The sequence below is a fragment of the Nocardioides piscis genome, assembly GCF_011300215.1.
Classification (GTDB): Bacteria; Actinomycetota; Actinomycetes; order Propionibacteriales; family Nocardioidaceae; genus Nocardioides; species Nocardioides piscis.
Genome location: NZ_CP049866.1, coordinates 3646349 through 3703056, shown reverse-complemented (window position 1 = coordinate 3703056; position 56708 = coordinate 3646349). Strand labels below are relative to the sequence as shown.

The window sequence follows — 56708 nt, the reverse complement described above, 5'->3', positions numbered from 1 at the left end:
AATCGGTGGTGTCGACGGGCCAGCGGATGATTGACGTCGGCCCGAGGGCCGATCGTGCACAGCAGTGTGCCGGCGCGCAGGCCGTACATCTGCCCGGCGGTGCTCTCGCTCGGCACCATGGCGACATTGTCCCCGCTGAGCTTCAGCTGGCGGGACCCCAGGAGCACGATCTTCTTCACCGTCGGGTCGTCGCGCACCTCGTCGAAGACGGCTCTCACCGCACCGGACAGGATGCCCGTGCGCGGGTCCACCGGGAAGACCCACCAGTGCGGGTGGGTCGGCACCCAGCGGTCCTCGTCGGCGAATTCTAGAGGACCGATGTGTCCGGGAGGCTGCACGGTGCCGTCGCGGCGGGTACGGAAACCGAAGCTGCGCACCAGGCTCCACGGTGGCGCTGTTCGACGCAGGCTGCGGTCCATCGCCTCGACGTCCGCGTCGGGGGCGGCCACGAGCACTCGGCTCTTCCAGCGGTGCAGGTCTGGGATCTCGAACGGGTTCTCGGTGATCAACTGGCGTTTGAGGAGGGGGAACCCTTCGTGCAACAGCTCGAAGGCGGAGGCCCGATACACCGGGTGGTAAGGCAGGATGCCCTCGACGAACGTGGCCAGCTTGAAGCCGGCGAGGATCAGCAGCCTCGAGAAGCCGATCTCGTACTTCAAGATGATCGTGACCTTCTCCGACTGGGCCGATACGTCGTCCAGACGCTGGCGGAAGCGTGGGTCGGTGTGGACGCGCCGGCGGTAGCAGAGGAAGTAGGACCCGACGTGGATGAAGTCGGAGTAGCGCCAGAGTGCCAGTTCGCGCATCTGCTCGCCGACCTCGTCCAGGCCGAGTCGGCGTCCAAGCTTGGCGAAGGCGCGGTCGTCGAAGTCGTCGTAGGTCGCCTGAAGGCCCCACCAGTCGCTTGTCGTGCCGTCCATCTTGGCGAAGACCCGGTCGAGGGGCTGCACCAGGAAGCAGGAGTCGTTGGCGAGCATCAGTTCGTCGTAGCCGTCGATGACGTCCCAGCCCACGAGGTCCTTGGCGAGCATGGAGTAGGAGCCGAAGTCGTAGCGGCCGTGCCGGATCGACCACGCCCCCTTCGTGTAGCACGCTATCCGCTCGAGCTGGCCCTCGGCGAGCTCGCAGTCGGCGAGGTAGTAGACGTCGGCGAACCGGCTCAGGTCAGCGAGGTAGGTCACTACGGTGTCGTCGATGACGCCGTCGGCATCGAAGCCAGCGAAGAGACAGATTCGGCGCGGGGAGTAGCCCGAGCCCGGCGGATCGGGCTCCGGCATCGACTCGAGGCGCGGGAGCGTGGAGAAGCCGGCTCGACGACCCTCCACGGCGTAGTGGACCACGGGGTTGATGTCCTCGCGGGTCGGGTCGAGGTGTTCGCACCAGTAGTTCCACATGTCGAAGTCGGCCGACGGGTGCCTCAGCTCCTTCCAGCCGCGGTTGACGAAGTGCTCCAGCTCCTCAGGTTGACCACACAGGTTCCAGAAGAGGTCGGGGTTGTGCATGGCATACCCGAACGCGTCGAAGAGGTCGGTGGCACGCAGCACGGCACCCTCGACCGTCGCCCGCTCCTCGGCACTCGGGTCGAAGTCGGCGGACGGCAGACCAGACGGTAATCCGTGCTCGACCACGTCCGCGGCGAGTCGGCTGCGATCGGCCCGTTTAGAGCTGAGAAATCGTTCGGAGAAGGCCAGCCAGCGGTTTCGGTAGTCGTCGAGATCCAGCATCAATCCTCCGCCGAGACCTCGACGCCGAGGGAGCCTGGGGCGACAAGCCCGTCCTCGAGCAGGCCGTTGCGCAGGGCGTGAACGAGGGCAGGCACCCCGGAATCCCGAGCCTCGGGGTGACGCAGCAGGTAGCGGTCGGTGCTGAAGCCCTCGCTGGGGTCAAGCCTGCGTTCGTTGGCGTGACGGACGTAATGGACCGCCGGCGCGAGGTGATGCTCGATGATCGTGCGCTGGTGCTGCCGGAGGTACCACCCGGCGTCGAAGAGCGGACTGCTCTCGACCTCCCGCACGAGCGTCGCCTCGGGGTCGGCGGCGCGGAGGCGCACCCGCCGATGGGAGGCCTTCTGCTCGCGCCAGTAGGCCGCCGACAACTCCGCCGCGAGGGCGGTGGCGAGCGACTCGGACTGGTCCCGGAGCTTGGCTCGTTGGCGACGTACGCGCTGGAGTGCCTCCGTCAGGTGCTCCTGATCGGTGCAAACCCACTTGACCTCCCGTCGTGCCAGCTGCAGCTCGCGTTCGAGCTCAGTGACGCGATCGGCCGCGCTCCTAGTGACATCCCCGGACATGGGTCCAGACTTTAGCCCTGACCGCGCGCGTCACTGCCGACCGCGTACAGGAACTGCGGTTTGCCCGACCATCGGAACTTCCGCTCCAGCTTCAGGCATCTCTCCCGGTGGGGAGTGGAGGTGACGATCCAGCCGACGCGCAGGGACCTCGGCACCTCGCACGGGTGGACGCGGATCTCGATCACATCGGCGACCAGCGCCGCGATCACCGGCTCGGAAGTTCGCTGCTCCTCGAAGGCGACGGTGAGATAGCTGACGCCCCGGTTCCACGCGCCTTCGTACTTCCCATCGGGGTCGAGCTTCCGCCACTGCTGCTCGTTCGGGCCGCTGATCTGCCAGCCGGTGATCATCGGGGCGCCGTTGGCCACGAGCAGTGCCGAGGTCGTTGTCGAGTCGGCCGCGACGAACCTGCCCTCCGCGCGAGCCCGGTCTGCCAGGTTGTCCGCGATGCGGGCCGAGTCGCTGACTCGCAGGTCTCCCAGGCCGAACAGCACCGGGTTGACCTGCGCCACGGGATGGAGCAGCACGAGGCACGCCACCGCGACCGACAGTCCGCGCGGGTAGGCAGTGAGGAGCCACACCAGCGCGCCTACCACGAGACAAGTGATCACGACTGCAGAGGTCATCAGGCTTGGCAGGATGCTCTGCAGGTCGAGTAGACCGAAAGCCGTGGCCCCGACGCACAGGGCCGCCGGGACGAGCGCCGTCAGGCGGCCCGACTGGGGCGCCCGGCCGAGGGCGACAGCGAGCAGCATGGTCGATCCGAAGCCGACCGACTGTGCGGCGCGGCCAGGCGGCACGAGGTTGGCGCCGGGCAGGGCGGCGCCGAACGAGCCCCACGAGACCGTGCACCACAAGACCCAGAACCCGGTCGTGAGGGCTAGCCCGAGAACTGCGGCGCGCATGCGCGCTGTGGAGTCGGGCAGGCCACGGCGCAGCAGCCACAGCGCCCAGAGGCCGCACAGGGTGTATGCCGAGGTGATCTCGGGCGGGTTCAGGATCACCGGAGCCGCGCCGTCCTGAAGCTGGTGGAGCCCAGGGGCCCCAAGGATGGCCCACGCGTCCGCCATCACCCCCGTCTCACGCCGCTGGCCAGGGTAGAGGGTGTTGAGCGTCGCCTCGATCGCAGGCCGGTTCTGCAAGAACGTCGCCATGAGGACAGCAGCTCCGCTGGCGGCTCCGACGCCGAGCACGACGAATGCGGCGCGCCGCGGAGCCTCGCGGACGAGGTACAGCCCGGTCGCGATCACGAGCGGCAACCCGATGGTGATGTACCAGGGGACATAGTTCGTGCCGAAGCGAGCGAGCAGGGTGCCGCCGGCGGCCGCAAGTGCGAGGGCGCCTGCCCGACGTAGCGGAGTGCGACTGCGGTTGGGGGCCTGCACCCAGTGCTCGTGTGCCAGAAGGAGGAACAGGCAGCCGGCACTCGCGTGAGAGAGCAGTCGGACCGGGGTCAGCGACCACCACATCGTGACGGGGGCCAGGATGGACAGGGCCACAGCCAGCCAGGACGTGGACGCGCTGGCACCGAAGCGCCGCAGAAGTGGGGGCAAGGTCAGGGCCAGCAGAAGCAACGGAAAGCCGCGGACCGCCGCGAAGAGCTGTGCGTCGGGGAGCAGCGGGCCCAGGCGCAGGAGGTTGTTCTCCGCGAACAGCACCGACTCGGCCAGCTGTCCGGACGAGATCTGGAACGTGATGTCAGGTCCGCGCGCGAGCAACGAGTGGGTCGAACGGCCGGTCGCCAGGACCGCGAGCTCGTGCGAGGACTGGGTGAGGTACTCGTCGGAGCGGATCTCCCTTGCGGCCCCCCACTGCACGCCGCGCGGGTCTCCGGGATCCTCGCGGAGACCGTCGACACCGATGGAGGAGAGTGAAGCTCCGCTCAGCACGACCACGACATAGAGAGCGAGCGGGATGACGATGCCCGCGACAAAGCCCCACGACCTGCGGTTCCCGTCGGTCGGCGAGGTGCCGACCTCTGTTGCGCCGGCCTCGCTCATGTGTCTGTGTCCCGTGCCTCTCATCGAGCCGTGTCGCGCTGCTGGAAGGGGAAAGACTAGTGACTCGGGCCGTGTCGGCGCCGACTCGGGTCTCCCCAAGGGCACGGCGGGCCTACACTCCCGGGGTCCACAGTCGCGGGAAGAGGATCCACATGTCACATTCGTCCAGCTGTCCATTCTGCGCGCGCGGAGAGGGCGCAGATCCGATGGATGTGCGGGAGATGATGTTCGGCTGGGACGAGACCTTCACCTACCTCACCTGTCCCGACTGCAGCACGGTATGGCTCCCCGAGATCCCGGATGATTTGGGCCGCTACTACCCGCAGGACTACTACTCGGTCGACATCGACCCCGAGGACGCACTCGGACGGCCGGGCGTGCGGCAGTTCGCCTCGGCCGTCGCACGCTCGGTACTCTTCGGATCGTCCCGCCTGGCGTCGACGGCACGCCGTGCCGTGCGCATGCGACAGTTCCACAGCTATGTCACGGTGCTCGAGAGCATCGCCATCGCTGGTTTGTCCGATGGCAAGCAGACTCGCGTCCTCGATGTCGGCTGCGGGTCCGGAATCATGATCTATGCCCTGGCGCTGGCTGGGGTCGAGCGACCGATGGGCGTCGACCCATTCGCGCCGGCCGATCGGACCTTCAGCAACGGCGCGCTGCTGGTGCGGCGAGGTCTCGACGACCTCGAGGGCACCTTCGACCTCGTCATGTTCCACCACAGCCTTGAGCACGTGCCTGATCCGGCTGCCAGCCTTCAGTCCGCCGTGGCCAAGCTGGCTCCGGGCGGCAGGCTCCTCGTCCGCATGCCCACTGTCTCAGGCGAGGCCTATGAGACCTACGGCTCCGCCTTCTACGGTCTGGATGCCCCCCGTCACATCACCATCCCGTCGCGCGCAGGTGTGGATGCGCTGGCCGCGCGCGTTGGACTGCGTGTGGTCACGACCCGCGACGACTCCACCTCGTCGCAGTTCTGGGCCAGTGAGCAGGTGCTACGTGGGATCCCACTGATGGCGCCCACGTCACACATGGTCTCCGAGCGGAAGTCGCTGTTCACCAGGGCCCAGATCGATGCGTGGAACGAGCGTGCGCGAGCGCTCAACTCGACCGCTCGCGGCGACCAGTCAGCGTGGGTCCTCGAGCGCGCCTGACGCTCCCGGCTCCCCGTCGAAAGCCGTTGTCTCCTATCCTCCTGAGGTGTCCGCCAGTGCTCCCGCCACCCAGTTGCCCGACCACGTGACCGACGAGGCTGTCCAGATCGAGCTCTCGATCGTGATGCCGTGCCTCAACGAGAGCGAGACGCTCGCGGTGTGCATCCGGCACGCCCGCACCTTTCTCGCCACCTCGGGCGTCGTCGGTGAGGTGATCGTTGCCGACAACGGTTCGACCGACGGTTCGCAGCAGATCGCCGAGGAGGAGGGCGCGCGGGTCGTCAACGTCTCTGAGAAGGGGTACGGCGCAGCGCTGATCGGCGGGATCGCGGCAGCTCGCGGCACGTATGTCGCGATGGGCGACGCCGACGACAGCTATGACTTCGAGGGCCTCGGCCCCTTCGTCGCCGAGCTGCGCGACGGTGCCGACCTCGTGATGGGCAACCGCTTCCGCGGCGGCATCGAGCCCGGCGCCATGCCGAAGCTGCACAAGTACCTCGGCAACCCCGTGCTCTCGCTGGTCGGGCGGCTGTTCTTCAACGCCCCCGTCAAGGACTTCCACTGCGGTCTGCGCGCGTTCCGCCGCGAGTCCATCACTGCCCTGAGCCTGCGCACCACGGGCATGGAGTTCGCCAGCGAGATGGTCGTGAAGGCATCGCTCACCGGCCTGAACATCGTCGAGGTGCCGACCACGCTGCGCAAGGACGGTCGCAGCCGCCCGCCGCACCTCCGCAGCTGGCGCGACGGCTGGCGGCACCTGCGCTTCCTGATGCTGTACAGCCCGCGCTGGGTGTTCTTCTACCCCGGTCTCCTGCTCACTGCGATCGGCCTGATCGCCACGGCCGTGCTCCTGGCCGGGCCGGTCTTAATCGGTGACTTCGGCCTCGACATCGGAACGATGCTCTATGCCTCGGCGATCGCCGTGGTCGGCTACCAGGCGGTGTTGTTCTTCCTGCTGTCCAAGGTCTATGCACTCCACGAGGGCTTCCTGCCGGCCAGCGCGCGGTTCCGGACGCTGCAGGGGCGACTCAACCTGGAGAACATCACCGTCGCCGGTGGCGTGATCTTCGTGTTGGGCCTGATCTGGCTGGTCGTCTCCTTCGTGTGGTGGGGCGGCTCCGACTTCGGAGCTCTCGACCCATCCGACAGCGTCCGCCGGGTCATGCCGGCAGTCCTGAGCCTGATCATCGGTGCGCAGACCATCATGGCCGGCCTGTTCCTCTCGCTGTTGCGCATCCGGGTCGTGCACCCCGAGCCCGCGGTCGAGACAACTGAGGCTTGAGTCAGCGGCGGCGCAGGTCGTCCTTCAGCACGCGCCACTTGGTGCGACCGGCGGCTCCCTGTCCGTGCACCAGGTCGAGGGCTGCGAGCACCAAGAGATGTCCCCTCACAGTGATCCGGCGCCGCGCCGACCTGGCTGAGGCCGTCCAGCCCATCGGTCCGAGTTCGGCCGCCCGTGCCCGGAGGAGCGCGATCTCCTCAACGAACCGGGTCGCGTCCTGGGTCTGCAGTGACGTCTCGCTGCCGCCGTGGCGGCGATACTCCAGCAGCGGCGTGCGGATGGCGAACAGCCGCCCCCCTCCATGAGCGCGCGCGTCGTGAACTCCCAGTCGGGGACGAAGCGCAACGTGGCGTCGAACGGTGCGGGACCGACCACGTCGCGGCGCAAGCACATCGTCGGGCAGACGATGTAGTTGCCCGCGAGCAGCGCTGCGAGGTCGTCGTCGCCGACCAGCAGGTGGTCTTCCTTGCGGCGGGGGAGCAGTCCCTTGACGACGTCAGCCATCGTGCGGGTCGGCGCGCCGTGGCCATCGATGTTGACGGCATCGGTGAACAGCGCCGTGACGCCGGGTTCCCGCTCGGCCGCCGCGAGCACGCGCTCGGCGTACTCCGGCAGCAGTCGGTCGTCGCCATGCAGGATCGTGACGTAGGGCGTGGTGGCGAGCCGGACGCACTCGTTCCAGTTGCCGGCCAGGCCGAGGTTGCGCTCGTTGCGGACGAGCGTGATCCGAGGGTCGTCGAACTCGGCGATGACTTCGTCCGCGGGCTCTGGGCCCCGGTCGTCGACGACCAGGAGCAGCCAGTCGCAGACGGTCTGCCTGCGCACGCTCTGCACCGCTTCGCGCAGGTAGTCGCGACCTCGGTAGTAAGGAATCGCAAAGGTGATGCGGGGCTGTTCGGTCGGCACCGGCAGGACGGTAACCGACATCCCCCTCGCATCCACATGCGGAGAGATGGCGAGGTCCTTCATCGGCCACGTTCGAGACAGAGGAAGATGGTCCGCGGTTGCCCGGGGCACTTGACTAGAGTCGTGCGACACGGGAGGCAGACAGCACGCGAGGGGACATGTGAAGACGGAACTGGGCCGATCGCCGATGCGCGGACGAAGGCTTGGTGTGCGCCCGATCAGGGCGCGGGCCGCGGCTAGGAGGACGTGGCGAGAGCGCCTCGTCTCGCCGACGGCAGTCGCACTCATGGTGTGGATCGTTTGTGCCCCCCTCGCCATGCTGCTGGCACGACAGCTGGACCTCGACCCCATGACCGAGCAGGGGGCGTTCCTCCCGGTGGCCGTGCTCGCGGTGCTGGTCGTGGCCGGGGGCTGGGCGACCGCGTCTTGGCGCGCCGAGGAAATGGCCAGCGCAGTCGCCGCCGGTGTCTCGGGGGCCTGGGTCGCGTTCGCCCTTCAGGTCGCACTCACCGGAACGCCGTTCGGCTTTGCCGGGTTGCAGAGCGACAACGGCCGGACGACGGCGTCCGCGACCAAGTACTCAGTCTCCATGTGGTCGAGCGACACGTTCGTGGACGACCTGCCTTCTGAGTACCCACCGCTCTTCCCTTGGCTGATTGGCCGCGCCTCTGCCGTCCTGGACTACCCTGCGTGGCGCCTCGTCGGGCCGGCCGAGGTGCTGCTGATCTCCTTCTCGCTGGTGCTCGGCTACCTGATGTGGCGACGGCTGGTCGGGGGACCGGTCGCCCTGCTCTGCTCGATCATCGTGCTGCCCGTCTATGGCGTGCCGCTCAAGCCGTTCGCGGTTGCAGTGCTGGTGGTGTTCGCGCCATGGGCCGTCGCCACGTTCACCGAGTCGGTCCGCTTGCGCCTGCACTGGCTCCCAGCGGGGGTGATCGGGGGCCTGCTCGTGCTGACCTACCACGGGTGGCTCACCTTCGGAGCGTTCGGGCTGCTCCTGGTGATGTTCGCCGGCTGGCGGCGCTCCGAAGACCGACGAGGCTACCTGCGCCACGTGCTGGCGACGATCCTCGTCGCCCTTGTCGTGGCGTCCCCCTACGTCGTGCCGTTCGGCTGGGCTCTCTTGACCCGGGACGCCGGGCAGGCCGTGAGCGACCTCTTCGTGACGCCGGAGATCACCGACTCGAGCTTCCCCTTCTTGACGTCCGGGTTCATCGGGACGCTGCAGCTGATCGGGCTCGTCGGCCTTTTCCTGGTCCGTGCCACAGCGCAGTGGGCCCGGCCGCTCCTCCATCTCGTGGCGGGCGGATACATATTCTGGCTGGTGTTCGGTGTGCGCTTCGTCTTGACGGGGCACACGACGATGTTCTTCTACGTGGCTCGCCTCAACGGATACCTCCTGGCGGCGGCGGGCATCCTGGTGCTGTCACTGCTGCTCTCCTGGGCATTGGACAGGGGCGACCTTCGAGAGGAGGCGCGCGGGCTTGGACTCGTGCTTACTGCTCTGGTCCTGCTGTTCGGCGGCTTCACCTACTGGCAGGAGTGGCGACCGCGGCCCGTGATCGGGCCCGATGAGGCACGCAACTACGCGTCCATGGCCCACATGGAGCCGCTGCCGGACTGCACCTATCCGAAGTACATCGGGGCTCTCCCCGAGGTTCCGTGCCTCCCGGTGGAGGAGATCCGCCGGGAGGTCAGCACGGTGGTGGGGAAGGACGCCCGGCCGCACACCTTGGCCGGCGACGAACGGCTCTTCTCGTTCCTGCCCTGGCGTGCCTACATGGGAGTGGATCGGACGTCGGCGGGCACCTTGGTGCGTTTCGACGACCGGATGGCGGAACTGCGCCGGCTCACGACGATCAGCTCTCAGGACGAGTTCTCCGATGCCACCCGGGACACCGCGTTCGGCCCGATCGACGTCTTTGTGCTGGGCAAGGTGCAGGACGGCAAGAGGTGGGCCATGTGGGATGCCGAGTTCAACCCCGCACAGTTCTCCAGCGCTGACTGGCACGTGGTGGACCGCCCGGACTGGTCCGTTGCGGTCGCCGTGCGGAGGCCGAGCTGACTCGCCGATGCGTGGGCGCTCCACGGCCACCATCGGGCCGCGCGCGTGACTGCGCCGGCCCGCAGCTAGCCTGAGCCGCCATGGCACGCAAGGACCCACCCCAGCAACCGCCCCCGGTGCAGCGCCTTCGTGTGCGCTACGCCAAGCGCGGTCGTCTCCGCTTCACCAGCCACCGCGACTTCAGCCGCGCCTTCGAGCGCGCCGTGTTCCGTGCGCGCATCCCGATGGCCTACTCCTCGGGCTTCAACCCCCACCCTCGGATCTCCTATGCCGGCGCCGCCCCCACGGGCTCGGCCAGCGAGGCCGAATACCTCGAGATCGCGCTGGCGCAGGTGCTGGTCCCGGCCGAGGTCCACACCTTGCTCGACGAGGCGCTGCCGCCCGGCCTCGACGTGCTCGACGTGGTCGAGTCGCCCGGCGGGTCGCTCGCCGACCGGCTCGAGGCCAGCCGGTGGCGCATCGACGTCTCCACGCCCCCGACGGCCGTGACGACAGCCGTCTCGATGTTCCTGACCGCCGACGAGGTGCTGGTGGAGCGGATGACCAAGAAGGGCCTGCGCGAGTTCGACGCCCGCGCGGCCGTGCTGTCGCTGTCCGTGGCGGCGTCCCAGCAGCGGGAGGGGACGGCGCTGGAGCTGGTGCTGCGCCACGGTGTGCCCGCCGTACGCCCCGACGACGTGCTCACTGCCCTGACGGCCGTCTCCGGCACGGCCCTGGGGCAGGCGCCCCTCATGACCAGGCTTGCGCAAGGTCCGCTCGAGGAGTCCGGCGAGATCGGCGACCCGCTCGTCTGACGTATGCCGACCCGCGCCGACGATTCTCACGGTGCCGGGATCACCGGGCAGGTGTGCGATACTCGCCACGTTCGACGTGGTTGGTCCGCCAGGCACGCCGAGCCGACGACGTTCTCGCCTGGCCCCCTCAAGGTCAGGCACACCGGATGAAGGTCGACACCAGTTCCGCGACGCGGCTCGTGCATCAGTGACAGGGATGCACACGCACAGCCCAGCGACCGCGGAACGGTGGCCGACACGCATCAGGTGACGCACACGCGGAGGGTGTCGCCGCCACACGAAGGCTTTGCGTCCGAGCATCCTCCCGGGTCTCGAGGCGCCGACACGGCCCCGGAGCTGATCCGGCGCCGGCGAGGAGAGCGACATGCTCGACGACAACCCGAACGAGACCCAGGACCAGGGCAGCGCCGCGGAGTCCCCGGCAGCCACCGCCCCCGTCGTGAAGAGGACGACGCGCAAGACGGCCGCACGCAAGACCGCGACGGCGCCCACCACCGAGGCCACTGCAGAGCCCGCCGCGGCTGCCGCGCCGACGGCTGAGCCCAGCGAGGCCGCGCCTGCCGAGGCGCCAGCGGCGCCTGTGGTGAAGAAGACCACGCGGACGCGGTCGACCGCCAAGAAGGCCGCGGCCGAGAAGCCAGCGTCGACACCCGACGAGGCGGTCGACGGCGAGCCGGCTCCGCCTGCCAAGAAGGCTGCCGCCAAGAGGGCCACCGCCAAGAAGGCAGCGGCCAGGCCGAGCGCCGACGAGGCATCGACCGACAAGCCTGTCGCGAAGAAGACCGCATCCCGGCGCACCGCCAAGAAGGCCGCGACGGTCGACGTGCCGACCGACGCCACGTCCGCGACTGCCGTCGAGCCCGACGGCTCCGAGGCAGCGGACGCGCCCCCGACCGGCGCTCCCGTCCCGCTCTTCCAGCCGCCTGCCGTGACCACGCGCCGCCGGCGTCCGGCGGCCAAGACCGCCGCGGTCGAACCGGTCGCCGACGAGACGACCGACGAGAGCACCGACGAGAACACTGACGAGACGACCGTCGAGACGGCCGAAGAGACGCCCAAGCCTGCGAAGAAGAAGCCGGCCAAGAAGTCGGCCACCAAGAAGTCGGCGACAGCGACGCCGGACGCGGGCGACCCGCCGGCTCAGGTGAGCGACGAGACCGACGAGTCCGACGAGTCCGACGAGTCCGACGAGGATGGCGACGCCGGCGAAGCCAGCGACGGCACCGGCCCGGCACGCCGTCGCCGCCGACGTGGTGGGCGTCGCCGTCGCAAGGGTGGGGACTCCCAGGGCGATGGCTCGGGGGAGACCGACAACGAGTCGGACGCCGAGGACCAGACCGACGACGCTGCGACCGAGACGGACGGCGAGCAGGGCGAGGCCGGCGAGGGCACCTCACGTCGTCGCCGCCGCCGTCGCCGTACGGGCGAGGACGGTGCCGACGAGGGCGAGGACGACGCCAACACGGTGACCCGCGTCCGCAGCCGGCGTGCGGCAGAGGACCAGATCACCGCCATCGCCGGATCCACTCGGCTGGAGGCCAAGAAGCAGCGGCGTCGCGACGGCCGTGAAGCCGGGCGACGCCGCGCCCCCATCGTCAGCGAGGCCGAGTTCCTCGCCCGCCGTGAGGCCGTCGACCGGGTGATGGTGATCCGCCAGCGCAAGGACCTGACCCAGATCGCCGTCCTGGAGGACAAGGTGCTCGTCGAGCACTACGTCGCCCGCGAGTCCCAGACCTCGCTGATCGGCAACGTCTACCTCGGCCGCGTGCAGAACGTCCTTCCCTCGATGGAGGCCGCCTTCATCGACATCGGCAAGGGCCGCAACGCGGTGCTCTATGCCGGTGAGGTCAACTGGGCCGCGCTCGGCCACAAGGACGGACAGGCCCGCAAGATCGAGTCGGTCCTCTCGAGCGGTCAGCCGATCCTCGTCCAGGTCACCAAGGACCCGGTCGGCCACAAGGGCGCCCGACTCACCTCCCAGGTCAGCCTGGCCGGTCGGTTCCTGGTCTACGTGCCCGACGGCACCACCAGCGGGATCTCGCGCAAGCTGCCCGACACCGAGCGCAACCGCCTCAAGTCGCTGCTCAAGGAGATCGTCCCGGACACGGCGGGCGTGATCGTGCGCACCGCTGCCGAGGGGGCCAGCGAGGAGGAGCTCACGCAGGACGTGGAGCGGCTCAAGGCACGCTGGGAGGCCATCGAGGCCAAGACCAAGGGTGGCGCCCCGCAGCTGCTGTACGGCGAGCCCGACCTGACCCTCAAGGTCGTGCGCGACCTCTTCACCGAGGACTTCGCCAAGCTCGTCATCGAGGGCGACGACGCGTGGAGCACCGTCCAGGACTACGTCGCCCAGGTCGCCCCCGACCTGCAGGACCGGCTCGAGAAGTTCGAGCCCGCCACCGAAGGTCGGGCCAGCGGCAAGGACGTCTTCGCCGCGCACCGCATCGAGGAGCAGATCGCCAAGGGACTCGACCGCAAGGTCTGGCTGCCCTCGGGTGGCTCGCTGGTCATCGACCGCACCGAGGCGATGACCGTCGTCGACGTCAACACCGGCAAGTTCACCGGCTCCGGCGGCAACCTCGAGGAGACGGTCACCAAGAACAACCTCGAGGCGGCCGAGGAGATCGTTCGCCAGCTCCGCCTGCGTGACATCGGCGGCATCATCGTCGTCGACTTCATCGACATGGTGCTGGAGTCCAACCGAGACCTGGTCGTTCGTCGACTGGTGGAGTGCCTCGGACGGGACCGCACCCGCCACCAGGTGGCCGAGGTCACCTCGCTGGGCCTGGTCCAGATGACCCGCAAGCGCATCGGCACCGGCCTGCTGGAGGCCTTCAGCACCGACTGCCAGCACTGCCAGGGCCGCGGAGTCGTCGTGACTGCCGAGCCCGTGGAGCCCAAGGGCGAGGACGACGACGACCGTCGCAGTGGCGGTGGTCGACGCAGCCGAGGCCGTGGGCGCGGCGACGGCGGCTCACCCTCGCCATCCGGTGGCTCGGCGGCGACTCCGTCGCCGGCCGACGTGGCGGCCATGCCGCGTTCGGAGAAGCCTGCGGACACCGCGCCCGAGGTCGAGACCCCGGGAGCGCCGGCGACCCCTGACGAGCCGACCACGAAGGACACGCCGTCCGTCGACGTCCTCGTCGAGGAAGCGTCACCGGAGTCCCCACCGCCCGCTCAGTCGACCGAGACGCCTGCTGCGGCAGCCGACGTCGTGCCGGCCGAGGAGGTGCCCGCCGAGGAGGTCCCGGTCGAGGAGTCGCCCAAAGGAGCCGCGGGGGCTGCTGGGCCGGTGGCGCCGGCGGAGCCGGAGAAGCCGCGAGTCGTGACCCGCACGCGCCGTCGTTCGGCGACCCGCCCCGCTGGTCCGCCGGTCGTCCCGGCGTCGGTCGACGGTGCAGGCGCTCAGCCCGACAGCACCGCCGGCCTGCCGGCAAGCGCGCAGGGAGAGCTCGGCCTCGACCACGCCGGCTCTGCCGACGACACCCCCCACGTGGAGCACGTGCCGATCAAGAAGAGGGGCGCGCGCAAGCGCTGATCGGCGTCGCGAACCGGCTCCTGGGTCGACGTTTTGACCCAGTCGCCTCCCTCGCCGTAAAGTCGCTCCTTGTGCGCCTCGGCGTACCACCAGTCTTTTTACCTGATTTCACCGTGCCAGCCAGTGGCAACCGCTTGGACCTGAGGAGAGTGAGTCCGCCGTGTACGCAGTCGTGCGCAGTGGCAGCAAGCAGCAGAAGGTTGCTGTTGGCGACGTCATCGAGATCGACAAGATGGACCTGAAGGCCAACACGGTCGGCAGCACCCTGTCTCTCCCCGTGCTCATGGTCGTCGACGGCGAGAAGGTCACCGCGACCGGTCTCGACAAGGCCGCCGTGACCGTGGAGATCCTGGGGGCGACCAAGGGCCCCAAGATCATCATCCAGAAGTACAAGAACAAGACCGGCTACAAGAAGCGCCAGGGTCACCGCCAGAAGTACACCCAGGTCAAGGTCACCGACATCTCCCTCTGAGCGTCCGCTCAGACCCCGGCACTGCGAGAAGGACTGAACTCATGGCACACAAGAAGGGCGCCGCGTCCACCAAGAACGGCCGCGACTCAAACAGCCAGCGCCTCGGTGTGAAGCGCTTCGGTGGCCAGGCGGTCAACGCCGGCGAGATCATCGTGCGTCAGCGTGGCACCCACTTCCACCCGGGTTCGGGTGTCGGGCGGGGCGGCGACGACACGCTCTTCGCGCTGATCGCCGGTGCCGTGGAGTTCGGCACCAAGCGCGGCCGCAAGGTCGTCAACATCGTGCCTGGCGAGTGACCTGAGCCTCACGTCACGCACACATACTTCGACGAAGGGCGTCCCTAGACTTCTGGGGGCGCCCTTCGTGCCATTTCTTCTTCTTCCTAAGGACCTCCCATGGCAGTACCCACCTTCGTCGACCAGGTCACGCTGCACATCAGCGCCGGCCGAGGAGGCAACGGTGTCGCGTCGGTCCACCGGGAGAAGTTCAAGCCTCTCGGCGGTCCCGACGGCGGCAACGGCGGCCCCGGCGGCTCGGTGATCCTGCGCGTGGACCCCGACGTCACCACGCTGATCGACTTCCACCACGGCAACCACCGCAAGGCCGAGCACGGGGGGCACGGAGCCGGCGCGCACCGCAACGGTGGTCACGGTGCCGACCTGATCCTTCCCGTTCCCGACGGCACGCTGGTCAAGCGTCTCGACGGCGAGGTGCTCGGTGACATGGTCGGAGCCGGCACCGAGATGGTGATCGCCCAGGGCGGGCGCGGCGGCCTGGGCAATGCTGCCCTGGCGAGCAGCAAGCGCAAGGCTCCCGGTTTCGCCCTGCTCGGCGAGCCGGGCGACGAGATCGATGTCCGCCTCGAGCTCAAGGTCGTGGCAGACGTCGGCCTCGTCGGCTTCCCGAGCGCCGGCAAGTCCTCGCTGATCGCGGCGATGTCGCGAGCCCGGCCCAAGATCGCCGACTACCCGTTCACCACGCTGGTTCCCAACCTGGGCGTCGTCCGAGCCGGTGAGGTCACCTTCACCGTCGCCGACGTGCCCGGCCTGATCGAGGGTGCAGCCGACGGGCGCGGTCTCGGCCACGACTTCCTGCGTCACATCGAGCGGTGCGCCGCGCTCGTCCATGTCGTCGACACGGCCACCATCGAGCCCGGACGCAACCCGCTCGACGACCTCGACGTGATCGAGAACGAGCTGAGCAGGTATGGCGGGCTCGAGGACCGGCCGCGCCTGGTGGCCCTGAACAAGGTCGACGTCCCCGACGGCAGCCAGATCGCCGACATGGTCCGCGACGACCTGGCCGAGCGTGGGATGCGGGTCTTCGCCGTCAGTGCTGCCTCCGGTGAGGGGCTCCAAGCCCTGACCTATGCGATGGCCGACATCGTCGCGCAGGCCCGGGCGGCGGTCCCTGTCGTCGAGGCCACCCGGATCGTGCTGCGCCCCACCGCCGTCGACGGCGGTGGCGAGTTCGAGATCACCGAGTCCCCCGAGGGGTGGCGCGTGCGCGGTCCCAAGCCGGAGCGCTGGGTGCGTCAGACCGACTTCAGCAACGAGGAGGCAGTGGGCTTCCTGGCCGACCGGCTCAACCGGATCGGCATCGAGGACCGGCTGGTCAAGCTGGGCGCCCAGGAGGGCGACGCGGTGATCATCGGCCAGGAGGGCAACGCGGTCGTGTTCGACTTCAAGCCCAGCGTCGAGGCCGGCGCCGAGATGCTCGGTCGGCGTGGCGAGGACGAGCGGTTGCGTGAGGAGCGGCCCTCCGCGACCCGCCGCCGCGACATCCAGGAGCAGATGCCGGAGCGGTCGGAGAACGAGACCCGCGCCGACGTCGCGCGCCGCATCGACAGGTCCGGCAAGGCAGCGCCCAAGCAGACCAACAGCTCGGGCATCGGCCCGATGTCCTACGAGATCGGCTCGAAGGACGACCCCGACCGGGACGGCGAGGAGTGAGCGACCGCACCGACCTGGTGGGTCGGTCGCGCCGGATCGTGGTCAAGGTCGGCTCGTCGTCGCTCACCTCGGCCTCCGGCGGGATCGATCCGGAGCGCGTCCGCCGCCTCGTCGACGTGCTGGCCACCACTCGGGCAAGCGGCGCCGAGGTGGTGCTCGTGTCCTCGGGAGCGATCGCGGCCGGACTCTCGCCGCTGGGGCTGACCAAGCGTCCGCGCTCGCTCGCCGCCCAGCAGGCTGCTGCGTCCGTCGGGCAGGGGCTGCTGGCCCACCGCTACCAGGAGGAGTTCGACCGGCACGGTCTCGTCACCGGTCAGGTGCTGCTCACTGTCGACGACGTCATCCGGCGGGCCCACTACCGCAACGCCTACCAGACGTTCGCCAAGCTGCTCGAGCTCGGCGTGCTCCCGATCGTCAACGAGAACGACACCGTCGCCACCTCCGAGATCCGCTTCGGCGACAACGACCGGCTGGCAGCGCTCGTCGCGCACCTGGTCCACGCCGACCTGCTCCTCCTCCTCTCCGACGTCGACGGGCTCTATGACGGCCCGCCGTCGAGCCCCGGCACACGGCTGGTCCCGGCGGTGCGCTCGGAGGCCGACCTGGCGGCCGTCCGGATCGGGTCCACGGGCGCCGCCGGCCTGGGCACCGGGGGGATGGCGACCAAGCTGGACGCAGCCCGGATCGCCACCGGCGCCGGGATCCCCGTGATCCTCACCTCCGCCGAACAGTCCGGGGCCGCGCTCGCGGGCGACGAGGTCGGCACGGTCTTCTGGCCGACCGGCAAGCGCCGCCCGACCCGGCTGCTCTGGCTCGCGCACGCCAGCGAGCCCAAGGGCTCCCTCGTCCTCGATCCCGGCGCAGTCAGGGCCGTTGCCGAGCGCCGAGCCTCCCTCCTCGCAGCGGGGATCACGGGCGTCACCGGCGCCTTCGACGCCGGCGACCCGGTCTCGCTCGTCGACCCGGCAGGGGTCGAGGTGGCGCGGGGCCTGGTGAACTTCGATGCCGACGAGCTGCCGGGGCTGCTCGGACGATCGAGCCAGGACCTGAAGCGCGAGCTGGGGTCGGCATACGAGCGCGAGGTCGTGCACCGCGACGACCTCGTCGTCCTCTGAGTCGTCCCGCTCAGGAACCCCCGACCGCCCACACGGCGGCGGCCCGGGCCAGCCCGGCGTTGTCGAGACCGATCTCGCGCCGGAGGACTGCGTCGACCTGGGCCGCCGTGAGGGGTCCCGCCTGCCCGAGGCGGGGGCGCTCGGCGGTGAACGCGTCCATCAGGTCCCACAGGCTCTCAGGACCGCGGGTCGCGGCGAGATAGGTGCACGCGGCGGCTGCCAGCTCATAGCTGAGCTCGGGAACGGCGTAGAAGTCGACTCCGTTGGCCAGGGCGGGGACGGCCGTGCCGAGGCGTGCCACGACGTAGGCCGCCATGCGTCGTCGTTGCTCGGCGCTGTAGTGGGTGCGGGAGACGTATTCGGCGGCACCCTCCACCAGCCACGTGGGACTCGCCGCGTCCTTGGTGCCCAGCGCCACGTGGGCCACCTCGTGGCGAAGCAGGAACTCGCGCTGCAGGCCGTTGTGTGCCACGTCCGGATTGACGATGAAGCGGACGGCAGCGACCTCGTCGGAGCCGGGGCGCACCGGGACGGGGTAGGCCACGCCACCGGTCTCGAAGACCTGCATGGGGGTGCGCCTCTCCAGGCCGGTGAGGTCGGAGACGTCGTAGGCCACCAGCTGTCCGGACCAGTCCGGCACGGCTGCGAGGACCGTCTCGCGCGAGGCCTCGAGGTCGAGCATGACGGCATCTGCATAGAGGGCGGTGTCCTCGTCGAACAAGGCCAGGATCGAGCCGCTCTCGCGCACGACGACGTGGTCGAGGTCCCAGGGATCCGGGATCCACCCCGCACGACGGTCGCGTCCGGCATCGCGATCGTTGACGAGCGCCACCACGCCCTCGTCCTCGCTGAAGGTGTAGAGCAGGCGCTGCGTCACGCTGCGTTGCTCGTAGCCGTCGAGGCGCATGGTGAAGTCGACCGGCATGCGGAGCTCGCCGTCCTCCGGCGCGGCGTCGGTGGCGCGCCGGCCCACGGGCGCCAGGCGCACGTCGGTGACGGGCATCGCTGCCAGGTTGTCGAACCAGCGAGCCTGGGTGGCCACGAACTGGAGCGCATCGTCGTCCACGGTCGACAGGAAGTCGTCGCGATCGCCTCCTCGCAGCGCCGCGTCGCGTCGCTCGACGATGTCGAGGGCGGCGTCTCGGAACTGGCTCGGGCTCAGGGGCTCAGGCGGGGCCGGGCGGGCAGGCGGCGGGTCGCTCACCAACGTGCAGGCGGCGCAGGACAGTGCCGTGAGGAGGGACGCGACGATCCCCACCCTCGCCCCCGACCGCATGGGTCCAGCGTACGGGCAAGGACGACGCACAGTGTCGAGACGGCCGAGACGATGGGAGACGGGGACCTGCCCCCGCGTAGGCTTGGGCAGTCATGACCATGCCACCCGGGCCGCCCGTCTACCTCGACCACGCCGCGACGACGCCGATGCTCCCCGCCGCGATCGAGGCGCTCACCCAGCGGCTGGCGCAGGTCGGCAACGCCAACTCGCTGCACGCCTCGGGCCGAGGCGCCCGTCGGGTCGTGGAGGAGTCTCGCGAGACCATCGCCCGCGCCCTGGGGGCCAGGCCCGCCGACGTCGTCTTCACGGCGGGCGGGACCGAGTCGGACAACCTGGCGCTCAAGGGGATCTTCTGGGCCCGTCGTGCCGAGGACCCCCGCCGGGTCCGCATCCTCGCGTCCGCGATCGAGCACCACGCCGTCCTCGACCCGCTGGTCTGGCTCGCCGAGGCGGAGGACGCCGAGGTGGAGCTGATCGGAGTGGACGCACAAGCCCGGCTGCAGGTCGACGCGCTCCGGACGGCGATCGAGCGTGACCCTGCGTCGGTGGCCCTGATCTCGGTCATGTGGGCCAACAACGAGGTCGGCACTCTCCAACCGCTCGACGAGGTCGTCGCCCTGGCAGCCGAGCACGGCATCCCGGTCCACACCGACGCGGTGCAGGCCATCGGCGCCGTACCCGTCGACTTCGCCGCGTCCGGCGTCGACGCGCTGAGCCTGACCGGTCACAAGGTGGGCGGTCCCTATGGGGTCGGTGCTCTCGTCGTCCGCCGTGACCTGCAGGTCTCGGCGCTGGTCCACGGCGGTGGGCAGGAGCGCGACATCCGCAGCGGCACCCTCGACCCGCCGGCGATCGCCGGGCTGGCGGCGGCCGTGGAGGCATCCGTCAAGACGCAGGCCGAGCACGCCGAGCGGATCGGCTCACTGCGCGACCAGCTGGTGCGGCGAGTGATCGAGGTCGTCCCCGATGCACACCTCCACGGACACCCGGTGGATCGTCTTCCGGGCAACGCCCACCTGGGGTTTCCCGGTTGCGAGGGCGACTCGCTGCTGATGCTGCTCGATGCCCGGGGCATCGAGTGTTCGACGGGTTCAGCCTGCAGCGCCGGCGTGCCGCAGCCGTCCCACGTCCTGCTGGCGATGGGTTGTGACCCCGACCAGGCACGTCACTCGCTGCGTTTCTCGCTCGGCCACACCTCCACGGAGGCCGACGTCGACGCGTTGGTCGAGGCGATCGGTCCCGTGGTCGAGCGCGCCCGCGCGGCCAAGGCGGGCGTGCGCTGATGAAGGTCCTGGCCGCCATGTCGGGCGGGGTCGACTCGGCCGTTGCTGCCGCGCGCGCGGTCGCGGCCGGTCACGACGTCACCGGCATCCACCTCGCGCTGTCGCGCAACCCGAAGTCCTACCGCACCGGCGCCCGCGGCTGCTGCACGATCGAGGACAGCAACGACGCACGCCGGGCCGCCGACGTGATCGGCATCCCGTTCTATGTCTGGGACCTCTCCGACGCCTTCCACGAGGAGGTCGTCGAGGACTTCATGGCCGAGTACGCCGCCGGCAGGACCCCCAACCCGTGCCTGCGCTGCAACGAGAAGATCAAGTTCGCGGCGGTGCTGGACCGGGGGATGGCGCTCGGCTTCGACGCGGTCGCCACGGGGCACTACGCCCAGCTCCGCACCGGTGACGACGGGATGATCGAGATGCACCGCGCCCTCGACCACGCCAAGGACCAGTCCTACGTCCTCGGTGTCCTGACCCAGGAGCAGCTTGCGCACTCGCTCTTCCCGCTGGGTGACACCACCAAGGACGTCGTACGCCGCGAAGCAGCCGATCGGGGCCTGCTGGTCGCCGACAAGCCCGACTCCCACGACATCTGCTTCATCGCCGACGGTGACAACGCAGGCTGGCTGCGGGAGAAGCTGGGCGACCGCAACCCCAATACCGGCGGCGACATCGTCGACTCCGCGACGGGTGAGGTGCTCGGACACCACGAGGGCACGGTCGGCTTCACCATCGGGCAGCGGCGCGGGCTGCGGCTCGGGGTGCCTGCCCCCGACGGCAAGCCGCGGTTCGTGCTCGACATCGAACCTGTCTCCGGGACGGTCTCGGTCGGACCGCGCGCCGGGCTGCAGATCGACCGGATCACCGGCATCCGGCCCCGCTGGTGCGGCACCGTGCCCGAGGTCCTCGACGGTCCCGCGGTGACGGTCCAGCTGCGGGCCCACGGAGCGGAGCACCGGGCGGTCGTCGCCGTACGACCCGCCGGAGCGTCATCCGAAGGTGCACCCATGGGCGTGGCCTCGGACGGATCAGGGAGCGGCTCCGTCGAGATCGAGCTGCTCGAGCCGGCCGAGGGCATCGCGCCCGGACAGGCCGCCGTGATCTATGACGGCAGCAGGGTCGTCGGGTCGGCCACCATCAGTGGCACCGGTCGCAGCCACGCGCTGGCCCAGACCCTGCAGCGGGTCGCCACGTGAGCCTGGCCACCGGCATCGGATCGATGCCCGGCGACGACGACCGTGACTACGCCGAGGCCGTCCGCGTCGCCCTCGGGGAGCTGCCGGACCTGCCGTTCGTGCCCGAGGTCCCCGGTCGTGGGGTCGCTGCCGGCATGATCGGGCGCGCCCTGGCGGTCGTCGACGGCCTGGGCATCGACCTGCAGCCGGCCGGCTGGCGCCTGACCGACGCCTCGGGAGTCGACCACCGACGGGCCCGGTCGCTGCTGGCCCAGGACCTCGACCAGGTGGAGGAGCAGGCGCAGGGACGGACCGGTATCTTCAAGACCCAGGTGGCCGGACCGTGGACGCTCGCCGCGACGGTGGAGAAGCCGCGCGGTGACAAGGTGCTCTCCGACCACGGAGCGCGACGCGAGCTGACGCAGGCCCTGGCCGAGGGGCTGCGCACGCACGTGGCCGACCTCCGCCGCCGGCTTCCCGGCGTCGAGCGCCTGGTCGTCCAGGTGGACGAACCCATGCTGCCAGCGGTGATGAACGCCGCGGTCCCGACCGCCTCCGGCTTCGGCCGGCATCGCACCGTCCATCCGCCCGAGGCCTCGGCCGCCCTCGAGACGGTCCTCGGAGCCATCAGCGAAGCCGGTGCGGAGCCCTGGGTCCACTCGTGCGCACCGGGCGTTCCCTGGGGCATGCTCGCAGGTGCCGGGGCCCGAGGGCTGCTCGTCGACCACGACCTGCTCGGCCCGGCCGACCTCGACGCCCTGGCTCAGGCGCTGGACGACGGGCTGGTCGTCGGGCTCGGGGTGGTGCCGTCGACCGACCCCGTCGCCATACCGACCGATGCGGTCCTCACCGAGCGCGTGCTGCGCTGGCTCGACATGCTCGGCCTCGACGCCGGCGAGGTGGGGAACAGGCTCGTGATCGCTCCCGCCTGTGGTCTCGCTGGCGCCACGCGTGACTGGTCGCGGACCGCCCTGACGCTGGCCCGCAGCACAGCCGCCAACCTGACCTGAGCGGCTGCCCCGGGGGAGCTCAGCCGACGCTGATGCCGAGCGCCTGCAGCGAGGAGTCGACGGCGACGCCGTTCCACCGACCTGCCTCGCCGAGGAGGTAGTGGCCCAGCCGGCCCATGTCGACCAGCTCCGCGCTGGTGGCGACGGTTCGGGCGCGCCGGACGTAGCGCTCGGTCTCGGTGAACGAGGTGATCCGGTCTGCCCGGCCGTGGGCGGCGACCAGTGAGCGCCCGGCCAGCGTGCGCACCGGGTCCTGGGCCGACCACCACGGCGCGAGCCCCACGACACCCACGACCGACGGGTCGTCGGCGACGTGTACGGCGACCCGCGCACCCATCGAGTGCCCGAGGACGACGACCGGCACACCGCCGTGGGCTGCCCGCAGCTCGTCCAGCGCCCAGCGTGCGTCCGCGGTCGCCCCGGCTCCGCCGTTCCACCCACGCTGGCGATAGCGGAGCAGCGACACCCCGACCCCTGCCCGGCCGAGGTCACCGGCGATGGAGCGGGCCATCCAGGCCGATCGCAGCCAGGACGCGCTCCGGCCACCGACCGGCTCCTGCGAGTGGGGCCGGCCGCCGTGGAGCATCAGGACGAGCGCGTCGGGGCTCGTCGGTCCGCCGTAGGAGCTCAGGGTCGGGGAGGGCACACTCATCCTTCGTCACGGTCGGGCTGGTGGATGGGTTGCACTCGGCATACGTCGATCAATGGACGCCGGCGCCTGTGGGGCCCTCGGGACCGTCGGTGGCGAGCTCCTCGTGCTTGACGTCGAGGAAGAGCCACACGATCGTCGAGGCGGCCAGCATCATCAGCGCGCCGGTGAAGAAGGCCATCGTCGCGCCGTCGGTGAACGCGCCGAGGCTCGCCAGCCCGGTCAGGGCTTCCTGGTCGAGCCCGGGCGCCGCGGCGGCGAGCGTCGGGGCGAGCTCGGCAGCGCGGTCCTGGGTGAAGTGCAAGGAGACGGTGCTGAGTGTCGCGAGGCCGACGGCGCCGCCGACCTGCTGCATCGTGTTGAGCACCCCGGACCCGATGCCGGTATCCTCGAGCCGCAGGTGGTGCACGGCGACGAGGGTGAGCGGCACGAAGTTGAGCCCCATCCCGAACGCCATCAGCACGATGAACGGCAGGAGCTGGGTCCAGTAGTCCACGCCTCCCCCGAGGGGGTTGGCCGGGCTGCTGCCCAGGATCGAGGCCGGGTCCTCCGGCACGGTGATGCGGCTGAAGCCGTAGAGGGCGGTCGCCGACAGCAGGGTGCCGATCCCGGAGAGGTAGCGCGGGTCGACGTGGCTGATCAGCTTGGAGGCGGCCGTGGCGGAGATGATCATCGCGATCGAGAACGGCAGGAACGCCACACCCGTCCGCATCGGGGTGTAGCCCACGACGTTCTGGATGAACAGCGAGAGGAAGAAGAACATCGCGAACATCGCAGCCGGGGTGATCATCATGACCGCGAAGGCCGCGGCCCGGTTCTTGTTGCGGAAGATCCGGAACGGCATGAGCGGGTGCTCGACGCGCGACTCGACGAGCAGGAAGACCCCGAGCAGGGCGACGCCCCCGAGGAGGCTGATGATCGTCGTGGTGTCGGTCCAGCCGTGCCTCGCGTCGCCTGCCCGGGAGAGGCCGTAGACGATGGCGAGCAGGCCGCCGGTGCCGGTGATCGCGCCCGGGATGTCGAGCCAGCCGGTGTGGCGCTCCGACTCGTCGAAGTAGCGCGGGGCCATGATGGCGGCCGCCAGCCCGATGGGCACCACGATCAGGAACGTGTAGCGCCAGCCCGCGATGCCGAGCGGGTAGTCGAGACCGGTCAGCCAGCCGCCGAGGAGCAGGCCGACCGCGGCCCCGACCCCGGCCATGGCGGCATAGACCGCGAAGGCGCGGTTGCGCTCCTTGCCGGCCGGGAACGTGGTGGTGATCAGCGCCAGCGCGGCGGGGGAGGCCATGGCGGCGCCCGTGCCCTGGAGGGCGCGCGCCGCGAGCAGCATGAACTCGTTCTGCGCGACGCCACCGATCAGCGAGGCGAGGGCGAAGACGAGGACGCCGATGATGAAGACGCGACGACGGCCGTAGAGGTCGGCCAGCCGGCCGCCGAGCAGCAGGAAGCCGCCGAAGGTCAGGGCATAGCCGGTCACGATCCAGGAGAGGTTGGCGTCGGCGATGTCGAGGTCGTTGCCGATGAAGGGGAGGGCGATGTTGGCGATGGTGGAGTCGAGCACCACCATCAGCTGCGCCAGCGAGATGAGCACGAGCGCCATGCGCAGCTTCTTGTGCTGCTCGGGGTCACCTCGTCGGTGGCCCGGGCGGTGTCGGTCATGAGGAGTCCTTGGGAGTGTGTGTCGAGCGATGAGTGGGGCGGGGGTCAGGAGGAGGCTGTCGGCAGATGCGGACAGCCCGTGGCCGGAAGGATGATCTGGTCGATCACCTGGGCGATCAGGTCGGGGGTCGCCTCCTCGCCGAGGAGGAACACGCGGTGCAGCACGATGCCCGGCAGGGCGGGGGCCAGGAGCTCGACGTCGACGCCCTCGGCGATCTCCCCGCGAGCCTTGGCGCGGTCGAAGATCGCCCGCGCCGCCGCGATCTTGGGCCCGATGAAGTCGCGCCGGTAGGTCTCCGCGAACTCCGCGTCGCGAGCCATCGCGGTGACCACGGCGGCGAGGACGGACAAGGTGCGCGCGTCGCGGAAGCCGCCCAGCTCGCAGTGCAGCGTGAAGAGGTCCTCGCGCAGGCTCCCGGTGTCCGGAAGTGCACCGGATGCCTTCTGTGAGCACACCGCGTCAACGACCAGCGCCTGCTTGCTCGACCAACGCCGATAGAGCGTGGCCTTGCTCGCCTTGGCCGCCGACGCCACTGCGTCCATGGTCAACCGGTCATAACCGACGTCCGCGAGGACATCGAGCGTGGCTTCGAGGATCTCGCGCTCGCGATCGCCCTCCACGCGCGGTCGGGCGCTCGGGGCCTCGGTGGGCGAGGTCATGATGGTTCCCTTCATGAAACGAAACTGTTTCGTTCCACCGAACCGTACGCCCCCGAGGGCGATGGAACAAGTCCGTTTCATGCATGACCTGCGGCCGCCACCGCGATCGTCGGTGGCGGCAGGCAAACTACCCCCATGAGCGACTCGGAGACCGCCGCTATCCAGCCCGCCCCGCCCGAGGCTCGCGACCGACACCAGGAGCTGAGCGAGCTGCTCGAGGACGCCCGCTGGCGCTACTACGTCCTCGACGACCCGACGATGTCCGACGCCGACTTCGACGCCGCCATGCGCGAGCTGGAAGGGCTGGAGGAGGTCCACCCGGAGCTGCGGACCCCGGACTCGCCGAGCCAGACGGTGGGCGGCGCCGTCTCCACCGAGTTCACGGCCGTCGACCACCTCCAGCCGATGGAGAGCCTCGACAACGCCTTCTCCTTCGACGAGCTCGCAGCGTGGCACACCCGGCTCGCGCGCGACGGCGTCGAGTCGGCCGACCTGCTGTGCGAGCTGAAGGTCGACGGGCTGGCCATCAACCTGCTCTACGAACAGGGCCGGTTGGTGCGCGCCCTCACGCGCGGTGACGGTCGGACCGGAGAAGACGTCACCCCCAACGTGAAGACGATCGAGTCCGTGCCCCATCGCCTCACCGCCACCGACGAGTTCGCGGTCCCCGAGCTGGTCGAGGTCCGGGGCGAGGTGTTCCTGCCCGCTGAGGCGTTCGAGCGGCTCAACGCAGCCATGGCCGACGCGGGCAAGCAGCTGTTCGCCAACCCGCGCAACGCCGCAGCAGGCTCCCTGCGCCAGAAGGACCCCAAGGTCACCGCCACCCGGGCCCTCGGCATGGTCTGCCACGGGCTCGGCGCGCGCCGAGGCTTCGAGCCGACCGCACAGTCCGCCTCCTACGCCGCGATGCACGCGTGGGGGCTGCCCGTCTCCGACCAGGTCAAGGTCGTTGCCACGTTGGCCGAGGTCCAGGCCTACATCGAGCACGTCGGCGACAACCGGCACACCATCGTGGGCTACGAGATCGACGGCGTGGTCGTCAAGGTCGACGACGTCAGCCTCCAGCGGCGCCTCGGCTCGACCAGCCGCGCCCCCCGGTGGGCGATCGCCTACAAGTACCCGCCCGAGGAGGTCAATGCCAAGCTCCTCGACATCGCGGTCAACGTCGGTCGCACGGGTCGTGTCACGCCGTACGGCGTCATGGAGCCCACGCTGGTCGCGGGCTCCACGGTGGAGAACGCCACCCTCCACAACGCCCACGAGGTCAAGCGCAAGGACGTCCGGCCCGGGGACACCGTCATCCTCCGCAAGGCCGGAGACGTCATCCCCGAGATCCTCGGTCCGGTGCTGGGGCTGCGACCCAAGGGTCTGCGCCCCTGGCGCATGCCGACCCGCTGCCCTGCCTGCAAGACCGCGCTGGTCCAGCAGAAGGAGGGCGACAAGGACCTCCGCTGCCCCAATCACGAGAAGTGCCCGGCCCAGGTGCGCGAGCGGGTCTTCCACGTCGCGGGTCGGGGCGCCTTCGACATCGAGGGCCTGGGCTACGAGGCGGCCGCCGCCCTGCTCGGGGCCGGTGCGATCAGCAACGAGGGCGACCTGTTCGGCCTCGACGAGGCGGCGCTGCTGACGGCGCCGTTGTTCACGCGCGCCCCCAAGCGTGGCGAGGACGGGCCTCAGCTGTCGGCCAACGGGCTGCGCCTGCTGGCCAACCTGCACGAGCGCAAGGAGCGGGTGCCGCTGTGGCGGGTCCTGGTGGCGCTGTCGATCCGGCACGTCGGTCCGACTGCGGCGCGCGCGCTGGCGACGCAGTTCGGCTCGATGACTGCGATCGTGGAGGCTGACGAGCAGAGGCTCGCCGACACCGACGGCGTCGGCCCGACGATCGCGGCGTCGGTGCGGACCTGGTTCGACGGGCCCGAGCAGGCCTGGCACCGAGAGATCGTCCGGAAGTGGCGCGAGGCCGGGGTGACGATGGAGGACCAGCGCGACGAGTCGGTCAGCCGCACCCTGGAAGGCCTGACCATCGTGGTCACGGGCTCGCTCGAGAACTACACCCGAGACTCGGTCAAGGAGGCGATCATCCTCCGCGGTGGCAAGGCCTCGGGCTCGGTGTCGAAGAAGACCGACTTCGTCGTCGTCGGCGACAACGCGGGCTCCAAGGCGGACAAGGCCGAGCAGCTCGGCCTGACGATCCTCGACGAGGCCGGCTTCGTCCGGCTGTTGGCGCAGGGGCCCGGTCCTGCGGGCGAACAGCCGTCCTGAACGCAACTTCCTGCCGCGCGGCCGTGTCTCATCCGGCAAGCCGGTAGAGGCCGGCTCTCATCATCTCGGAGGTAGTCGTGCGCCTGGTCCCCACCATCACAGCGGCTTTGGTCGTCACCCTGGCACCCGCATCGCCCCTCGTCGCCCCGGGCGCTTCCGCGGAGGCCGCGGCGAAGACCTGCGCCGGCGAACGCGCCACCATCGTCGGCAACGCGAGGAGCAACCGGATCACCGGCACGCCCAAGCGCGACGTGATCTGGGCCGGTGACGGCAACGACCGGATCGCCGGCCTCGGCGGTGACGACGTGATCTGCGGGGGTGAGGGGGCCGACCGGATCTCGGGCGGCCCCGACGACGACCGGATCTATGGCGAGCTCGACAGCTATCGAGCCGACCAGTTCGGCCGGCTGCGGCGCACCGGCGACACCATCGCGCCCGGCGCGGGCAACGACCATGTCGAGCCGGGCTACGACGCCCGCGCGGTCACGCCCGGGGTCCGGGTCGACCCCGACACGATCACCTATCGCGACGCCCCCGCCCCTGCGGTCGTCGACCTCCGCGGCGGACCGGCCACCGTCGGCGCCGACGGCGCGGACACGGTCGTGGTCGCGGCCGGCTCGCCGATCGGGTTCGTCGGCACGCCGTACGACGACGTCATCCGCGGCACCTACAAGGACGACCGGCTGCTCGGCATGGCCGGCAACGACCAGATCTTCGGACAGGACGGCGACGACCTCATCACCCCGGACGGCCACGAGAGCGCGGGCTCAGACTTCGTCGACGGGGGCTCGGGTGACGACTCGATCAACAGCCACGCTGGCTACGACACGCTGTTGGGCGGCCCCGGAACGGACGCGATCGTGTCGACGTCGATCAACCGGCTGGCCGTCAAGGGTGGCTCCGGGGCAGACGTCGTGACGGTCCCGGTGCCGGGGGAGACCGGCTTCAACGTGGTGGGCAACAGCGGCCAGGACAAGCTGCGGATGGTCGCCTACGCCAACCCGGCGATCGTCCCGACCGTGCGGCTCGACCAGCGCAACGGACGGACCGTGGTGACCAGGCTCCAGCCCACCGCCGTGACCGGGAAGTTCCAGAGCTTCATCGAGGTCTCCCTACCGGGCAACGCACGGACGATCTACAAGGGGACCAAGAAGGGCGAGGTGATCGACGCTCACCCCGACTTCGCGGCGGTGATCAAGGCCCGCGGCGGTGCCGACGTGCTCACCGGGTCCAACCTCAAGGACACGTTGATCGGTGGCAGGGGCTTCGACATCGGCCTCGGCAAGGACGGCAAGGACCGCTGCAAGCTGATCGAGCGGCGCAAGAGCTGCTGAGGTTCGGGGACAGGCTCGTCGGTCGTCCTCAACCGCCAGGCGCTTCCGGCTGGCTGGTGGGTCGGGGCGCGGGATTCTGCAGTCATTCCTCACCTTCTGCACGCGGACGCAGTTCCATCCACACGTCGTCCGGCCCACCCATCGTGTCGACTTCACGCCGGGTCTCGACGAAACCGGCGCGCTCGTAGAACGCTTGGGCCACCGCGTTGCCGTCCATGTAGGCCACCGTGATCAGGTCAGCGCAGTCGCGCGTGGCGTCGATGACGCTGCGCAGCAGGGCCCGACCCGTTCCCTCGGCCTGGCGCTCGGGGCGCACATACAGCTTCCACAGGTCCACGACTCGGTCCTCGACCCCGTACATCGCCATGCCGGTGATCTCGCCGCCATCTTCCGCGACCCAGACCCGCCCATCTGCAATCGCCGACATCGTGCCACTTTCGGTCCACCACGAGGCGAGCACCTGCTGCACGTACTCCTCGCCCACCAACGGCGTGTAGGTCGGTGGCCACGTGGCTCGTCCGACCGCCAACACGCCCGTGAGGTCGGCCGGCTGGGCAAGGCGAATCACGGTCATGCCGACATTGTGCTGCCCGCCTCTCGCCGGTAGGTACGGCATGCCCGGCACGGTGCCGACGCAACTCGCGCAGCCAACAGGGACACACCCAGTTGGACGAAAGGTTGGGTGCTGCCAGGGCAGTTGCGACATTGTCCACAGAGTCGATTGGGCCTTGATTCGAACATGCGTTCGGGAGATGATGGACCATGGCCACGGACACCGTCACTCCCGCCGCGATGATCGCGGAGATCCGCGAGGTGACCGCGGCGTTGCACTCGGCGCAGACGAGGATGTTCGCCATGGCCGCGGAGTGGGCCGACGCCCATCCAGAGCTGGACGCCACGAGGGCGACAGGCAGGTGCATCCACGGGTGCCCGACCGGCGGCCTGCCGGGAGAGGACTTCGGCGGCGGCTGCGCAGGAGGCTGCGTCGGCGACCTCGACGGCTTCGACGACGCATTCATCCCGCAGGTGAGGTGGGACGCGCCAGCGGCCTTCGGAGCCGCGATCGGTCGCTCCACCAACGCGGCGTCGTTCCTGATCCGCGACGCCCTCCTGGTGCGCCACCGACTTCCGCGTCTGTGGGCCAACGTGCTGGCTGGTCGGGTCGAGCCAACCAAGGCGCGGATGGTGGCGCGCTCGATCATCGGCCGGCCACGCGACGTGTCCGACTACGTCGACACCCACGTCGCCGACATCGCGCACAAGATCGGGATGGTGGCACTGGAGAAGAAGCTCGACGAGGCGATGCTGCGCCTGCACCCGGAGCAGCGCGAGGCAGACCAGCTCGAGGCCCTCGACCGTCGCTTTGTCCGGCTCGACGAGACCTCCATCAACCACACGGGGGTCGCCGACATGGCGATCCGTGGGGACTTCAAGGACCTGTTCGACTTCGACCGCAGCATCGCCCGGGTCGCCACCGCCCTGGCCGCCCAGGACGCAGCCCTCGGCCTGCCGCCCGAGTCCCTCGACGTACGCCGCTCGCGTGCCGTCGGCATCATCGCCGATCCCGCTGCCGCGCTGGCCCTGCTCAACGGAGGTGACGCCCCCGCGCCGAACAAGCGCGCCGAGCTGGTGCTGCACATCACCGACGCCAACCTGCTCGGGCTCGACCCTGTGGCCCGTGACGCCACCCGAGACAGAGCCGTGCTCGACCAGCTGGTCCGCGACTGGTGCGGCCGCACCGACACCCACCTGAGCGTACAGCCCGTCATCGACCTCGCGGGTCACGACGAGACCCCGGCACACCAGATCAAGGTCCGCACCCGGATCCGCACAGACCTGATCGCCGGCACGTGCGTCTTCCCGTGGTGCAACAAACCCGCCCGAGCCTGCGACCACGACCACGTCGTCGCGTTCAACCACACAGATCCCACCGCCGGCGGCGCATCGTGCGACTGCAACATCGCACCCCTGTGTCGCCACCACCACCAGCTCAAGACCCACGCCGGCTGGCGCTACACGCCGATCGAGACCGGGACCTAGCTCTGGTCCGACCCCCACGGCCAGCAGTTCCTGCGCGACCCCGAAGGCACCACCGACGTCACCCCGAGGGGACGACCCCCGACGAGCGGCTGCCGACACCAGGTCCGGCGCCAATAGGGCCGATCCGGTGTCATCCGTGTCGATCAGCTCTCGTACGTGCGCCCGCCGACCTTGAGGTTCCGGCCGACGTCAGGCCCGGTCTCGGACTCGCATGATCCGGTCGCGGGGTCGCACACCTGGACCTTCGCGCCCGAGACCAGGAGGGCGGATCCCGCCGAGGTCCATCCCCAGGAGTAGGGGTCTCCCTCCAGCGTCACCCTGTCCCCGGTGTCCACGTCGTAGACGTCGACGCCCGTGGGCTCGACGAAGTCACCCTTCGGGTCCGGGTCGGTCTCCGAGGTGAAGCGCAGGAACCGGCCGTCCGGCGAGAGGCTGCCGAAGCCGTACTCCCCGTCCTCCAGCGGCACCACCAAGGCGCTGGCGCCGGTGGCTGCGTCGACGACCGACACGACCATCTCGAGGCGGCCGTCCACGAGCTTCTCGCCGGAGGCGAGCGCCAATCCGCCTCGGACGTCGGGGATTCCACCGTCCAGCCCCTCCGTCGGTTGCTCCTCACCCGTGCGCCAGTCGAAGGCCACAGCCTCGTTCTCGAAGCCGGCATAGACGACGTCCCCGTCGAGGGCGAGGGGCGGCACGGACCAATAGCTCCTCGGCAGGTCCGGGAGGGGGACCGAGCCGACCTCGTCGCCGGTGAGCGCGTCGCGCACCACGGCCCGGAACCCGTTGCCTGACTTCTCGGCCAGCGCATAGACCGGCTCGTCGGGGTCGGTGGCGGGGCCGACTCCTTCGGGGATGGTGCCCAGGTCGGTGGTCGTGCCGTCCGTCGCGACCAGCGTGAGGGTCTCGGGCCCGGAGCCGCTGGAGGCACCGTCGTTGGGGTTGCTGCGGGTCAGGACCCCGACCGACGTGTAGTGCAGCGAGTGCAGGGTGTCCGGGATGGTGGCGCTGGCGCCGTCGACCACGACGGTCGAGTCGGCGCCGTACGCCACGACGCCGTGCGCGGGACCCTCGCCCGCAACCGAGTCGGTGGCCCTACCGTCGCGGTCGGGGGAGTCGGAGCCAGTGAGGGCCAGTGCGGCGCCGGTCCCGCCGGCGACGACGACTGCGGCGGCAGCGAGGAATGCGGTCGCTCGGCGCCGGCCGGAGGCGTGCCGGCCGCGGCGCAGGATGGCCGCGTGGTCGACGGGCGGGATGTCGAGGGCGGCTGCTTCCTCGTGGAGCAGGGCAGCGAGTCGTTCAGTCACGGTGGGCTCCCAGGGTCTCGGGGATCACGGCATCGCCCAGCAGCACGCGCAGCTTGGCGAAGGCCTGGAAGGTCTGGCTCTTGACCGTTCCGGTCGAGCAGCCGAGGACTTCGGCGGTCTCGGCGACCGAGAGGTCGTCGTAGTAGCGAAGGACGACGACGGCGCGCTGGCGCGGTGGCAGCTCGCGGAGGGCGTCGATGACGGCAGGCCGGGTGCTCGGGTCCGAGGCGTACGACGACTCGGGCAGCGAGGTGGTGGGCAGCTCGTTGCGCCACCCCTTCTTGCGGAACCACGACGAGGCGGTGTTGACGAGCGTGCGGCGGGCGTAGGCCGGAGCAGCGGCGCGGTCGTCGATGCGCGACCAGGCGGCATACGTCTTGACCAGTGCTGTCTGGGCGAGGTCCTCGGCGAGTCCGCGGTCACCCAGCAACAGATAGGCCGTGCGATAGAGCCCCGGCCAGCTGGCCTGCACGAACTCGGTGAAGTCACCGTCGTGCGTCGAGCCAGAGGGTGGTCGAGCCATCAGTCCTCCTTGGATGGATTGTCATCCCAACAGATGCCGCGTGTGGCGCTTCGGTTGGCCGCACCTAGGATCGGCCCATGCCAGAGATCTCCCGCGAGGAGGTGGCCCACCTGGCCACCCTCGCCCGCATCGACCTCGACGACGCCGAGCTCGACCACCTCGCTCCCCAGCTGAGCGTGATCCTCGAGTCCGTCGCCGCCATCAACGGGGTGGCCGGCGACGACGTCCCGCCGACCTCGCACCCGCTGCCCCTGACCAACGTGTTCCGCGACGACGTCGTGACGCCCGGCCTGACCGCCGAGCAGGCGCTGGCCGGTGCCCCGGCGGTCGACCAGCAGCGCTTCTCCGTCCCGCGGATCCTGGGGGACGAGCAGTGAGCGCCCCGACCGACTGGACCCGCAGCACCGCCGCCGAGCTGGCGCAGGCGCTGGCCGACGGCAGCGTGACCAGTGTCGAGCTCACCGAGCTCCACCTGGCGCGGATCGACGCCGTCGACGGCGCCGTCCACGCCTTCCTGCACGTGGACCGGGAGGGCGCGCTCGCCCAGGCGGCTGCCTCCGACGAGCGCCGCGCCGCCGGTGAGACCCTGAGCCCGCTCGACGGCGTCCCGATCGCGGTCAAGGACGTGCTCACCACCGAGGGGCTGCCCACGACGTGCGGCTCGAAGATCCTCGAGGGGTGGCTGCCGCCATACGACTCGACCGTGGTCTCGAAGCTCAAGGCGGCCGGCCTGCCGATCCTGGGCAAGACCAACATGGACGAGTTCGCGATGGGCTCCTCGACCGAGCACTCGGCCTACGGCCCCACCCACAACCCGTGGGACCTCGATCGGATCCCCGGCGGCTCCGGCGGTGGCTCGGCCGCGGCCGTGGCCGCGTTCGAGGCGCCACTGGCGATCGGCACCGACACCGGCGGCTCGATCCGTCAGCCGGGAGCGGTCACCGGCACGGTCGGGGTCAAGCCGACGTACGGCGGCATCTCCCGCTACGGCCTCGTGGCCCTCGCCAACAGTCTCGACCAGGCCGGTCCGGTCACCCGGACGGTCCTCGACTCCGCCCTGCTGCACGACATCATCGGCGGGCACGACCCCAAGGACTCCACGAGCATCGACCAGGAGTGGCCGTCGTTCACCGACGCCGCCCGCTCCGGTGCCGCCGGCGACATGACCGGCGTGAAGATCGGCGTGATCACCGAGCTCGCCGGCGATGGTTGGCAGCCGGGCGTGATGGCGCGGTTCACCGAGTCGGTCGACCTTCTGGTGAAGGCCGGCGCCGAGGTCGTGGAGGTCTCCTGCCCCAGCTTCGTGCACGCGCTCGCGGCCTACTACCTGATCCTGCCCGCCGAGGCGTCCTCCAACCTCGCGAAGTTCGACGCCATGCGTTATGGCCTGCGGGTCGTGCCCGACGGTGACCCGAGTGCCGAGGACGTCATGCGTGCCACCCGCGACGCGGGCTTCGGCGACGAGGTCAAGCGCCGGATCATCCTGGGCACCTATGCCCTGTCCAGCGGCTACTACGACGCCTACTACGGCCAGGCGCAGAAGGTGCGGACGCTGATCAGCCGCGACTTCGAGGCGGCCTTCGCCTCCGTCGACGTGCTCGTCTCGCCGACCGCTCCTACGACGGCTTTCAAGCTGGGGGAGAAGCTCGACGACCCGATCGCGATGTATCTCAACGACCTGGCCACGATCCCCGCCAACCTCGCGGGCGTGCCCGGCATCTCGGTGCCGAGCGGCCTGGCCGACGAGGACGGCCTGCCGGCCGGCTTCCAGATCCTGGCCCCCGCGCTCGAGGACGAGCGCCTCTATCGCGTCGGCGCGGCCCTCGAGGCCCTGCTCGCTCAGCAGTGGGGCGCGCCGCTGCTCGACCAGGCCCCCGCCCTCGAAGGAGCCCCTCGATGACCGCCAGCACCGACACCCTCCTGTCGTTCGAGGAGTCGCTGGAGAAGTTCGACCCGGCGATGGGCCTCGAGGTCCACGTCGAGCTCAACACCAACTCCAAGATGTTCTGCGGCTGCCCGACCGAGTTCGGCGCCGAGCCCAACACCCAGGTCTGCCCGACCTGCCTGGGGCTGCCCGGCGCGATGCCGGTCGTCAACCGCGTCGCTGTCGAGTCGGCGATGCGGATCGGTCTCGCCCTCAACTGCGAGATCGCCGAGTGGTGCCGATTCGCCCGCAAGAACTACTTCTATCCGGACATGCCGAAGAACTTCCAGACGTCGCAGTACGACGAGCCGATCGCCTTCGACGGCTGGATGGACGTCAACGTGCCGACCGAGGACGGCGGCATCGAGGTCGTCAGGGTCGAGATCGAGCGCGCCCACATGGAGGAGGACACCGGCAAGTCCCTGCACGTCGGTGGCTCCACCGGACGCATCCACGGCGCCGACTACTCGCTCGTCGACTACAACCGCGCAGGCATCCCCCTGATCGAGATCGTCACCCGCCCGATCATGGGCACGCGCGCCAACGCGCCCGCCGTGGCCAAGGCCTACGTCGCCCAGCTGCGTGAGCTGATCGTGGCGCTGGGTGTCTCCGACGCCCGGATGGACCAGGGCTCGATCCGCGCCGACGTCAACCTGTCCCTCGCCCCGGCCGGCAGCGGGGGCCTCGGGACCCGGACCGAGACCAAGAACGTCAACTCACTGCGCTCGGTCGAGCGCGCGGTGCGCTACGAGATGCAGCGGCACGCCGCGATCCTCGACGCCGGCGGCTCGATCCTCCAGGAGACGCGGCACTGGCACGAGGACACCGGCGTCACCACCAGTGGTCGCGTGAAGTCCGACGCCGACGACTACCGCTACTTCCCAGAGCCCGACCTCGTGCCCGTCGCACCGAGCCGTGAGTGGGTCGAGGAGCTCCGAGGCACCCTGCCGGAGAACCCGACCGAGAAGCGCTCGCGGCTCCAGGCCGAGTGGGGCTTCTCCGACCTGGAGATGCGCGACACGATCGGTGCCGGCGCGTTCGGGCTGGTCGAGCAGACGATCGAGGCAGGGGCGTCCCCGCAGGCGGCCCGCAAGTGGTGGCTCTCCGAGCTCGCCCGACGAGCCAACGACACCGACACCGACATCGCCGAGCTCGGTGTGACGCCGGCCGACGTCGTCGCCGTACAAGCCCTGATCGACAGCGGTTCGCTCAACGACAAGCTCGCCCGGCAGGTCTTCGAGGGGTTGTATGCCGGCGAGGGCACTCCTGCGGAGATCGTGGCCCAGCGCGGCTTGGCCATCGTCTCCGACGAGGGCGCGCTGAGCGAGGCCGTGGACGCCGCGATCGCGGCCAACCCTGACGTGGCCGACAAGATCCGCGACGGCAAGGTCGCAGCCGCCGGGGCGCTCATCGGAGCAGTGATGAAGCAGATGCGCGGCCAGGCCGATGCCGGGCGGGTGCGCGAGCTGATCCTGGAGAAGCTGTCCTGAAAGAGCATGGTGGAGAGCGGCGCTGTTAGTGTGCCCACGGAAACCAACATCTGCCTGCCACGGGGAAGCCGGTCCAATTCCGGCGCTGACCCGCAACCGTAGGCGTCCCGACCTAGTCGGGGCGCGAGCCGGACCGCCCGTGCAGGCACTGACAACCACGCTGCGAGGAAAACAGCGGGTGTCGCCGCCCGGCGCCTCCCGCTCGACAGCGGGAAGGACAGCATGACTCACGCAATGCGCCCCCACACCTGGCGCCGGGGTGCCGGCCTGGCGGCCACCGCTGCCCTGGCCCTCGCCACGCTCGCTCAGCCGGCCGCGGCCGAGCCGACCACGCCCGCCAAGACCGACGACACAGCCATCACCGTTGCCGGCTCGTGGCTCGAGGACGAGCTAATCGACGGTCTCATGGACGCCGGCGGCTACACCGACTTCGGCCTGACCCTCGACTCCGGCTTCGCGCTCGACCAGGCCGGTGAGAAGGGCGCAGTGGCGACGATCAACGCTGCGTTCCAGTCCGTGGTCAACGACTACATCTCCGGCGACGCCTTCGGCGACAAGGGCAGCACCTACGCCGGCGCGGTGGCCAAGGCCGCGACGTTCGCCCGCGTGACCGGGGCCAACCCGACCTCCTACGGCGGCGTCAACCTCGTGACCCGGCTGGAGGAGCGCGTCAGCTCGACCTCCCCGATCGTCGGACGTATCGAGGACAAGTCGTCGTACGGCGACTACGCCAACACCCTCGGCCAGTCGTTCGCCGTCCGTGCGCTCACCGAGGCCAAGTCGCAGCGCGCCGCTGACGCGCTCGGCTTCCTCCTCGCCCAGCAGTGCACGTCGGGCTTCTTCCGTGAGGGCTTCACCAAGGACAAGACCTCGGGCGCGCAGGGCTGCGCGGAGGGCCAGCCCGGCTCCGAGCCGAGCATCGATGCCACCGCGCTCGCGGTCGTCAACCTGCTCGAGGGTGACGCCAAGGGACCGGCCGTGAAGCCTGCCCTCGACAAGGCGACCGCGTGGCTCGCGAGCCAGCAGAAGAAGAACGGCTCCTTCGCCGGCAACTCCAACAGCACCGGACTGTCCGGCTGGGCCCTGGGCCTGGTCAAGGACAAGGACGCCGCCGCCAGGGCCGCGACCTGGGTCCGCAAGCAGCAGCCCGTCGACAGGAGCCGCTGCCGCAGCGCGCTGACCAAGGACATTGGCGCTATCGCCTATGACGCGAAGGCCGTCAAGGCTGCCCGAAACTCCGGGATCTCGGCCGGCGACGTGCGGGCACAGTGGCGTCGTGCCACCGCCCAGGGAATGGCCGTCCTGCAGTGGGCGTCTGCTTCCACCGATGAGCTCAGCGTCACCCTGAAGCGGTCGTCCGCCGAGGCCGGCGACAAGGTCCGCGTCAAGGTCTGGGGCCTCGATCCCGGCGAGCGCGCCTGCGTCTCCGTCAAGGGCGACGCGAAGCGGATCGTCGGCAAGGCCTCCACCAAGCCGGTCACGCGTAAGCTCACGATGCCCACCGGCAACAAGGTGCGCGTGGTGAAGGTCAAGACAGCCGCAGGGTCGGCCAAGGCCCGCATCGCGGTCAGCAACTGAGATCCCACCCGTGAGGAGAGCACCTCTCGTGCGTCTCGTCGCCGCGGCCGCCTCGGTGGCCGCGGCGACGTGCGCGCTCGGTCCGGTTGCGGAGCCGGCCGCCGCGGCCGCCTGCGGCTCGAGCACCGGCGTCACCGTGGTCGTCGACCCCGGTGCGCTGGGGGGTGCGCTCACCTCGGCGTGCGACGCGGGTTCGGGGCAGACGGCGTCCGACCGGTTCGCCGACGTCGGGGTCGTGCTCGACTACGTGCAACGCCAGCCCGGCTTCGTGTGCCGGGTTGACGGAGCCCCCGCGAGCGAGCCCTGCGTCAACACCCCGCCCGCCGACGCCTACTGGGCCCTGTGGTGGAGCGATGGGAAGAACGGTGCCTGGTCCTACGCCTCCATCGGCGCGACCGGCCTCCGGGTGCCTGAGGGCGGCGCCGTCGCCCTGGCCTGGCAGCAGGGGAGCGCCCGGCGCGTGCCGGCGACCGCGGCCCCGGCGCATGCGAGCCCCACTTCGTCACCGAGCACCACGGCCCCGAAGCCGACCCGAAGCCCCACGACCAGACCCACAGCCACGGCCACCCGCCCGGCGCCGGCAGTCACGGCATCGGACGTGCCCTCGGCGACGCCGAGCCCATCGGCTGCGAGTCCGTCGGCGCGCGACGGTGCGTCCGGAGTCGCGACGTCGGCACCACGCCCGCGCGTGAGCGGTAAGCCGAAGCCACCCCCGGCGAGGACCTCCGACGCCTCGCCCCGGGGCGGCGCCCCGAGCTCCACCGCATCGACCGAGGCGGCCCCCCGTGCTCAGGGTGCCGGCGCGGCCGAACCAGTGGCAGCCTCAGGCAGGGCTCCGACCTGGGTGACGTTGGGCGTCCTCGTCCTGCTCCTGGTCGCGATCGCCGCGATGGCATGGGCGGCGCGGCGCCGTACGCACGGCCGATGACTCCACGGCTGGCCCGCGACCTCCACCCGGTCGCGTGGTGGGTCTGGGCCGTCGGGCTCGCCACCGCGGCCACCCTCACCACCAACCCGCTGCTGCTCGTGCTGATCGTGGGGGTCGCCGCGACGGTGGTGATCGCACGGCGTTCCGACCATCCATGGGCGCGGTCGTTCCGGCTCTACCTGCTCCTCGGGGTGGCGATCGTGGTCATCCGAGTCCTGTTCCGGATCGTGTTCGGGGGAGACAGCCACGGTCGGGTGCTGCTCGTCCTGCCGACCGTCCCGCTGCCCGACTGGGTCGCCGGCATCCGCCTCCTCGGCCCGGTCACCCAGGAGGCGCTCCTGGCGGGGCTCTACGACGGTCTGCGGCTGGCCGCGATCGTGATCTGCATCGGTGCGGCCAACTCGCTGGCCAACCCCAAGCGGCTGTTGAAGTCGATGCCGCCCGCGTTGTACGAGATCGGCACGGCCCTGGTCGTCGCCGTCACCGTCTTCCCCCAGCTGGCCGACAGCGCCCGACGGGTGCGCGCGGCGCAGGCCCTGCGTGGCGACGCGAGCCGCCGGATCGGGCGGCTGCGCCGATTCCTCGTCCCCGTCCTCGAGGACGCCCTCGAGCGTTCGCTCGCGCTGGCGGCCGGCATGGACGCGCGGGGCTATGGCAGGGCGGGATCCGCCACCCTCGCCCAGCGCTGGACCACCGGCATCCTGCTCCTGACGGCGCTCTGCGGCCTGTGCGTCGGCATCTATGCCTTCCTCGACCACAGCGCTCCGCGCCTGCTGGCCGGGCCGATGCTCGGTCTGGGGACCCTGGTGGCGGTCGTCGGCCTCGTGAGCGCCGGGCGCCGTGTCGAGCGCTCGCGCTATCGCCCCGACCGCTGGCGCACCGCGGAGGTCGTCGTCGCAGCCTCCGGGATCGTCGTGGGCGCTCTCGTGTGGCGCCTGGCGGGCAGCGAGCCCTTCGTCGTCCATCCCTCGGTCTCGGCGATGCCCTACCTCAGCGTCCTGGCGCTCGGCGGGGCCCTGGTCGGGGCGCTGCCAGCCGTGGTCGCCCCGCCACCACGTCAGCCGTTGACGCCTCCGCTGGAGGTGGGTGCGTGATCGAGCTGCGCGACATCCACTTCACCTACGACGAGCGGCCGGTGCTGGGTGGCGTCGACCTGACGCTGGAGGAGGGCGAGCTCGTCCTCGTCTCCGGCCGCACCGGCGTCGGCAAGTCGACGCTGCTGGGAGTGCTCACCGGCCTGGTCCCCCGCTTCAGCGGCGGCACGCTGCGCGGCGACATCCTGCTCGACGGGGTCAGCGTGATCGACCAGCCGCCGCGAGAGCGCGCCCACGTGGTCGGCTACGTCGGTCAGGACCCGGTCGCCGGCTTCGTCACCGACACGGTGGAGGAGGAGCTCGCCTACGGGATGGAGCAGCTGGGACTGCCCGGCGACACGATGCGACGACGGGTCGAGGAGACGCTGGACCTGCTCGGGATCGCCGACCTGCGACACCGCGACCTCCGGGCGCTCTCGGGCGGGCAGCAGCAGCGCGTCGCGATCGGGTCCGTCATCACCACCCACCCGCGGCTGCTGGTGCTCGACGAGCCGACCTCGGCGCTGGACCCGAGCGCTGCTGAGGACGTGCTGGCGACGCTCACGCGCCTGGTCCACGACCTCGGGCTCACGGTGCTGCTTGCCGAGCACCGCCTCGAGCGGGTCGTGCCCTTCGCCGACCGGATGTGCCTGCTGGGGGGCGACGGCACGCTGCTCGTGGGCTCCACCCCGGACGTGCTGGCCGTCTCACCGGTGGTTCCCCCGATCATCGGGCTCGGCCGGGCCGCCGGCTGGTCACCGCTCCCGCTGAGCGTCCGCGACGCGCGCAGGGCTGCTCGCTCGCTCGACCTCGACGTCCCGACGACGCCGGTCCCCGAGGAGGGGGAGACCCTGCTCTCGGCGCGGGGCCTCACGGTCGCCCACGGCCGTGTCCCCGTCCTGGACGGAGTCGACCTCGAGCTCCGCAGCGGTCGCGTCACCGCGCTGATGGGCCGCAACGGGGCAGGCAAGTCGACGCTGATCTGGACCCTCCAGGGCACCCGGACCCGGCGTTCGGGATCGGTCTCGGTGACCGGCTCCGACCCTGCCCGCCTCGACGCCGCCGCGCGACGTGCCCTCGTGGGGCTCGTGCCCCAGACGGCGGCCGACCTGCTCTACCTCGAGTCGGTCGACGACGAGTGCGCTGCTGCCGACGCGGGCGCGGGATCGCCTGCGGGGACCTGTCGTGACCTGCTGGAGCGTCTCGTCCCCGGTGTGGAGGGGAAGACCCACCCGAGGGACCTGTCCGAGGGCCAGCGCCTGGCCCTGGTCCTGGCCATCGTGCTGACGGCACGACCGCGGGTGCTGCTCCTCGACGAACCCACTCGTGGCCTCGACTACCCGGCCAAGGCGGCGCTCGCCGCGATCGTGACCGACCTGGCGGCCCAGGGACATGCGGTGCTGATCGCGACCCACGACGTGGAGTTCGTGGCCGGCGTCGCAGACGACGTGGTGGTGCTCGCCGAGGGTGAGGTGGTCTCGGCCGGTCCGGTTCGCGAGGTGCTGGTCGCGTCCCCCTCCTATGCCCCCCAGGTCACCAAGATCCTGGGCCCGCCCTGGCTGCGGGTCGGCGAGGTCGAGGCGGCCCTGCGCCGCCATGCAGACGGGGCCGGGGCGTGACCACGTCGCCGCGGGCCCTCCCCATCCGCCCGCGCTCTGCGATCGTGCTGGCGATCGCCTCGGTGGCGGGGTTGATGATGCTGGGCTGGCCGCTGCTCCTCGACGTCCCCGAATCGGTCCGGATCGACCCGCCGTTCATTTTCTTGGCGCTGCTCCCGCTGGTCATCGTCCTGGTCCTCGCCGAGTTCAGCGAGGGTGGGATGGACGCCCGGGTGCTGGCCATCTTGGGCGTCCTGTCCGCGGTCAACGCGATCCTGCGCGGGTTGGGTGCCGGGACCGCCGGGGTCGAGCTCGTGTTCTTCCTGCTGATCCTCGCGGGGCGGGTCTTCGGGCAGGGTTCGGCTTCGTGCTCGGGTGTACGTCGCTGTTCGCCTCCGCGCTGATGACTGGTGGCGTCGGTCCATGGCTGCCGTTCCAGATGCTGGTGTCGGCCTGGATCGGGATGGGCGCCGGCTTCCTGCCCCGTCGTCTCGACGGTCGCTGGGAGATCCTCGCGCTCGTCACCTACGGGATCGCGGCGTCGTACGCCTTCGGGATCTTGATGAACCTCTCCAGCTGGCCCTTCGCGCTGGGCATCGCGGTCCCCGGCCACGAGGGTTCGCTGTCCTATGTCGCCGGGGCGCCGTTGCTGGAGAACCTGCACCGCTTCGGCGTCTACACCCTGCTGACCTCCACCGGGAGCTGGGACACCGGGCGCGCGATCACCACGTCGGTGGCGCTGGTCGTCCTCGGGCCGGCGATCCTGACCACCCTGCGGCGGGCGTCCCGACGGTCGGTGATCGAGGTTTCGTGACAGGCCTTCGGCCTTCCTCAACCTCCGCCGGCGTGACGGGCCTTCGGCCCTCCTCAACCTCCGCTGGCGTGACGGGCCTTCGGCCTTCCTCAACCTCCGCTGGCGTGACGGGCCTTCGGCCTTCCTCAACTCCGCCCGGTGGAGACGAGCAGGATGCGGTCGTCGTCCTCGGAGGGCGTGCCCCGGCCGTCCCGGTTGGACGTGGCCACCCACAGGTCGCCGGCCGGGTGGCGACGACGGTGCGGATCCGTCCGTAGTCGCCCGCGAACAGGCTGACCGGCCTGCCCGGTCGGTCGCCGCTCAGCGGGACCTGCCACAAGCGCTCACCGCGCAGCGCGGCCATCCACAGCGAACCGTCGGCGAACGCCAGACCCGACGGTGAGGCATCGTCGGTCGACCAGGTGACGAGCGGGTCGACGAACTCCGGCCCGCCGCCGGTCCCCTCGACCTCGGGCCAGCCGTGGTTGCCGCCCTTCTCGACCTGGTTGAGCTCGTCGAACGTGCTGCTGCCGAACTCGCTGGCCCACAGCCGGTCGGCGTCGTCGAAGGCCAGGCCCTGGACGTTGCGATGTCCCAGCGACCAGACGGGGGAGTCCGCCTCGGGGTTGCCGGGCGCCGGGTCTCCGTCGCTGGTGATGCGCAGGATCTTGCCGGCCAGGCTCTCGGGGTCCTGGGCCAGCCCCGGGTCGCCCGTCTCCCCGGTGGAGACGTAGAGGAAGCCGTCGGGACCGAACTCGATCCGGCCTCCGTCGTGGATCTGCCCCTTCGGGATCCCGGTGAGGATAGGCGTGGGGTCTGCGAGCCGGTCGCCCGTCAGGGTGGCGCGGAAGACGGTGTTGTCCACGTCGGTGGTGGCGTAGAAGAACACGGTGCTGTCCGTGGCGAACTCGGGAGAGACAGCGACGCCGAGCAGGCCTGCCTCGACCTCGGGCTGAGCCTCGACGATCTCGCCGAGCTCGCTCACCTCCGCCCTCGCGTCTTCCCCCGGCGTCAGCCGGAGCACTCGCCGCGAGTCGCGTTCGGTCACGATCGCCGACCCGTCAGGCAGGAAGGCGATGCCCCACGGGACGGCCAAGCCGGTCGCGACGGTGCCGACGACCTCCGGACTCCCCGGCTCGGTCGACGGGCTCGAGGGCTCCGCAGACGGGGCCTCGGTCGGCCGCGACGTACTCACGCTTGGACCTGAGTCCTGGGGCGACTCAGCTCCGAGTGAGCAGGCAGTGAGGACCACGAGCAGGGCGACGACGCCCAGGCCGCCGGCGCGGGGAGGGGTGAGCATGTGACGATCCTGCCTGATCGGCCTCAGTCCGGCGCGGGCTCGCGCAGCACGGGGTGGGCCCGGGTCGCACCGACGCTGGCGATGATCACGCAGCCCATCGCCAGCCACTGGAGCGGGGTGAGCAGCTCGCCGAGCACCACTGCGGCCGCCAGCGCTGCCGCGGCCGGCTCGAGGCTCATCAAGATCCCGAAGACGTTGGGCGCCAGAGATCGAAGGGCCACCAGTTCCGCGCTGTAGGGGATGACCGAGCTGAGCAACCCCACCAGTGCGCCGATCACCAGCACGCGGGGGTCCAGCAAGCCCGTACCCCCGAGACGGCGGCTGGTGCCGTGAACAGCAGCGTCGCGATCGCGCTCGCGATGGCCAGGCCGTCGAGCCCGGGCCAGCGGCGACCGGTTCGGGCGCTGAGCAGGATGTATGCCGCCCACGCAGCCCCCGCCACGACGGCGAACGCCACCCCGGCTGGGTCGAGGGCTGTGCGCTCGAGTCCCAGGAGCGCGACCCCGGCAGCTGCCAGCGCGACCCAGGCCAGGTCACGACGACGGCGAAATCCCACCGCGGCGAGCGTGAGCGGACCGATGAACTCGATCGTGACCGCGATGCCCAGGGGGATCCGGGCAAAGGATTGATAGATCGCCCAGTTCATCAACCCCAGGCTGAGGGCGAAGGCGACCACAACCAGCCAGTCGCCGCGACTGCGCGCGCGCACCGTCGGTCGGGCGACGGCGAGCAGGACGAGGGCACTGGTGGCAAGACGGAGGAAGACCATCGAGGTGGGGGAGATGGTGCCGAAGAGGTCCTTGGCGATGGCGGCGCCGGCCTGGACGGAGATGATGCCGACCAGCACCAGCCAGACGGCTCGGCTCATGCACCGACCCTAGAACTCCTTGTCGTGCCGGCGCGCACGGGTGTTGCATGAGTCCATGACGCAGACGTTGTTGATGGTCGGAACGCGCAAGGGCTTGTGGATCGGGACGTCGGACCAGGCGCGGACCTCGTGGCAATGGACCGGCCCCCACTTCCCGATGGAAGAGGTCTATTCGGTCATGATCGACCGGCGTGGGTCGTCACCGCGGCTCCTGGCCGGGTGCTCGTCGAGCTGGTTCGGCCCGCAGGTGCGTCGCAGCGACGACCTGGGTGCCACCTGGCAGGAGACACCGAACGGTGCGATCCGTTTCCCCGAGGACGCCCAGCTGCCGGACGGATCTCCCGCGACCCTGGCCAGGATCTGGCAGCTGACCCCAGGGGTCGAGGAGGACGTCGTCTGGGCAGGCACCGAGCCGGGAGCTGTGTTCCGCTCGGAGGACCGAGGCGAGAGCTTCACGCTCGTGCGCGGCCTGTGGGACCACCCCCACCGCGCGGAATGGGACGCCGGCTTCGGGGGGCAGGCGTTCCACACGATCCTGCCCCACCCCGACGACCCCGCCGCAGTGCTGGCTGCGCTCTCCACGGGTGGTGTCTACCGGACAAACGACGGCGGCACCTCCTGGGCGCCCGCGAACCACGGGATCAAGGCCGAGTTCTATCCCGGGGAGCGCAACTTCCCCGAGTTCGGGCAGTGCGTCCACAAGGTCGCCCGCGACCCCGAGGATCCCGACCGCCTCTTCCTGCAGAACCACGGCGGGGTCTACCGGTCCGACGACGGTGGTGACACCTGGCAGGACATCGCACCCGGCCTGCCCTCGGAGTTCGGCTTCGCCATGGTGACGCATCCCCACCGCGCCAACACCGCCTACACGTTCCCGATCGCCGACGCGGGCGCGCGCTGGCCGGTCGACGGCCGGGCCCGGGTGTGCCGTACCACCGACGGCGGTAGGACCTGGGAGCCCCTCGGCGACGGCGCTCTGCCCGACAGCTTCTTCGCCGCCGTCATGCGCGATGGGATGTGCGTCGACGACCACGAGGAAGCGGGCATCTACTTCGGGAGCCGGAACGGCGCCGTGTGGTCATCACCGGACGCAGGAGCCACGTGGGCGGAGATCCAGAGGAACCTGCCCGACGTGATGGTGGTGCGCGCCGCGAGCCTCTCCTGAACCGGTCCAACCGCAGACAGGATCCACCCATGCCCGACTTCGCCACCACCCGTAGCGCACACATCGACGCGCCGCCAGCGACCGTGCACGCCTTGGTGAACGACTTCCGCCAGTGGCCCAGGTGGTCACCATGGGAGGGGATCGACCCTCAGCTTCAACGCACCTATTCCGGAGCCGCCACAGGCGCGGGATCGCGCTACGCCTGGGCGGGCAACGCCAAGGCTGGAGCCGGCACCATGGAGATCCTGCGCTCAGAACCATCCCGGGTGGAGATCGCACTTGAGTTCATCAAGCCCTTCAAGGCGGCCAACATCACGACCTTTGCATTCGCGCCCGCAGCCGGCGGCACCGACGTCACCTGGACCATGACGGGGCAGCGCGGCGTCGTGATGGGGTTGATGGGCAAGCTGTACTTCGACAGGGCGATCGGCAAGGACTTCGAGAGGGGTCTCGGCTCGCTCAGGTCGGCGGCCGAGTCTGAGTCGCCCACCGGTTCTGGCTGACATCAGCCTTTGCTGAGGGCCTGCCCACCCTCCTTGGACCTGAGTCGCGAGCGGACTCAGGTCCAAGGATCACGGACGAGGGGTCGCTGTCGGTGGTGCCTGCTGTCATGGCTGCGACGACGACCACTTCGGGGGACAGACCATGGAGCCGAGCACTCACACGAAAACGCAGCTGCGGGGCGAGCAGTCGAAGGACGATCTTCCTGGCCGCGTGGGGACGGCAGGGGGGCTGGAGATCTCGGGCCTGATCCGGCGCGTACGCCGACTGGCTCACCTCTCCCAACGCGAGCTCGCCCAGCGGCTCGACGTCTCGCAGTCCGCCGTCGCGAAGTGGGAGACCGGCCGCAGCGTCCCCTCGGCGCGGATCCTGGCTCGAGCCCTCGACGTCGCCGGACTGAGTCTTGTCGCAGTGCGCGAGGACGGGCGACGCGTCACACCTATGCGTGCCGAGGCCGCGCGGGATGCTGCGGACCGGCGCTACCCGGCGCACACCTATGTCTGGGCGGAAGGTTGGTGGGCGCCGGAGGCAGCGGCAACGACTGCCTGGTTTCACCAGATCCTGTGCCGTTCCGCTGACATCGAGCTCCCCAAGGTGCGCTACAGCACGCACTGGCAGCTCGTGCGTCCGCCCACCCCCGCCGACGTCGACGACCATCCGACCTGGCGAGAGGTCGTGGCGGAGGCGAGGGAAGGTTGGCAGCCGCGCCGTCACAGACGGCTGCTGATCCCTGAGTGGGCGATCCAGGACTCGTCCAAGTCCAGGAATCGCCGGCCTGATGCGTTTCGGGCTGGTTGAGACGCCGTGCCGCCGGGAGCGGAGTCGCAAGTAGCCTTCACGTCATGAGCCCCACCGCAGACCGGCCGGACCTGAAGCCCCGTTCCCGCGACGTCACCGACGGCATTGAGCGCGCTGCGGCGCGGGGCATGCTCCGCGCTGTCGGGATGGGCGACGAGGACTGGGAGAAGCCGCAGATCGGGGTTGCCTCGAGCTGGAACGAGATCACGCCCTGCAACCTGAGCCTCGACCGACTGGCGAAGGCGGTCAAGAACGGCGTGCACGCGGGCGGCGGCTACCCCCTCGAGTTCGGGACGATCTCGGTCTCGGACGGCATCTCGATGGGTCACGAGGGCATGCACTTCAGTCTCGTCAGCCGGGAGGTCATTGCGGACTCGGTCGAGACGGTGATGATGGCCGAGCGGCTCGACGGCAGCGTCCTGCTGGCAGGGTGCGACAAGAGCCTGCCCGGGATGCTGATGGCCGCAGCGCGCCTCGACCTGGCGAGTGTCTTCCTCTATGCGGGAAGCACCATGCCGGGTCAGGTCGACGGCAACGACGTCACGATCATCGATGCTTTCGAGGCCGTCGGGGCTTGCCTGGCCGGCCGCATCACCGAGGCCGAGGTCACCCGGATCGAGAAGGCCATCTGCCCCGGGGAGGGTGCGTGCGGCGGCATGTACACCGCAAACACGATGGCCAGCGTCGCCGAGGCGCTCGGGATGAGCCTGCCGGGCAGCGCCGCACCGCCAGCCGTCGACCGGCGTCGCGACGGGTTCGCGCACCGCTCGGGCGAAGCCGTGGTGGAGATGCTGCGTCAGGGGATCACGGCACGTCAGATCATGACCAAGCCCGCCTTCGAGAACGCCATCGCGGTGGTGATGGCGCTCGGCGGTTCGACCAACGCAGTGCTCCACCTCCTCGCCATCGCGCGCGAGGCCGAGGTCGACCTGAGGCTCGAGGACTTCAACCGGATCGGCGACAAGGTGCCGCACATCGGTGACCTCAAGCCCTTCGGTCGCTTCGTGATGAACGACGTCGACAAGATCGGTGGCATCCCGGTCGTGATGAAGGCGTTGCTCGACGCGGGACTGATGCACGGTGACACCCTCACCGTCACCGGCAAGACGATGGCCGAGAACCTCGAGGCGCTCAACCCGCAGCACCTCGACGGAGAGGTCCTGCGCAAGCTCGACCGCCCGATCCACGCCAGCGGCGGGCTCGCGATCCTGCACGGTTCGCTCGCGCCGGAGGGAGCCGTGGTCAAGAGCGCGGGCTTCGACGACACGACCTTCACCGGTACGGCGCGGGTCTTCGACGGCGAGCGGAAGGCGCTCGATGCGCTGGCAGCCGGCGAGATCAAGCCGCGCGACGTCGTCGTCATCCGCTACGAAGGACCCAAGGGTGGGCCGGGGATGCGCGAGATGCTGGCCATCACCGGCGCGATCAAGGGCGCTGGCCTCGGCAAGGACGTCCTGCTCATCACCGACGGCCGGTTCTCCGGTGGCACGACCGGGCTCTGTGTCGGCCACATCGCGCCCGAGGCCGTCGACGGCGGTCCCATCGCCTTCGTGCGGGACGGCGACGAGATCACCCTCGACGTCGCGAACCGAACCCTCGACGTCCGGATCGACGACCTCGACGAGCGCAAGGTCGGCTGGGAGCCGAACCCACCGAAGTACACCCGCGGCGTGCTCGGCAAGTACGCCAAGGTCGTGCAGTCCGCAGCCCACGGGGCTGTGTGCGGCTGACGACCTTGGCGGACCTGCGTCCTGGTGGGTGTGGCGTGGTTGCTGCTCCTGGTCAGAGGGGCAGGCCGACCTGACCCAGCCCCAGCGAGCCGAGGATCTGGTTGAGGAGGGTCCGGAGCTGGCCGAGCAGGTTGCTCAGCAGGCCGCCCTGGTCGAGCAGTCCGGCCACGGCGCAGAGCAGGTTGCCCAGGAGGTTCCCGGCACCCGGGACAGCGGTGATGTCGAGCACGACCCGGTCGAGGTGGATCACCAGGCCGAGCAGGTTGAGATCGAGCGGACCGAGCACCAGGCGAAGGACCTCGCACGCCGCCGCTCCGGTGGCTGCTCGGGCGGTCAACGCGTCGGCGTTGGCGCGGCTGACCAGGATCTTGCGCTCAGCCTTGAACTTCTTGACGTTGCCCGAGGCGGTCTCGAACTGGCCCTTGAAGACGCCCTTGGCCCACAGGAGCCCGTTGCGCTGGACGAACCGCGTGGGGGTGAAGGAACCGGTGACTGCCTCGCCGCGCGAGGTCTCGCCCACGATCTTGCTCTTCATCGCGCCCTCGACGCTGCTGGCAACCTCGGTCCAGTTGCCGCCCTTGGCCGCCGTGGCGGGCGCCAGGCTGACGGCGGACAAGCCCACCGCCATGGCGATCGCCACGATGAAGGTGGCACCCACATTTCGGATGTTGTGGAACATGCTTCTACTCCCTCGGTTGTGGGCGCCTCCCTAAGACACACCCTCCTTCGGACGCTAGGCCGGTGTTCGAGGCAGGGGCAGACCCGCAGGGAGGTGGCGAGGGCGGGCGTTTACGAGGTATAAAACTTCCTACGCGGTAGTAGGACGCAGTGTCAGCGTGGCTTGACCCAGATCAGCTCGTCGCTGGCCCACTTCTCCTTTGCCACCGGCACCAGCGCCTGCAGCGCGTCGGTGATCGACCCGCGGCCGATGGTCGCCGAGTTGGCAGCGCCGTACGCACGACCGACCTCGTTGTTGTGCTGGTCGATGCGGGTGTCGTGGGGAGTGTCGCGTCCGGCCTCGTGCGCGTCGGCGACCGCCTGAGCCACTGCGACGCCATGACGGCCGGCGATGTAGGCCTGCCAGATGAAGTGGCGCACGGCGTTCTGCAGGCCGGGTGTGCCGTCGGTGGCGGACGAGGCGATCTGTACGGCGGCCGCGGACGCCGCCATCACGTCGGCCGCCGCCGAGGCGCTCGCGCCCGCGTCCCGAGCGGCGTGGAAGACGTTGGGGGCGCCGACGACGGCCTGGGCGACCTTCTTGAGAGAGGCTGGCAGTGACTCGAAGGGTGACGGCATGGGGTTCACCGTGCCAGAAAGCAGTGACAAGGTGTCACCCATGAGCGGCTCCAAGGACAAGCTGACCCACCGCGACGTGCTCGACGCCGGCATCCACGACTGGCGTCAGGTCCTGGGAACCATCAAGACCCGGTTCCGGACGGGAGACTTCGCCACCGGCCTGCGACTGGTGGAGCGGATCGGCGCGCTGGCCGAGGCGGCAGACCATCACCCCGACCTCACGCTCACCTATCCCGAGGTCCTGGTCACGCTCTCGAGCCACGACGTCGGCGGCATCACCTCGCGCGACATCGCCCTGGCTCGGCAGATCAGCGCCGAGGCGGCGGAGCTGGGCATCGAGGCGGACCCGGGAGGTCTGACGCAGCTCGAGATCGGGCTCGACACCGATGTGGGTGATCGCCACGCGCCGTTCTATGCAGCCCTGCTCGGCGGCGAGGTCGAGAACGGCGAGACGGTCGACCCCAGCGGGCAGGTCCCGACCCTGTGGTGGCAGGAGTCCGGCGCGGGTGGCCCGGAGCTGCCGGCCACCGAGGTCGAGCAGCGCTGGCACTTCGACGTGTGGGTGCCGCTCGACGAGGGGGAACCCCGGGTCCGAGCAGCGCTCGCGGCCGGCGGGACGCTGGTCAGCGATGCCGCCGCACCGTCCTACTGGGTGCTCGCGGACCCCGAGGGGAACCGCTCGTGCGTGTGCACGGTGGCGGGCCGGGACTGAGCGTGAGGGGCGTCACGGACGCCACATGCTGGGACCGCCGTACCAGATGTTGGGACGAGTGGCAGAGTAGGTTGACGTCGGAACCCCCCGACGGCGACCGTAGGCGCATGCGCACTCTCATTATCGTACGCACGCGACGCGTGAGCTGAGGTCCTCGACCTCGACCGCTCCCGCGTCCTCCCCTCGTTGCCCGCCGGGCCGAGGGGTTTTTTGTTGCCACACACGACCAAAGGTTTGACGATGACAGAGCAGGGCGGGACCGGCGCGGCCATGACCGGCGCGCAGAGCCTGATCAAGTCGCTCGAGAGCGCGGGCGTCACCGACATCTTCGGCATCCCGGGTGGGGCGATCCTGCCTGCCTATGACCCGTTGATGGACTCCACCCGCATTCGCCACATCCTGGTGCGCCACGAGCAGGGCGCTGGTCACGCGGCGCAGGGCTACGCAGCGGCGACAGGCAGGGTCGGGGTCTGTATGGCGACGTCCGGCCCGGGCGCGACCAACCTGGTCACGCCGCTGGCCGACGCCCACATGGACTCGGTCCCGCTGGTGGCCATCACCGGTCAGGTCGGGGCCTCGATGATCGGCACCGACGCCTTCCAGGAGGCCGACATCCGCGGCATCACGATGCCGATCACCAAGCACAACTTCCTGGTCACCGACCCCGCCGACATCCCGCGGAGGATCGCCGAGGCGTTCCACATCGCTTCCACGGGCCGGCCCGGTCCGGTGCTGGTCGACGTCGCGAAGTCCGCCCTGCAGGCGATGACCGACTACCAGTGGCCGACCGAGCTCCAGCTCCCCGGCTACCGTCCGGTGACCCGCCCGCACAGCAAGCAGATCCGCGAAGCGGTCCGGCTCATCCTCGAGGCACGCCGCCCGGTCCTCTACGTCGGCGGTGGCGTCATCCGCGCCCGTGCTTCCGAGGGCCTGCTCAAGCTGGCCGAGGCGACGGGAATGCCGGTCGTCACGACGTTGATGGCTCGCGGCGCCTTCCCCGACAGCCACGCACAGCACCTCGGCATGCCCGGGATGCACGGCACCGTCGCCGCCGTCGCGGCCCTGCAGAAGAGCGACCTGATCATCAGTCTCGGCGCGCGGTTCGACGACCGGGTCACCGGCAACCTCGACTCCTTCGCCCCCAACGCCCTGGTCATCCACGCCGACATCGACCCGGCCGAGATCGGCAAGAACCGGCATGCCGACGTCCCGATCGTGGGGGACTGCGCCGAGGTGATCAACGAGCTCATCGCACTCCTGGCGACCGAGGAGGACGCCGGTCACACCGGCGACTACGAAGCCTGGGTGGACTTCCTGGCCGGGGTGAAGAAGACCTATCCGGTCGGCTACGACGCGCCCGCGGACGGCTCGCTCGCGCCGCAGTACGTCATCGAGCGCCTCGGCGCCATCGCCGGCCCGGACGCCATCTACACCTCCGGTGTCGGACAGCACCAGATGTGGGCAGCGCACTTCGTGCGCTACGAGCGACCCAACACCTGGCTCAACTCCGGGGGACTGGGCACCATGGGCTACTCGGTGCCCGCCGCCATGGGTGCCAAGGTCGGCATGCCCGACTCGGTCGTGTGGGCGATCGACGGCGACGGCTGCTTCCAGATGACCAACCAGGAGCTGGCCACCTGCGCGATCAACGACATCCCCATCAAGGTCGCGATCATCAACAACGAGTCGCTCGGGATGGTGCGTCAGTGGCAGACGCTCTTCTACAACGAGCGCTACTCCAACACCGACCTGCACAGCAAGCGCATCCCCGACTTCGTCAAGCTGGCCGACGCCTATGGCTGCGTCGGGCTCTCGTGCGACTCACCGGCCGACGTCGACGCCACGATCGACAAGGCGATGGCCATCAACGACCAGCCCGTCGTCGTCGACTTCCGTGTGCACCGCGACGCGATGGTGTGGCCGATGGTGGCAGCCGGCACCAGCAACGACGAGATCAAGTACGCACGCGACCTTGCGCCCCAGTTCGACGAGGATGACCTGTGAGCACCCACACCTTGAGCGTCCTGGTCGAGAACAAGCCCGGCGTCCTGGCCCGGATCGCGGGACTCTTCTCCCGGCGCGGCTTCAACATCGAGAGCCTGGCGGTCGGCCCGACCGAGCACCCCGAGGTCTCGCGGATGACGATCGTGGTCAACGTCGACGAGTCGCCCCTCGAGCAGGTCACCAAGCAGCTCAACAAGCTGGTCGAGGTGATCAAGATCGTCGAGCTCGACGGCTCGGCCTCGATCAACCGCGAGCTGATGCTGGTCAAGGTCAAGGCCGACCCGCACTCGCGGGGGGCCGTCCTCGACGCCGTACAGCTGTTCCGGGCGAAGGTCGTCGACGTCGCCCCCGACGCGATCACCATCCAGATCACCGGCAACGCCGACAAGCTGGCCGACTTCTTGCGCGTGCTGGAGCCCCTGGGCATCCGCGAGCTGGTGCAGTCAGGCATGGTGGCCATCGGTCGGGGGTCGCGCTCGATCAGCGAACGAAGCATGCGTCCGGTCCCGGTGCCCGCCCCAGCCGCGATCGGCTGATCCGGCGGTGGAGCAGGTCGCGCAGCGACCGTCTCGAATCAAACTTCCGCAACACCCAACCAGAAGGAGAGCCCGACGTGGCTGAGATGTTCTATGACGACGACGCGGACCTGAGCCTGATCCAGGGCAAGAACGTCGCCGTGATCGGCTACGGCAGCCAGGGTCACGCCCACGCGCTCAACCTGCGTGACTCGGGCGTCGACGTCCGGGTCGGCCTGAAGGAGGGCTCCAAGAGCATCGCCAAGGCCGAGGACGAGGGCCTGCGCGTCCTCTCCGTCGCCGAGGCGGTCGAGGAGGCGGACGTCATCGTGATCCTGGCGCCCGACCAGTTCCAGCGCCACATCTATGCCGAGTCGATCGAGCCCCACATCACCGCGGGCGACACCTTGGTGTTCGGTCACGGCTTCAACGTCCGGTTCGGCTACATCAAGGCACCCGAGGGCGTCGACGTCATCCTGGTCGCCCCCAAGGCGCCCGGCCACACCGTGCGTCGCGAATACGTCGCCGGCCGTGGCATCCCCGACATCATCGCCGTCGAGCAGGACGCGTCCGGCACCGCCTGGGACCTCGCGAAGTCCTACGCGAAGGCCATCGGCGGCACCCGCGCCGGCGTCATCAAGACCACCTTCACCGAGGAGACCGAGACCGACCTGTTCGGTGAGCAGGCCGTCCTGTGCGGTGGCGTGTCCCACCTCGTCCAGGCCGGGTTCGAGACCTTGACCGAGGCGGGCTACCAGCCCGAGATCGCCTACTTCGAGGTGCTCCACGAGCTCAAGCTCATCGTCGACCTGATGTGGGAGGGCGGCATCGCCAAGCAGCGGTGGTCGGTCTCCGACACGGCCGAGTACGGCGACTACGTCTCCGGCCCTCGGGTCGTCACCCCCGACGTGAAGGCCAGCATGAAGTCGATCCTCGACGACATCCAGAGCGGCGCGTTCGCCAAGCGGTTCATCGACGACCAGGACAACGGCGGCAAGGAGTTCCTCGAGCTGCGCGAGAAGGAAGCCGCGCACTCCATCGAGCAGACCGGCAAGGCCCTGCGCTCCCACTTCGCGTGGAAGCAGGAGGACTCGGACTACACCGAGGGCAGTGCGGCCCGGTAGGGCCGCTCGCTGACTGCGCCACCCCGCACGCCCAACTGGCGGCGGCCGACACCCTCCCGCTCGGGAGAGCTGTCGGCCGCCGCCAGTTGCGTGGAGGGACGCAGGCTCACTTCACCTCGGCGCGTCGCAGGAACAGCAGCCCGACGAGGAGGGGGAGCACGATCCAGATGGCCGTGGTCGAGCCGAGCATGGCCCACTCCCGCCCCGTGTCCGTGACGCCGTCGAAGAGTCCGACCTGGGTGTAGTTCCAGTCGATCCAGGGCTGGAGGTCGGCGAACCAGTCGCGCACTCCGGCGAGCAGCATCAAGATGCCGGGCAGCACCAGCGAGACCACGAAGTAGCCGACGATGGCGGCGGCCGAGCTGCGCAGCACGACGCCGAGCGTGAAGCCGATGGCCATGCCGACGAGGTTGCCGAGCATGATCTGTCCGGCGTGTGCCAGCGAGACGTCCCAGCGGGTCTCGACGCCCAGCAGGGCCGAGCCGCCGACGTTGCCGACGACGCCGATGGCGAAGGCGGCCAGCATGGAGACGATCCCGACCACGAGGGTCGCGAGTGCCTTGGCGCCGACCACCCGGCTACGGCTCGGAACTAGGGCGAAGGTGGTCAGGCCGCTGCGCTGGCTCCACTCGCTGGTGACGCCGAGGATGGCGATCATCGGCAGGATGATCGACATCGGGAACCCGAACGCGGTCGCGAACTGGCGGTAGGTGATCTCCTCCTCCGGGGCGAAGATGAGCACCGCGACGGTCGCCATGACCGACAGGACCCCGATGCTGACCAACATCCAGAAGCCGGATCGGGTGTTGAACATCTTGCGCAGCTCGACCTTGACCAGTCGGACCAGGGGGATCGGTGTCACGCTGCGCCGTGTGGCGGGGGTGGCGGGGGTGACGGGGGTCTCGGGGGAGACGACGGTGGCAGTCATGCTGCAACTCCTTCGCGCTGGGTGTCGGCAGTGAGCGACAAGAACATGTCTTCGAGCCCGGCGCCCTCGGCGGAGCGGAGCTCGGTGAGGGCGATGCCCGCCGCCAGGGCGGCGGCGCCGACCTCGGCGGGGTCGGCGTCGGTCCGGACCGAGCCGTCCCCGGCGAGCGTGCTGGCGATGCCGGCCTGCTCGAGGGCGTGGGCGAGGTCACGAGGAGTGGTGGAACGCGCGAGCGTGCCGGCCGCTGCGAGCAGCTCGTCCTTGGTGCCTGCGGCGACGATCTTGCCGTTGCCGATCACCACGAGGTCGTCGGCGATGACCTCGATCTCGTGCAGCAGGTGGGAGGAGAGGAGGACGGTGCCGCCCTGGTTGGCATAGCCGCGCAGCAGGTCGCGCATCCAGCGGATGCCGGCCGGGTCGAGGCCGTTGGCGGGCTCGTCGAGGATCAGCACCTTCGGGTCGCCGAGCAGGGCGGTGGCGATGCCGAGGCGCTGGCGCATGCCGAGGGAGTAGTTGCGCACCCGACGCCTGGCCTCGGCGGGCGTCAGGCTGACGAGCTCGATCATCTCGTCGACCCGAGCGCGGGGCAGCCCCATGGTCTCGGCAGCGACGGCGAGGGTCTCGCGGCCCGTCCGGCCGGCGTGCTGGGCCGAGGCGTCGAGGAGGACACCGACCTCCAGCCCGGGGTTGGGGAGGTCAGCGAACCGGGTGCCGTTGATGGTGGCGGAGCCGGAGGTGGGAGTGGTCAGGCCGACCATGACGCGCATGGTGGTCGACTTGCCGGCGCCGTTGGGGCCGAGGAAACCGGTCACGCGGCCGGGCCGGGCGGTGAAGGAGACGTTGTCGACGGCGGTGAAGCCGGCGTACCTCCGGGTCAGTGAGTCAACGGTGATCATGGGTCAACCCTCGCGTCGCGCCCGCTCCCGCACATCGGGGACGACACCCCCCGCCGCCCCCAACCGACCCCCGCCGCACCCTGAGCCCGGATCGCGGATGACCCTGACCCGTCCGGCGCGACGGCGTCGTTCGGAGCACCGTGGCAAGGTGGCGGGCATGAGCACCGTTGCCATCGTCGGAGGAAACGGACAGATCGCCCGACTGCTGCACCCGCTCCTGGTGGCGCGGGGGCACACCCCGGTCGCCCTCGTCCGCTCGGAGTCCCATCGCAACCGCCTGGAGGCGCTCGGGGCGGCCGTCCGGCTGCTCGACATCGAGAAGGCCACCGCCCACGACTTCGCCGCCGCCTTCGAGGATTCGCACGCCGTCGTCTTCGCTGCCGGCGGGGGACCCGACGGCAACATCGAGCGCAAGCGGACGGTCGACCTCGAGGGATCGCTCAAGTCGATCCAGGGCGCCCGGCTGGCGGGCATCAGCCGGTTCGTGCAGGTCTCGGCCATCAACGTCGACGAGCCGGTCCCCGGCGACGCCGGGCCGGTGTGGCGGGCCTACGTCGAGGCGAAGCGGGACGCTGACAAGGCCCTGCGCGCCAGCGGGCTCGACTGGACGATCATCCGGCCCGGCCTGCTGACCGACGACGACGGCACCGGGCTGGTGGAGCTCGGCGAGGACGTCCAACGGGCCGAGGTCCCACGCGCCGACGTCGCAGCGGTCCTGGCCGAGGTGCTCGACACGGGAGCGGGCATCGG

At 70.2% G+C, this 56708-nt stretch carries 51 protein-coding genes and 1 riboswitch (2 of these 52 running past the window's edge); of the genes, 33 read left to right on the top strand and 18 right to left on the bottom strand.

Going from position 1 to position 56708, the window contains the following annotated elements; all coding sequences use genetic code 11:
- The 3 genes in view from G7071_RS18185 to G7071_RS18175 are tightly spaced (at most 11 nt apart) and all read right to left on the bottom strand, a layout consistent with a single transcriptional unit that may run on beyond the window.
- A protein-coding gene (locus tag G7071_RS18185) for a rhamnan synthesis F family protein (RefSeq protein ID WP_166320765.1) crosses the window boundary here: on the bottom strand, window positions 1-1724 show its 5' portion. It extends 844 nt beyond the left edge of the window; 1724 of the gene's 2568 nt are visible here — the first part of the coding sequence; the start codon lies at window positions 1722-1724; its stop codon lies beyond the left edge, outside the window.
- The gene (locus G7071_RS18180) at window positions 1724-2290 is read right to left on the bottom strand and encodes a hypothetical protein (protein WP_166320764.1); all 567 of its coding nucleotides are present in this window, start codon (window positions 2288-2290) and stop codon (window positions 1724-1726) included. Before G7071_RS18180 ends, G7071_RS18185 begins: the two co-directional genes overlap by 1 nt.
- Before the next feature lie 11 nt (window positions 2291-2301).
- Window positions 2302-4290, bottom strand: a complete 1989-nt coding sequence (locus tag G7071_RS18175; protein WP_166320763.1) for a DUF7657 domain-containing protein — start codon at window positions 4288-4290, stop codon at window positions 2302-2304.
- A 206-nt stretch (window positions 4291-4496) separates the two neighbouring features.
- On the opposite strand from G7071_RS18175, the gene G7071_RS18170 reads away from it, so the two are divergent.
- Window positions 4497-5441, top strand: coding sequence for a class I SAM-dependent methyltransferase (locus tag G7071_RS18170; protein WP_166320762.1), 945 nt, complete (start codon window positions 4497-4499; stop codon window positions 5439-5441).
- A gap of 46 nt (window positions 5442-5487) precedes the next feature.
- On the top strand, window positions 5488-6723 hold the full coding sequence (locus G7071_RS18165) for a glycosyltransferase family 2 protein (RefSeq protein WP_206062848.1): 1236 nt from the start codon (window positions 5488-5490) through the stop codon (window positions 6721-6723).
- A 105-nt stretch (window positions 6724-6828) separates the two neighbouring features.
- Here G7071_RS18165 and G7071_RS18160 read toward each other — a convergent pair whose 3' ends face one another.
- Window positions 6829-7629, bottom strand: coding sequence for a glycosyltransferase family 2 protein (locus tag G7071_RS18160; RefSeq protein ID WP_166320761.1), 801 nt, complete (start codon window positions 7627-7629; stop codon window positions 6829-6831).
- 316 nt (window positions 7630-7945) lie between these two features.
- Between G7071_RS18160 and G7071_RS18155 the strand changes: the two genes are divergently transcribed.
- From G7071_RS18155 to proB, 7 genes are all read left to right on the top strand, one after another.
- Entirely contained in the window at window positions 7946-9694 is a 1749-nt protein-coding gene (locus tag G7071_RS18155) for an arabinofuranosyltransferase (RefSeq protein ID WP_166320760.1), read from the top strand.
- Window positions 9695-9774: 80 nt separating this feature from the next.
- Window positions 9775-10488 (top strand): TIGR03936 family radical SAM-associated protein, encoded by a 714-nt coding sequence (locus G7071_RS18150; RefSeq protein WP_166320759.1) that lies wholly within the window; start codon window positions 9775-9777, stop codon window positions 10486-10488.
- A 364-nt stretch (window positions 10489-10852) separates the two neighbouring features.
- The gene (locus tag G7071_RS18145; RefSeq protein WP_166320758.1) at window positions 10853-14026 is read left to right on the top strand and encodes an Rne/Rng family ribonuclease; all 3174 of its coding nucleotides are present in this window, start codon (window positions 10853-10855) and stop codon (window positions 14024-14026) included.
- 160 nt (window positions 14027-14186) lie between these two features.
- Window positions 14187-14498 (top strand): 50S ribosomal protein L21, encoded by a 312-nt coding sequence (gene rplU / locus G7071_RS18140; RefSeq protein WP_166320757.1) that lies wholly within the window; start codon window positions 14187-14189, stop codon window positions 14496-14498.
- Window positions 14499-14539: 41 nt separating this feature from the next.
- On the top strand, window positions 14540-14794 hold the full coding sequence (rpmA, locus tag G7071_RS18135) for a 50S ribosomal protein L27 (RefSeq protein WP_166320756.1): 255 nt from the start codon (window positions 14540-14542) through the stop codon (window positions 14792-14794).
- Window positions 14795-14893: 99 nt separating this feature from the next.
- Window positions 14894-16450: a GTPase ObgE gene (gene obgE, locus G7071_RS18130; protein WP_166320755.1), complete on the top strand. Its 1557-nt coding sequence runs from the start codon at window positions 14894-14896 to the stop codon at window positions 16448-16450.
- Entirely contained in the window at window positions 16447-17565 is a 1119-nt protein-coding gene (gene proB, locus G7071_RS18125) for a glutamate 5-kinase (RefSeq protein ID WP_206062847.1), read from the top strand. Before obgE ends, proB begins: the two co-directional genes overlap by 4 nt.
- Window positions 17566-17575: 10 nt before the next feature.
- On the opposite strand, the gene G7071_RS18120 is transcribed toward proB, so the two are convergent.
- Window positions 17576-18841 carry a hypothetical protein gene (locus tag G7071_RS18120; protein WP_166320754.1) on the bottom strand — a complete coding sequence of 422 codons (1266 nt, stop codon included), beginning with the start codon at window positions 18839-18841 and terminating at the stop codon, window positions 17576-17578.
- Window positions 18842-18933: 92 nt separating this feature from the next.
- Here G7071_RS18120 and G7071_RS18115 point away from each other — a divergent pair, with 92 nt between their 5' ends.
- The 3 genes from G7071_RS18115 to G7071_RS18105 are packed head-to-tail and all read left to right on the top strand — an operon-like array spanning window position 18934 to window position 22306.
- Window positions 18934-20124 (top strand): cysteine desulfurase family protein, encoded by a 1191-nt coding sequence (locus tag G7071_RS18115; protein WP_206062846.1) that lies wholly within the window; start codon window positions 18934-18936, stop codon window positions 20122-20124.
- The gene (mnmA, locus tag G7071_RS18110) at window positions 20124-21317 is read left to right on the top strand and encodes a tRNA 2-thiouridine(34) synthase MnmA (RefSeq protein WP_166320753.1); all 1194 of its coding nucleotides are present in this window, start codon (window positions 20124-20126) and stop codon (window positions 21315-21317) included. The genes G7071_RS18115 and mnmA overlap by 1 nt, the downstream gene beginning before the upstream one ends.
- Entirely contained in the window at window positions 21314-22306 is a 993-nt protein-coding gene (locus G7071_RS18105; protein WP_246210165.1) for a uroporphyrinogen decarboxylase/cobalamine-independent methonine synthase family protein, read from the top strand. Before mnmA ends, G7071_RS18105 begins: the two co-directional genes overlap by 4 nt.
- Before the next feature lie 19 nt (window positions 22307-22325).
- Here the strand turns inward: G7071_RS18105 and G7071_RS18100 are convergent, their stop codons facing one another.
- The 3 genes from G7071_RS18100 to G7071_RS18090 form a co-directional block, all read right to left on the bottom strand.
- A complete protein-coding gene (locus tag G7071_RS18100) occupies window positions 22326-22952 on the bottom strand; it encodes an alpha/beta hydrolase (protein WP_206062845.1) in 627 nt (208 codons plus the stop codon).
- 55 nt (window positions 22953-23007) lie between these two features.
- Window positions 23008-24555 (bottom strand): DHA2 family efflux MFS transporter permease subunit, encoded by a 1548-nt coding sequence (locus G7071_RS18095; RefSeq protein WP_166320751.1) that lies wholly within the window; start codon window positions 24553-24555, stop codon window positions 23008-23010.
- Window positions 24556-24659: 104 nt separating this feature from the next.
- Window positions 24660-25289: a TetR/AcrR family transcriptional regulator gene (locus G7071_RS18090; protein WP_246210154.1), complete on the bottom strand. Its 630-nt coding sequence runs from the start codon at window positions 25287-25289 to the stop codon at window positions 24660-24662.
- A 120-nt stretch (window positions 25290-25409) separates the two neighbouring features.
- On the opposite strand from G7071_RS18090, the gene ligA reads away from it, so the two are divergent.
- Window positions 25410-27536, top strand: coding sequence for an NAD-dependent DNA ligase LigA (gene ligA / locus G7071_RS18085; protein ID WP_166320750.1), 2127 nt, complete (start codon window positions 25410-25412; stop codon window positions 27534-27536).
- A 77-nt stretch (window positions 27537-27613) separates the two neighbouring features.
- Window positions 27614-28870, top strand: a complete 1257-nt coding sequence (locus tag G7071_RS18080) for a calcium-binding protein (protein ID WP_166320749.1) — start codon at window positions 27614-27616, stop codon at window positions 28868-28870.
- Window positions 28871-28952: 82 nt separating this feature from the next.
- Here the strand turns inward: G7071_RS18080 and G7071_RS18075 are convergent, their stop codons facing one another.
- Entirely contained in the window at window positions 28953-29486 is a 534-nt protein-coding gene (locus G7071_RS18075; protein WP_166320748.1) for a GNAT family N-acetyltransferase, read from the bottom strand.
- A 146-nt stretch (window positions 29487-29632) separates the two neighbouring features.
- Between G7071_RS18075 and G7071_RS18070 the strand changes: the two genes are divergently transcribed.
- Window positions 29633-30910, top strand: a complete 1278-nt coding sequence (locus G7071_RS18070; protein ID WP_166320747.1) for an HNH endonuclease signature motif containing protein — start codon at window positions 29633-29635, stop codon at window positions 30908-30910.
- Window positions 30911-31053: 143 nt separating this feature from the next.
- On the opposite strand, the gene G7071_RS18065 is transcribed toward G7071_RS18070, so the two are convergent.
- Both G7071_RS18065 and G7071_RS18060 read right to left on the bottom strand, forming a co-directional pair.
- Window positions 31054-32214 carry a hypothetical protein gene (locus G7071_RS18065; RefSeq protein ID WP_166320746.1) on the bottom strand — a complete coding sequence of 387 codons (1161 nt, stop codon included), beginning with the start codon at window positions 32212-32214 and terminating at the stop codon, window positions 31054-31056.
- Window positions 32207-32737, bottom strand: a complete 531-nt coding sequence (locus G7071_RS18060) for a SigE family RNA polymerase sigma factor (protein WP_166320745.1) — start codon at window positions 32735-32737, stop codon at window positions 32207-32209. The genes G7071_RS18065 and G7071_RS18060 overlap by 8 nt, the downstream gene beginning before the upstream one ends.
- A 77-nt stretch (window positions 32738-32814) precedes the next feature.
- Between G7071_RS18060 and gatC the strand changes: the two genes are divergently transcribed.
- The 9 genes from gatC to G7071_RS19505 all read left to right on the top strand — a co-directional run bounded on the left by gatC (window position 32815) and on the right by G7071_RS19505 (window position 42142).
- Window positions 32815-33114 (top strand): Asp-tRNA(Asn)/Glu-tRNA(Gln) amidotransferase subunit GatC, encoded by a 300-nt coding sequence (gene gatC / locus G7071_RS18055; protein ID WP_166320744.1) that lies wholly within the window; start codon window positions 32815-32817, stop codon window positions 33112-33114.
- A complete protein-coding gene (gatA, locus tag G7071_RS18050) occupies window positions 33111-34637 on the top strand; it encodes an Asp-tRNA(Asn)/Glu-tRNA(Gln) amidotransferase subunit GatA (protein WP_166320743.1) in 1527 nt (508 codons plus the stop codon). Before gatC ends, gatA begins: the two co-directional genes overlap by 4 nt.
- On the top strand, window positions 34634-36151 hold the full coding sequence (gene gatB, locus G7071_RS18045; protein WP_166320742.1) for an Asp-tRNA(Asn)/Glu-tRNA(Gln) amidotransferase subunit GatB: 1518 nt from the start codon (window positions 34634-34636) through the stop codon (window positions 36149-36151). The genes gatA and gatB overlap by 4 nt, the downstream gene beginning before the upstream one ends.
- Before the next feature lie 20 nt (window positions 36152-36171).
- Window positions 36172-36307, top strand: a riboswitch (cobalamin riboswitch).
- 78 nt (window positions 36308-36385) lie between these two features.
- Window positions 36386-37729: a terpene cyclase/mutase family protein gene (locus tag G7071_RS18040; RefSeq protein ID WP_166320741.1), complete on the top strand. Its 1344-nt coding sequence runs from the start codon at window positions 36386-36388 to the stop codon at window positions 37727-37729.
- A 10-nt stretch (window positions 37730-37739) separates the two neighbouring features.
- Complete coding sequence (locus G7071_RS18035; RefSeq protein WP_166320740.1) at window positions 37740-38657, top strand: hypothetical protein; 918 nt, start codon at window positions 37740-37742, stop codon at window positions 38655-38657.
- A complete protein-coding gene (locus G7071_RS18030; protein ID WP_166320739.1) occupies window positions 38654-39751 on the top strand; it encodes an energy-coupling factor transporter transmembrane component T in 1098 nt (365 codons plus the stop codon). The genes G7071_RS18035 and G7071_RS18030 overlap by 4 nt, the downstream gene beginning before the upstream one ends.
- Entirely contained in the window at window positions 39748-41349 is a 1602-nt protein-coding gene (locus G7071_RS18025; RefSeq protein WP_166320738.1) for an ABC transporter ATP-binding protein, read from the top strand. Before G7071_RS18030 ends, G7071_RS18025 begins: the two co-directional genes overlap by 4 nt.
- Window positions 41346-41732 carry a hypothetical protein gene (locus G7071_RS19510; protein WP_246210151.1) on the top strand — a complete coding sequence of 129 codons (387 nt, stop codon included), beginning with the start codon at window positions 41346-41348 and terminating at the stop codon, window positions 41730-41732. Before G7071_RS18025 ends, G7071_RS19510 begins: the two co-directional genes overlap by 4 nt.
- On the top strand, window positions 41696-42142 hold the full coding sequence (locus tag G7071_RS19505) for a hypothetical protein (RefSeq protein WP_246210147.1): 447 nt from the start codon (window positions 41696-41698) through the stop codon (window positions 42140-42142). The genes G7071_RS19510 and G7071_RS19505 overlap by 37 nt, the downstream gene beginning before the upstream one ends.
- Here the strand turns inward: G7071_RS19505 and G7071_RS18015 are convergent.
- Genes G7071_RS18015 through G7071_RS18010 form a run of 3 tightly spaced genes read right to left on the bottom strand, consistent with a single transcriptional unit; the run spans window position 42051 to window position 44289 of the window.
- Window positions 42051-43421, bottom strand: coding sequence for a PQQ-dependent sugar dehydrogenase (locus tag G7071_RS18015; RefSeq protein ID WP_246210146.1), 1371 nt, complete (start codon window positions 43419-43421; stop codon window positions 42051-42053). The two genes, G7071_RS19505 and G7071_RS18015, sit on opposite strands and share 92 nt — an antisense overlap.
- 23 nt (window positions 43422-43444) lie before the next feature.
- Entirely contained in the window at window positions 43445-43720 is a 276-nt protein-coding gene (locus G7071_RS19500) for an EamA family transporter (RefSeq protein ID WP_246210145.1), read from the bottom strand.
- Entirely contained in the window at window positions 43696-44289 is a 594-nt protein-coding gene (locus G7071_RS18010) for an EamA family transporter (RefSeq protein ID WP_246210144.1), read from the bottom strand. The genes G7071_RS19500 and G7071_RS18010 overlap by 25 nt, the downstream gene beginning before the upstream one ends.
- A 55-nt stretch (window positions 44290-44344) precedes the next feature.
- Here G7071_RS18010 and G7071_RS18005 point away from each other — a divergent pair, with 55 nt between their 5' ends.
- From G7071_RS18005 to ilvD, 4 genes are all read left to right on the top strand, one after another.
- Window positions 44345-45454 (top strand): WD40/YVTN/BNR-like repeat-containing protein, encoded by a 1110-nt coding sequence (locus G7071_RS18005; protein WP_166320737.1) that lies wholly within the window; start codon window positions 44345-44347, stop codon window positions 45452-45454.
- A gap of 29 nt (window positions 45455-45483) precedes the next feature.
- Complete coding sequence (locus G7071_RS18000) at window positions 45484-45957, top strand: SRPBCC family protein (RefSeq protein ID WP_166320736.1); 474 nt, start codon at window positions 45484-45486, stop codon at window positions 45955-45957.
- Between the two features lie 211 nt (window positions 45958-46168).
- The gene (locus tag G7071_RS17995; RefSeq protein ID WP_166320735.1) at window positions 46169-46753 is read left to right on the top strand and encodes a helix-turn-helix domain-containing protein; all 585 of its coding nucleotides are present in this window, start codon (window positions 46169-46171) and stop codon (window positions 46751-46753) included.
- A gap of 44 nt (window positions 46754-46797) precedes the next feature.
- Window positions 46798-48483: a dihydroxy-acid dehydratase gene (gene ilvD, locus G7071_RS17990; protein ID WP_166320734.1), complete on the top strand. Its 1686-nt coding sequence runs from the start codon at window positions 46798-46800 to the stop codon at window positions 48481-48483.
- Window positions 48484-48535: 52 nt separating this feature from the next.
- Here ilvD and G7071_RS18795 read toward each other — a convergent pair whose 3' ends face one another.
- Window positions 48536-49162, bottom strand: a complete 627-nt coding sequence (locus G7071_RS18795; RefSeq protein ID WP_206062844.1) for a hypothetical protein — start codon at window positions 49160-49162, stop codon at window positions 48536-48538.
- A 152-nt stretch (window positions 49163-49314) separates the two neighbouring features.
- Complete coding sequence (locus G7071_RS17980; protein WP_166320733.1) at window positions 49315-49779, bottom strand: DUF6973 domain-containing protein; 465 nt, start codon at window positions 49777-49779, stop codon at window positions 49315-49317.
- Window positions 49780-49819: 40 nt separating this feature from the next.
- On the opposite strand from G7071_RS17980, the gene G7071_RS17975 reads away from it, so the two are divergent.
- From G7071_RS17975 to ilvC, 4 genes are all read left to right on the top strand, one after another.
- Window positions 49820-50491, top strand: a complete 672-nt coding sequence (locus G7071_RS17975) for a 4a-hydroxytetrahydrobiopterin dehydratase (RefSeq protein ID WP_166320732.1) — start codon at window positions 49820-49822, stop codon at window positions 50489-50491.
- 240 nt (window positions 50492-50731) lie between these two features.
- Window positions 50732-52495, top strand: coding sequence for an acetolactate synthase large subunit (locus tag G7071_RS17970; protein ID WP_166320731.1), 1764 nt, complete (start codon window positions 50732-50734; stop codon window positions 52493-52495).
- Window positions 52492-53031, top strand: a complete 540-nt coding sequence (gene ilvN / locus G7071_RS17965) for an acetolactate synthase small subunit (protein WP_166320730.1) — start codon at window positions 52492-52494, stop codon at window positions 53029-53031. The genes G7071_RS17970 and ilvN overlap by 4 nt, the downstream gene beginning before the upstream one ends.
- Before the next feature lie 77 nt (window positions 53032-53108).
- Complete coding sequence (ilvC, locus tag G7071_RS17960; RefSeq protein WP_166320729.1) at window positions 53109-54134, top strand: ketol-acid reductoisomerase; 1026 nt, start codon at window positions 53109-53111, stop codon at window positions 54132-54134.
- Between the two features lie 106 nt (window positions 54135-54240).
- Here the strand turns inward: ilvC and G7071_RS17955 are convergent, their stop codons facing one another.
- Entirely contained in the window at window positions 54241-55062 is an 822-nt protein-coding gene (locus G7071_RS17955; protein WP_166320728.1) for an ABC-2 transporter permease, read from the bottom strand.
- On the bottom strand, window positions 55059-55958 hold the full coding sequence (locus G7071_RS17950; protein ID WP_166320727.1) for an ABC transporter ATP-binding protein: 900 nt from the start codon (window positions 55956-55958) through the stop codon (window positions 55059-55061). The genes G7071_RS17955 and G7071_RS17950 overlap by 4 nt, the downstream gene beginning before the upstream one ends.
- 157 nt (window positions 55959-56115) lie before the next feature.
- Here G7071_RS17950 and G7071_RS17945 point away from each other — a divergent pair, with 157 nt between their 5' ends.
- Window positions 56116-56708 carry the 5' portion of an SDR family oxidoreductase gene (locus G7071_RS17945; protein WP_166320726.1) on the top strand. It continues 70 nt past the right edge of the window, so the window shows 593 of its 663 coding nt (coding positions 1-593); it begins with the start codon at window positions 56116-56118; its stop codon lies beyond the right edge, outside the window.

Bases quoted from the DNA above. Each gene is read 5' to 3' on its own strand.
- G7071_RS18180 (WP_166320764.1), bottom strand. From the start codon at position 2,290: ATGTCCGGGGATGTCACTAGGAGCGCGGCCGATCGCGTCACTGAGCTC.
- G7071_RS18175 (WP_166320763.1), bottom strand. From the start codon at position 4,290: ATGAGCGAGGCCGGCGCAACAGAGGTCGGCACCTCGCCGACCGACGGG.
- G7071_RS18170 (WP_166320762.1), top strand. From the start codon at position 4,497: ATGGATGTGCGGGAGATGATGTTCGGCTGGGACGAGACCTTCACCTAC.
- G7071_RS18155 (WP_166320760.1), top strand. From the start codon at position 7,946: ATGCTGCTGGCACGACAGCTGGACCTCGACCCCATGACCGAGCAGGGG.
- G7071_RS18150 (WP_166320759.1), top strand. From the start codon at position 9,775: ATGGCACGCAAGGACCCACCCCAGCAACCGCCCCCGGTGCAGCGCCTT.
- G7071_RS18145 (WP_166320758.1), top strand. From the start codon at position 10,853: ATGCTCGACGACAACCCGAACGAGACCCAGGACCAGGGCAGCGCCGCG.
- rpmA (WP_166320756.1), top strand. From the start codon at position 14,540: ATGGCACACAAGAAGGGCGCCGCGTCCACCAAGAACGGCCGCGACTCA.
- obgE (WP_166320755.1), top strand. From the start codon at position 14,894: ATGGCAGTACCCACCTTCGTCGACCAGGTCACGCTGCACATCAGCGCC.
- G7071_RS18120 (WP_166320754.1), bottom strand. From the start codon at position 18,841: ATGCGGTCGGGGGCGAGGGTGGGGATCGTCGCGTCCCTCCTCACGGCA.
- G7071_RS18115 (WP_206062846.1), top strand. From the start codon at position 18,934: ATGACCATGCCACCCGGGCCGCCCGTCTACCTCGACCACGCCGCGACG.
- mnmA (WP_166320753.1), top strand. From the start codon at position 20,124: ATGAAGGTCCTGGCCGCCATGTCGGGCGGGGTCGACTCGGCCGTTGCT.
- G7071_RS18095 (WP_166320751.1), bottom strand. From the start codon at position 24,555: ATGGCGCTCGTGCTCATCTCGCTGGCGCAGCTGATGGTGGTGCTCGAC.
- G7071_RS18090 (WP_246210154.1), bottom strand. From the start codon at position 25,289: ATGAAGGGAACCATCATGACCTCGCCCACCGAGGCCCCGAGCGCCCGA.
- ligA (WP_166320750.1), top strand. From the start codon at position 25,410: ATGAGCGACTCGGAGACCGCCGCTATCCAGCCCGCCCCGCCCGAGGCT.
- G7071_RS18075 (WP_166320748.1), bottom strand. From the start codon at position 29,486: ATGCCGTACCTACCGGCGAGAGGCGGGCAGCACAATGTCGGCATGACC.
- G7071_RS18070 (WP_166320747.1), top strand. From the start codon at position 29,633: ATGGCCACGGACACCGTCACTCCCGCCGCGATGATCGCGGAGATCCGC.
- G7071_RS18060 (WP_166320745.1), bottom strand. From the start codon at position 32,737: ATGGCTCGACCACCCTCTGGCTCGACGCACGACGGTGACTTCACCGAG.
- gatC (WP_166320744.1), top strand. From the start codon at position 32,815: ATGCCAGAGATCTCCCGCGAGGAGGTGGCCCACCTGGCCACCCTCGCC.
- gatB (WP_166320742.1), top strand. From the start codon at position 34,634: ATGACCGCCAGCACCGACACCCTCCTGTCGTTCGAGGAGTCGCTGGAG.
- G7071_RS18040 (WP_166320741.1), top strand. From the start codon at position 36,386: ATGCGCCCCCACACCTGGCGCCGGGGTGCCGGCCTGGCGGCCACCGCT.
- G7071_RS18030 (WP_166320739.1), top strand. From the start codon at position 38,654: ATGACTCCACGGCTGGCCCGCGACCTCCACCCGGTCGCGTGGTGGGTC.
- G7071_RS18015 (WP_246210146.1), bottom strand. From the start codon at position 43,421: ATGCTCACCCCTCCCCGCGCCGGCGGCCTGGGCGTCGTCGCCCTGCTC.
- G7071_RS18010 (WP_246210144.1), bottom strand. From the start codon at position 44,289: ATGAGCCGAGCCGTCTGGCTGGTGCTGGTCGGCATCATCTCCGTCCAG.
- G7071_RS18005 (WP_166320737.1), top strand. From the start codon at position 44,345: ATGACGCAGACGTTGTTGATGGTCGGAACGCGCAAGGGCTTGTGGATC.
- G7071_RS18000 (WP_166320736.1), top strand. From the start codon at position 45,484: ATGCCCGACTTCGCCACCACCCGTAGCGCACACATCGACGCGCCGCCA.
- ilvD (WP_166320734.1), top strand. From the start codon at position 46,798: ATGAGCCCCACCGCAGACCGGCCGGACCTGAAGCCCCGTTCCCGCGAC.
- G7071_RS18795 (WP_206062844.1), bottom strand. From the start codon at position 49,162: ATGTTCCACAACATCCGAAATGTGGGTGCCACCTTCATCGTGGCGATC.
- G7071_RS17980 (WP_166320733.1), bottom strand. From the start codon at position 49,779: ATGCCGTCACCCTTCGAGTCACTGCCAGCCTCTCTCAAGAAGGTCGCC.
- G7071_RS17975 (WP_166320732.1), top strand. From the start codon at position 49,820: ATGAGCGGCTCCAAGGACAAGCTGACCCACCGCGACGTGCTCGACGCC.
- G7071_RS17970 (WP_166320731.1), top strand. From the start codon at position 50,732: ATGACAGAGCAGGGCGGGACCGGCGCGGCCATGACCGGCGCGCAGAGC.
- G7071_RS17955 (WP_166320728.1), bottom strand. From the start codon at position 55,062: ATGACTGCCACCGTCGTCTCCCCCGAGACCCCCGTCACCCCCGCCACC.
- G7071_RS17950 (WP_166320727.1), bottom strand. From the start codon at position 55,958: ATGATCACCGTTGACTCACTGACCCGGAGGTACGCCGGCTTCACCGCC.